Origin of the sequence: Olivibacter sp. CPCC 100613 (genome assembly GCF_036959255.1) — a bacterium.
In the GTDB taxonomy this organism is placed as follows: Bacteria; Bacteroidota; Bacteroidia; order Sphingobacteriales; family Sphingobacteriaceae; genus Olivibacter.
This window is the reverse complement of the sequence record NZ_JAWMTI010000003.1, coordinates 749,729-807,399: the sequence shown is the minus strand read 5'-3', so window position 1 is coordinate 807,399 and position 57,671 is coordinate 749,729. Positions and strand designations below refer to the sequence as shown.

Genomic DNA, 57,671 nt, shown 5'->3' with positions numbered 1-57,671 from the left:
GCTTCCAAACGGTTAAGCTCTTCGAAATCTAAGGGTAGCAATAGATCAATGATTTTTCGATAGTTGGCGTTTGATGGAATAACAAGTACAGGGATCTTGCTAATTGTCACTAATTCAATCAGATTATTATTAATATATCCTTCTTTTGTTAAGCTATTTCCTAACACAAGCAAGTCGGGTGATTCTTGCTTAATGAGTTGTATAAGGGCACGGGCGAGAGGCAGTTCGCTTACTGCGTGATCGATAATAACTTCCTTCTGAACACTATTTGTTAATTCTTCCGTTATTTTGTCTAGATACTCTACAGACTCTTTTCGACCAGCTTCTAAAGTGTCTCCATCTAAACAAAGGTATTCTGCTGTCGATATGATGGGCTGGAAAACAGATGTATAAGTGCTTTTCAATAAAATGATACGGGAAAATGAAATGTCTTGATGTGCACTAGATATATATCGGAGTGCATTTTTTGTTCCGGGAGCATAATCTAATGGAATTAAAATTGTCTTCATACCCGTTTTTTACGTTTACATAACCATAAAAATAGTTTTTTTGTTTGTTAATCGTGATTTATCAAGAAATAAAACACGAAAAATGGTTTAATTTGAATTAATAAAGACACGAATGGTTTGATGATGAGTAAGATATGGTTGTGACTTCGCGGAAGAACTTAAATCAGCTACTGTGATTTGGATTTAATTTCTATCTTTGCTGCTGGAAAGTTGGCAGAGTGGTCGAATGCGGCGGTCTTGAAAACCGTTGTCTGTAATAGGACCGGGGGTTCGAATCCCTCACTTTCCGCAAAATAAAACTAACCTGGCTATTGCCGGGTTTTGTTGTTTTTGGGTATTTATGAGTTCGCTTATAGCAAAAAGAAACGCAAAGTAACAATAGCACTGCCATGTAATATACTAAGCGATGAAAGTAAAACTGCAGAATCATCTTTTTATTTTCAGGAAATCGGTTCCGATTATACTTGCTAATGCAAGTGTGCCTTTGCTTGGCCTGGTTGAAACGGCGACCATTGGCCGTACTGGATCGGTACATGAGCTGGGAGCGATCGCCTTAGGAACACTTGTATTTAATTTTGTTTATTGGGGGTTCGGATTTCTTCGTATGGGGACAACAGGGTTCACCGCGCAGGCCCTGGGTGCCAAAGATGATTTGGAGATTAGTTTTGTATTTATTCGGGCTTGGCTAGTCGGTTTTGTGATCGGATTGTTTCTCATCCTCTTTCAATATTTTGTAGTCGAGGCTGCGTTGTGGATGATGAATGGTAGTGAACAAGTAGAGTCTTTGGTAGGCCAATACTTTTTAATAAGGATATGGGGCGCCCCGGCTACATTAAGTACTTTCGTCATTTTAGGTAGTTTGATTGGGTTAGGACGCACTACGCAATTATTGTGGGTACAGTTGGTGCTTAATGGAGTTAATATCCTTCTCAATATACTTTTCGTACTGGTATTTGGATGGGGAATAAAGGGAGCGGCTTTTGGAACTGTAATTGCAGAATGGATAACCTGTGTAATTGGGGTGGTTATAGCATATAAAGCCGTTCGTATAGTTTCTTTATCTACCTTTACAAAGCACTGGTCTAGCGTGCTTGCTAAAGAGAAAATATTGTTAATGCTCAACGTGAATGCAAATATTATGTTACGTACCTTTGCACTTCTTGCGGGTTTTGCTTGGTTTGCGAATCAAGGTGCGAAATTTGGTGACGTAACGCTTGCATCTAATCATATTCTTCTGCAGTTCGTTTCTCTTTCAGCGTTCTTTTTAGACGGTTATGCTTATGTACTGGAAATGTTGGTTGGCAAATCGCTAGGCGCCTTGGATTGGAATGCATTTAGACGCGACGTACGGAATGCCAATCAGTTAGCAGCTGTAACAGCATTTTTACTGGCTCTGTTAATAGCTACTATGGGTAATTTAGCAATCGAAAATTTAACACATGAACTTGAAGTGCGTGTAATGGCTAAAGAATATTTACCTTATGCCTCTTTCTATGTGCTGGTTTCGTTTTATGCCTTTCAATTGGATGGGATTTTTATTGGAGCGACTCGTACCAGGGAGATGCGAAATGCAAGTGTTTTTTCTTTCTTTTTGTTCCTCACCCTGGGAATCATGTTTGTGCCACTGTTTGGCAATCAGGGGCTCTGGATTGCCTTTATCGTTTATGTTCTTGTAAGAGGTATGAGTCTGAGATGGTATATGCCTCAGGTAAAGCGATCTTTTTTCAATTAGGTGTGAAGGCGCATAAGACCGTTAGCCTGTTGGCTATTTTACCTCGTTGTTCTTTTGTGTTGGTGGCTTTTATCCCTCGTTTTCAATACTTTTAACAATTCTCTTCGTTTGGTTACACAAAAAAAAATGCTACCCTTTTTGTGCAAGAAGGAGAGAACTAATGTGTCACCGTTTTCTGCCATTGCTTGTAGCTTAGGGTCTATGATTAAATCGCCGCAGTTGCAATCTTTCAAATTGCAGAGTATGAAGATAAATAAGAGAGAACAGGCTATGAGCGCGTATAAGCTTGCTTTACCTAGCGTTCTATTTTGTGTGTCCATTTGTTGATTCATAATGGAAGAATTGGTTGTCTGTAAAATTACGGTTAAGATTTCTTCATCTCCTTATGACCTTAAATTTTCTTTTTATTCGAGTAGTAGGTTCTGTGATAATTTGTGAAATTGTGTGTTATTATGTCTTTCGTAGTTTTGGTTTGATGGCAGCTGATGATTGCTAATTTAAAGTAAACAATTGGAGATGAAGAAAATTCACCATCGACGCAGGTTCGATGTTTCCGAAATCATGGCTTTCCGAGATGGCAGGATGACATCCAAATGTTACAGTCAGCTGATATTGTTGTACGAAATAATTTAATTTTTCTTTTTTAGTTGACATACTGTTGTCACAGGCTCCAAATACTTTTGCCTAAGTAATTAAAAGCAACATATTATGGATACAGTAACATCAGCACAGGTAATTAATAAAGAAGGTTTATTAAAACACTGGCAAGGACATCGTAACCTAACGCGACGCGTTATTGAAGCTTTCCCAGAGAAGGAACTTTTCGGTTTTTCCATCGGTGGGATGCGCCCGTTTTCTCAATTGGCTATGGAATTATTATCAATTGGCGGACCAGCAATGGAGTCTATTGTAAAGAATGAATCAAGCCCCTATAGTGAAGAGGCTTTTCTGTTGTCGACAAAGGAGCAGATATTAGCAAGATGGGACGAGCAAACAGCGGTTATTGCTACCTACTTTAATCAGCTTCCTACAGAAAGGTTTTCAGAAAGTTTTAATTTGTTCGGGCAATATGCATTTCCCATCATTGAGAATATTTTCTATTTTATTGATAACGAAATTCACCATCGTGGCCAGGGATATGTATACCTGAGAGCGCTCGGTATAGAGCCACCCATGTTTTGGGAACGGGATTAGAAAATAAAAAACCCCTCATTGAGGGGTTTTGTTTTCTTCATTGATTCGAGCCAATTGTTTGGTGAGCAAGCGTTGAACTTTTATTTTCAGCGAAGAGGGTTCAAGTATCGTAGCTTTATCAGCAAACATGAGAAACCATCGTGAAAAAGCTTCGTCAGTATCGCGCACTTCAAAATTCATAATTACTTTGTCTGAGAATCGTTCTTCCGAAACGAAACCATAAAAATTGCGATCCCATTGGAGGTATTTTGCCATGTCTTTTTCAACCGCGATCCGAACACTAGTAGTAGTAGGTTGGTCTTTTTGCACCAAATAAAAATCCAGGGGTTGATGCTTGCGTTCAAAGGGTAGTTCGGTGTTTTTGATCTCTTCAATTCGATCGGTTCTAAATTGCCTGTAATCGTTTCTTAAATGACAAAAACCGATGACGTGCCACGAATGATGTTGATGAAAGACTCCGACTGGTTCAATCAGTCTTCGTGTGGCTTGAGTGGCGTCCAATGCTCGATAAAGAAGTTCGACTTGTGTCTTTCGAGCGATACTTTCAAAGAGAGTAGCTAAGGCATGCGGTGCTTTTTCACTGAATTTAATTTGTAAAGGTTGCATAACAACTTGTGATTCAATGCTTGATACCCACTCTTTATCAACTGTTTTTAAGGCCGTTTTTATTTTATACATCGCTGAAGAGAAATGTTCATGAATGGTTTTATCGCCGAATTTTTGCATCAACTTTTCAGCCGCGACCAAACTAGTTGCCTCTTCCTTATTAAGTGATAAAGGCGGGAGTCGATAACTGTCGATTAAAGAATAACCGACACCAGCTTCACTATAAATGGGAACACCCGATAGCTCGAGCGCCTTTATATCTCGATAAATGGTTCTTAAGCTTACCTGAAACCTGTCGGCTAGTTCTTGTGCTTTAACTATTCTTTTAGATTGCAGCTGGATAAAAATAGCCACCAGTCGGTCGAATCGTTTAAAGTTTTCACTGTCCATTTTTTTCGGTGTTAATACAATGGTGATTTACTTACATAGATAAGTATTTTAATCAAAAAGAAGCGGGGTGAAAAACAAAAATTGTTTGCAAAGCTAGAAGTAGCCAGAAAGATCGAATGAAATTGCATGTTGAAACAAAAAAGTAATAACATCACACGAAAGGATGTTTAGGTTTTAGAAAAAATAGCTGATAAGTATGTTTTTGGTAAAAAATATTTGTTTGTTAAAGAAAATTATTACCTTTATCCCATTATGAGACAAGAGAGTGTCAAATACTTTACCATTGTTATAGCGTAAACCTTCAAGGGCGCTATTGATAGTGCTACTATTTCGTGTAGCCTATATTATCATACTTTTTATTCTTTTTTGCTTATACGCGCAACAAAAAAGGTTTAATCCTCACCTTAATCCCTTTTGTTGACTATAAGAAGTAATCTTGTAAACGGAGTTGATTTCTGGAATATCGAATACCATTGTTATTTGCTCTATAACTGAAATGGCAAATGCACTGTAAGTATGATAAGAATGAATAATAAAACCTGCGAATCGCTAGTGTTGAGCGATCGTATGAACTAATTAAGGTGATTGAGAAATATTTTTGCAATCTTAAAAATGGAACAGGAATTAATTCAAACAATTGTTGATTTTTTTAAAGATAATGAGAGGCAGGGGCCAGGGTGCGAAGAAGCTACGTTGAGGGCGTTAGGTTTAGTGGGCGATAGCAACTATTTTGAGCATATATTGGATATCGGCTGTGGGACCGGAGCGCAGACAATGATCCTTGCACAAAAGACAAATGCACAGGTTTTCGCCGTTGATTTACTAGCCGATTTTTTAGAAGTACTTAAAGAACGTGCTACTTGGTGGGGGGTACAGGATCGAATAACTACCCATAAAGCGGCTATGGAAGACCTCCCTTTTCAGAAGGAGTTTTTTGATGTGATTTGGAGTGAGGGTGCGATTTATCATATTGGATTTGAAAAGGGGCTGCGGCAATGGCGCGAATTACTGAAAAGGAGGGGGTATTTAGTGGTGTCGGAGATTTCATGGATGAGCAAGGAAAGACCCCGAGATCTTACTGATTATTGGACGACAAGTTATCCTGAAATAGATTTGGTTTCAAACAAAATGAAATTAATCGAAGATTGCGGGTATTTTCCCATCGGCTGTTTTGCGCTTCCTGATGTAGGATGGGATAACTATTATCATCCAGTTATTAAACAGATTGCCTTATCCATCGGACAAGTATTAACTGGTTCAATTAAAAAGTCATTTTTGGAAACGATTATTGAAGAGCTTGTTATCTATCAGCGCTACCGTGAATTTTATAACTACGTGTTTTATGTAATGCAAAAAAAATAGCGTTTCAGATGCACTTGATTTAAGCAATGATAAAACTAGGTTTGGGATTTCACAATATATACAGCAAAGGGCAGGCCTTGCTGTTTTTTTTTGCATCTTTGTTGCAATATGACAATTTTATGTCTCATATTTGGGAAAATAACTTCAGATTTGCTTGATGAGAAACAAGGAGGAAACACAGCAAAAAATCATCAATGCGGCCATATTGGTTTTTAACGAGGATTTTTCTGCTTCATTGGAGAAAGTAGCGGAAAAGGCTTTGGTGACAAGAAGAACACTTCATCGGTATTTTAAAGACAGAGAAGAGCTGTTGGTTCGTTGTGAGGAAGCTATGCAGCGGAATTGTAAACGAGCGATGGATGCGGCTTTGGAAAGTTCGGCAATTCCTTTAAAAAAATTGGAGCGAATGCTCTATGCGGCTATTGACTGTGGGGTTGAGTATGCTTTTTTTCAAAAAATTCATCATCGTGACGGCCATAAGCATGATGCGAATAATCAAGGTTGTGCAACTTACGAATCGATTAATAATCGCTGTCGGCAGTTGATTTTACAGCTACAGGAAGAGGGCTTCATTAGCAAAAGGTTGACGGTAGATTGGGTTTTAGTCTTTTTAGGTGGTGTGGTAGCTACTACGGTAAGTATGGCACTTTTGAACAATATAGCCGAAATTAGTTTAAGAGAATACGCTTGGTTTTCCTTTAGTAAGGGGGTGGGTGTATGAAAAAGCCAAAGTGCGCTATGTCTTGTTTTTGTGACACTTTATGTTGTAGACATATAATGATAGCGTCTAGTATGAAGGTAATAAAATGATATGAAAAAGAGTAATAAATTTGATGTAATTATCGTGGGTGGTAGTTATGCAGGCCTTTCTGCGGCCATGTCTTTGGGTAGAGCTGTTAGGAACGTATTAATCATTGATGCTGGTAAGCCCTGTAATAGCCAGACACCTCATTCCCATAATTTTTTAACACAGGATGGTCAGTCTCCCGGAACAATCTCCTTAACCGGTAAGGAGCAGGTGCTTGCTTATGAAACGGTGAACTTCATAACGGATGAGGTCTTGCTTGTGGAAGGGAAGAACGGGTGTTTTTTTGTTACAACTGCTTCTGGAGAACGATTTGAAGGAAAGAAGCTTTTGTTGGCCACTGGGCTAAAGGATGCGCTTCCGTCCATAAAAGGTTTGGCGGAATGCTGGGGAATCAGTGTCATCCATTGCCCATACTGTCACGGATATGAATATAGAAGTCAACCGACAGGCTTATTATTAAACGGAGAGTCCATTCTAGAAAAAACAAAATTAATCCGCAACTGGACCAGCGATCTTACAGTGCTTACAAACGGACACGCTGTTTTAGGCAATTCGGATAGAAACGTGCTTCTTAGAAATGGCGTATCATTGATCGAAAAGCCAATTATTTTATTGGCACATAATAAAGGTTATCTTGATCACGTCCTATTTGAAGATAATACCAAATTGTCTGTTAAAGCGCTTTATGCGCCACCGGCCGTTGAACAGCAAAGCTGGATTTCCGAAAAGTTAGGTTGTAGAATGACGAGTGCCGGGCATATCGAAGTAAGTAATTTTCAGCAAACTTCCGTCCCTGGAATTTATGCTGCCGGTGATAATGCTACACCATTTAGAAGTATTTCTGCAGCCGTAGCGGCTGGATCGATTGCTGGTGCATTTATAAATCACGAACTAATAGACGAGGGAGGCTGAAGTAAAAAATAATATGAATTGAAAGAAAACCCCTTAAAACCGTTATTTTAAATACGGATCTAGATGATGATATTTGTCGTTGAAGTTTATCGTCTCTTATGATATTTCATCGGTTTTGTTTACACGCTTTGGTCGGATTATTTCTAGGGTTATCGAGCTTGAATCTATATGGTCAGGATTCCCTGCAAGTTCAATTGATCAAATACAGTTTCATTTTTTCAGCAGACAGTTCAGGTGTTCAACCCGACCCTTCTCAGGAGCTATTAATAAAAGGTGGCGATTTGACGTTGTATTATACAGTAGATGGTATATCGCCAAAATACAAAATTCTTCATGGAGATTCTCTTAGTGAACTGGGTTTTTTAAACAGTAAAACCAAATATTCCATAACAGGCGATCGGGCACTTAGAATAGTTGGAGCCATGACGGTTCCTGACGAAGTGACTCGTAATGGCGAGTCTGTCTATTTATTTCCAGGAGATTTCAATTACGAATATAAAGACTCCCTTCAAACGGTTTTGAATAGTAAAGTATGTCAGGTAATCGTTGCAAAACCGAAAGAAGTTGATGGTGATGAGTTTTGGTTTTCGCTATGTGACAGCGTGCCTACGGCACCATGGAGTTATTTTGGATTTCTACAAGGCGGTTGGCCTGGTGGATTGTTAGAGGCAACCCATAAGAATAAGCACTTGAAGGCAAGTTTTGGTATCAAAGCAATAGAGGAAAGGCAACTATTTGTTCCTACGGATTTCTTTGAAGTACCTAGCGAATTGATCATAGAAGAACTTACGCCACCACGCATTCAATGAACTAGAGATAACCAGATTATAGGGCTACTTATGATTATATTCTTGTAAGTTTATCCGAAACCGGTTATTTATACATCCCATTTTGAAATGACCCCCTATGCAACAAAACCCCTTAGAAAAATATTCCCAAGCGTGTAAATAGATAATGTAAGTTTAAGAATTGATGATTGCTTTTCGAGCAATAGTTGGAAGCCGTTTTTTGGCAAGCATTGTTTCCTCCAAAGCTGGTTTCACTAGCGTGTCTATTGTGAATAGAGAGCATAAGTAGTATTCCGATTCCGATCCATATCGGTAACATCTTGATTCGAATAAACGAAGTGATACGGTAATCTTGATTGTTTTTGATCTTGATATTCGTATTATCAGTAAGCATAATACATTATATTTCTGATACCAAGCATAAATATGATGCCCTTTTTTTATTTTACTGATTTACAGTTCTTTATTTGGTTTTTCTTTTTTTAACGTGTTCGGATCCGAACACGTTTCGCCCGAATTCGAACACTAATTGGTTCGATTTTTTTTATTTGTGATAAATGATTTGCAAGTGTGTACTTTTTACACTATCTTTGTGTCATCATAATTTAGGTTTATAATTGGTTAGTTAAAAGTCTTCAATCTCCCCGGTTGAAGACTTTTTTATAAGGTTATATTGTGGTGCTAAAAATTTGTGCGATGCTGTTGACCTCATTGTCACTCAAATGTTTCCCGGATTGTATGACAATTTTGTACCTAAAAGTAACTGATTTTCCAGCGGGCAAGGAGAAATTTAACTCCTCTTTTCCATCACTCATGGCTTTCTGTCCTAGCGGATTGGCCGCAAATAAACCGTAGCCTCTTGCATGCCAGTAGGTTGGATAGCCGATGTTTTTCGGATGATCAATGATAACTATGGAGAGTGCTTCTTGTCCAATTTGCCCGTTCAGGTTGACCCATTTACCTCGCGTACCCCAGACGTCATCACCTTCCTTACCTTCACTGCTACGGTATTTCCCAGTAACTTGGCTATTATCCAGCTGAGCTACTTCTGTAATATTTCCGCTCGCATCCGTAAATTTAGCAGATTCTTCGGAAGGATGTTCTAACTCCCTGGCTAGACGAATCCCTAATAAACCTTCTTTATTATCCGTAAATGATACATTTTTTTTGAGTGCGGTTAACGTAGTGTTCAGCTCGATCGTACGCATATTATTTGCAGAAGAAAATATATATTGCGTATTCTCTTGCAAAATAGGGATTCCGCTAGGCTCTTGCCAATATTTCGTTACATCCAATAGGGCATGGTCATCCGCAGTCTGTATCTTATTGACTTTAGCGTGCTTAATTGTGCCGTATTGATCTTTTTTGTCTGAAGGTATGGCTGTCGAATTATTCCAGAAATCGAGTCCGTTTACATCACCGTAGTTAAACCACAGCCCAACATGATGCGGATGATCCACCCGTTCTCCCGGTCTGGGATTAAAGGGCCATCCTCTGGTAATGGGGGTACCTTCTGCCGACCGGATGGGATAGAGAACAGGTTTCATCAATTGGTCAGGATAAATGTATGAGGTGAAAATCTGGCCATCAATACTTATATCTATTTTTTTTTCTTTTTTATTTTCAACAATAGAAAAGCCTTTTTTTTCAACTTTGAAGCTACTGATTAAGGCAATCCCAATAAACATTAATATGTTGATTTGTTTATTCATGATTAGAAAATTAACCGACTACGACCTCTTGTTTAGCATCATCAAAAGAAACTCTTTTACCCGTTTCCAAGGCTGTTCTCGCCATAATATTGGCTACACTGTGATTATAACCGGCTTTAACAGACGCATTCGGTGTTTTTCTACTACGAACACACTCCATCCAGTTTAACATATGGAGTGAAGTCATCGGATCACTTCCTGTATTGGCTGCCGTTTCTATCTTAGTGGCATTAGATAAGGTGAAAGGCTGAAGTTGATTCGCTTTCATGTCCATCTCTGCCGCCATTTTGGCTGTTAAGCCTCCTTCGTCGGTTACTTGATTTGTGTCCAAGTTTAACATGCCTGCATTGGAATAGTAAAGTTCTTTAATACCCCCTGCGGAATTTGTGAAACGAGAAGAATAGAGTACCTGAAAACCCTTTGTCGGATCATTTGCCGGGCCATAATCCATGACGGCTGTGACGGTATCCGGATTTGTTCTACCATCGTTCCACATATAGATTCCCCCATTTGCGGATACACTACGTGGATGTTCGAGTCCGGTAAACCAATGAACTGTATCGATCTGGTGTGACATCCACTGACCGAAAATGCCGGATGAGTAGGGCCAGAATAAACGATATTCTAGATATTTTCGGGGATCCCAGGCAACTTTAGGTCTATTTAGTAAAAATCGATTCCAATCTGTATCCTGTTCACGAATTTCTTTTATTAATTGGGGCAATCTCCATCGTCCTGGTTGGTTTACATTCCAGGTCATTTCTACCATTTTTATATCGCCAAATTTACCCGACCGGATGTACTCATTAGCAGAAATATAATTGGGAGCACTTCTTCGCTGCGAGCCTACCTGCAAAATTTTTCCGGTTTCATTAACAGCTTGTAGAACAACTTTTGCATCTTCCAGTGTTTCTGCCATTGGTTTTTCTACATATACGTCCTTTCCGTTCCGTACGGCCTCGGCAGCCATCAGCGCATGCTGAAAATCAGCTGTACTGATAATGACGGCATCAACATCCTTTTGTGCGTACAATTCGTCATTGTTTCGATAGGTTGCAATCGAATTACCTGCCTTCTCTTTTACAAAGGCGACAGCTTCATCCCTCCTCCGATTCCAAATATCGGATACACCTACAAATTCGAAGTTTAGTTTTTTAGAATGATTTGTGAAACTTGGAAATAAAGAGCTTTTAAAACGGTTCGAAAAACCTACGATTGCAACGCGTACACGGTCATTTGCTCCTAAGATTCTTCCATAGCTTTTTGCGCTGAACCCCATGGTTGAAAGACCTACCATTCCCACGCCGATTGAGGCTTTCTTAATAAATTCACGCCGCGAATTTTCATTTTTTTGTGCCATAAGTCTATTGGTTAGTATAAAATTAATATTGATTTATTTTTTGACAAAGAGATTGTAAGTCCTTTTTACTCCTTATCTTGTAGACTACAAATGCGTTGTATGCTGCAATGGTTTATAATTCCTAATCACTTTTAGCGGCAATCGCTCAAGTATAACGATTCAATAGTCTTCTATACAAGTATAATAACCTGTTGACTTTAAAAAGAATAATCTCCTTGAAAAATCTACGCAAACGATATCGTTAACCATATTTGCAGAAATAGGAAGTTTGATAATTTCCTGTTCTGTATCGAAAAGCATTACTACGTAATTGATATGTAAAAAATGTATGACATTTTTGCATCAAATGTGTTTAAACATTATTTTTGTACTATCATAATTTAGGTTTATAATTGGTTAATGAAGCCTTCAGTCTCCCCGGCTGAAGGTTTTCTTTTTACCAGGTTTTCTAAGTTTCGAAGACATTGTAATTGTTAGTTGACTTAATTTATCTAAAGTCCGTTAGGCCCTCCAAGAAACAAATGATCCTAAAAAACTAGATGGAAGGAGTGCTTATACCTATCTGCTATTCTTTTTGTACTACATATTTTGATTAAATTTTGCATCTTGCACGATGGAAAAATCGAAACCAAATACAAAGCATCTTGAATTTGATTTGCCAAAACTCCATAATTTAACGATGGCAGATCAAGTTGAACTTAAACTAAGAGAATATTTTAAGAAAAAGGCTTTTAAACCAGGCGATTTATTACCGAAAGAATTAGAAATCGCCGCCGCATTAGGTGTTAGCAGGAATATTGTTAGAGAAGCGCTCAGTCGGCTGAAGGCGCTTGGCTTAGTGGAAACAAAAAAAAAGCGTGGTATGATACTCGCCGAACCGGATATTTTGGGATCTTTTGAAAAAGTACTTGATCCGCTCATTATGCCCGATAGTACACTTTATGATATTTTTGGACTGCGTCTTGTGCTTGAAATGGGATTAGCGGACGTATTATATATGTATAAAACCGAGCAAGATATGCAAGAGCTCGAGAAAATTGTAATCAAAGAAAAACCTGATAGTGAAAAATTTAGAATAAAAAATGAAATTGCTTTTCATGGAAAACTTTATGCGATGACGAACAATCATACGCTTATGCGTTTCCAGAGTCTGCTTTTACCTTTATTTGATTATGTCGTTGCGTTTGAGAAAGACCATTATAAACCTGGAGGAGTTTCTCATGCTGATTTGTTAGAGATTCTGAGGAACGGTAGCGTAGAGGATTTTAGAAAAGGTATGCGTCTTCATCTAGAACCTCATTTTGCTTGGTTAGAACATATCAAAACCAAATAAATTGTAAAAATAAAAGGTACAGAATGAAATATATCTGCCCCGCGTATTAACAAATTTTAACAAATGACTAACTAAACCATTTATTTCAGCTCGACTCTATACATACAAATATTTTGATTATAAAAATTCAATGAGTATGAAAAAAATGATTTTAACCGGCTTATTGTTCGCGAGCACGGGAACAATGGCTTTTGCCCAGCAAAATAGTCATAAGAAAGTATTTAAAACTGCAGAGGAGAGAGCAAAAAGACAAACAGAGTTACTTACGCAAAAACTTTCTCTATCGGAAGCACAGCAAAAGGAAATCTATGCCATCAACTTGGATAACATAAAGAAAATAGACACAGAGCGTAAGCAGCAGATGCAGTTGCACAGGGAACTCATGCAAAAAAGTGTGAAGGAGCGAGATGAAAAAATCAGCGAGCTCTTAACTGATGTGCAACGATCAAATTACCAGGATCTAAAAAAGGAGAAATTTCAGGAAAAAAAGCATCGTGGTAGATTCAGGAGCAATCGACGTGTTATAGAAGAGACACCACAGTCGTGACGTGATCGGACAAGATTAAAGGCTTTTTCTAAGGTGGAGAGCCCTTAATATTGTCCAATCATCCTATTGAAAAAATCAACTATTAATCGACACAATTAAAGTAGTTATCCACGCTACTTAAAAGAAGATAGCTAAATATTTATTACAGCTTTATAATAAATAGTAGGATTATTTCGTTTCTTTTTCATTGTTCAATACCTACCAATCCTTTGAGCAACGTAACAATTTTTTCTACAAATTTTGAGAATTTTTGTTGCTAATGTGATTTTTTTCACTTGTTAACAATCTGTTAACAATGTTTAAATAACTTGTAATGAGTTATTTATGTTCTTTCGTTCCTTGTTGCTATTTGCTGGTCTTGTAAATCACAAAATTATTACAGTTGTTTGTAGTATGAATTTCAAAACACGATAGTTTTTGAAATATATAAAGAACCTAAAAATAGATAACATGTAACCTAAAATTAATATATGGAAAAATCATACATTTTATATTAAAGCTAAATCGTTTTAATCAGTTATTGTACTGCCTAATTATGAAGATCATCAACCTTGCTTGAAGCGTATGGACGTTGCTATCATACTGACTGATTATTAATTCACGACCGGAAAAATAAAAAATTGAAATTCAGTTTTACTTGACCTGCTATGGTGTTTCCAAAGCAGAAAGGAAACCATATGGCCAATATTTAAGTGATATAACCTAAATAATACATTATGCCAAAAAAAATACATGTGAAATGGTATTGTAAATTAGCCATTTTCTGTAGTAGCATTCTTTTGACTTCGCGTGAGGGATCTGCGATGATTATTCAGGATAGTCTAGCGGTGGATAGCAGTGCGGTCTCCATTGACACGGTGCATCAAGAAACATCGGCCAAATTTACCGATCGTGCAACGGAAACCGTTGGATCTACGATCGAAGAACTTACCTTATATCCTGCGGTTTCGCTTCAACAGTCTTTAAAAGGACATGCACCTGGTTTATACATTCAAGAAACGAATGGAGAGCCTGGAAGTCTTCAGCAAATGTACATAAGAGGAATTCCGATGCCTTTGTTATCAGCAAAAGATATTTATCAATCCCAGCCTTTGATCGTATTGGACGGTATTCCACTAATTGGTGAACACCCGTTTGCTTACGATATCAAACAATATGACTTCAATCGTATTGGTCCGGCAACCAACCTGCTAACGAATATTGATTTGAACAATATCGCTTCGATACAAGTGCTAAAAGATATGGCAGGAATGGCTCTATATGGCCCAATGGCGGCTAATGGGGTGATTTTGCTAACCACAAAACAAACCGGGAGTAAACGGAAGATTAGCGCACATAGCTATTTTGGATTCGCACAACGCCCAAATGTAACAACGATCAATGGTGAGTATGAAAATGCTTTTCGACAACAATTTTATGATTTATATACCACAACGGGTAAGTATTCTACCGATGATGTCTATCCGCTATATCTCAGCGATTCATTAAATATGGACTACTATGGACCATCCAACTGGACAGACACCTACTACCAAAATGGCTTGCAACATGCGATTACAGCCGATATCTCAGGAGGATCGGATCGCGCAAATTTTAGATTTTCGCTAGGCAATTTGCGGAATGAGGGAATTGCAGATGGAACTGGCTTAGACCGATATAGTGCGATGTTTCATTTGAATATGAAACCGCTAAAATGGTTATTGTTTTCTGCTATGATTAACGGTAATCGCTTGGACAGACAACGTAATCATAATATGCGGGACCGTTTTGCCGAAATTGGATATATGCCGGATTTACAAGCTCCCCTAGCTCCCAATAATGCCGTTTACAGCCAATATGCGAGCCAATACGACAAGGGTTTTGATAATAACTATACCAACATTATTCAAGGTAATGCAAAATTGGTGTTCGACTTTAATAAATTCAAATATACCACGCGTTTGGTAGTGGATTACAATGAGGGGTACCGCGATATCTTCTACCCACGGCCTTTGCTGGAAGGAAATAGCTATGCATCTAATTATTATGGTTTTAATCAACGCTTGATCTATGACAATTTTGCAAGTTTCGACTGGCAGATCGATGATCATCAACAACTTTTTTTGCAGGCTGGTAATGTTTTACAATGGGACTCTTATAAGTACAATTATGCCTATGCCTATAAGGGGGTAAATGATTTTATCAAATTAAATTTGCTCAATTCGGATCCTAATAGTGCTGATTATTTATTGCCAACGGCATTTCCTCGACAATTGGTTTATAAATTTTTAGATCGGACAAAACAAAACCTGATTTCTTTTTACGGAAAAGCATCGTATAAATATGATGCCTATACCGTATCGTTATTGTTACGAACGGACGGTTCGTCTAATGCGCAACCGACAAACCGTTGGTTGTTTACACCAGCGTTTTCGCTGGGATGGGATGTAAAAGAAGATTTGCTTGTAAAGGATCCGATTTGGTCGACATTTAATTTGCGGCTAAACGCCGGACGTCTGGGACGATTGAACGCTTTCGATAATTTTTCTCAAGGACCGTCATATACAGCAGATGTTACTTTTACAGGTAACGTAACTACACCTGGATATAATGCTTTTGCGGTTTTAACGAGACCGTATAATTTTGGTTGGGTAGGCTATGGCATACCCTGGGCCTACACCGATCAGTTGGACTTAGGGCTTGATATCGGTTTGTTTAAGGATCGGATTACTGCTTCAATCGATGGTTATATTAAGGAAGATAAGAATCAACTTTTAGGTATTCCAGCCTATGCAGAATACGGTTATAACCTGTCGTACGAACCTGGAATGACCGTACGGAATACAGGAGTCGACGTTCTTTTGAGTAGTGAAATTCTAACGAAGGCGAAAAAGAAATTAGGATGGTCATCTTCGGTCAACTTTAATTTCAACCAAAATAAACTGAAAGCTCTGCCAAGAGGTTTGGACAAGCTAACTATCGGTAATCGATTACTTCAGGTTGGTGCTCCGGTAGATCAATATTGGCTGCTTACCAATGATGGTATATACGCTGCAAATCAAGATGTACCACAAGTAGACGGTATTACGCGCACTTACAACGGGATTACCCTGCAAGGAGGTGACCCGAATTGGCGTGATTTAAGTGGTGATAACCGAATAAATGACGAAGATAAATCACTAATGGGGAACATTTTTCCGAAAGTAGTTGGTGGATTTAATAATCAATTCAGCTATGGAAATTGGTCGCTCGGTATTAATTTCTATTTCAATTTAGGAAGAAAAGTAGTTAACGAAGAAATGGCTAACCGTTTCAACTTTATTAATAGAGAAGGCGTTGTTGGTGTCACTTCTATAAAGGAGATTACCTTTTGGGAAAAGCGAGGTGATTATAGTAAATATCCGCTCTATAATCCCTGGAGTACGGTCATTCCATACCATAGTAATCAAGATCTTTTTCTCGAAAACGCTTCATTCCTAAAATTGAGAACGGTGTCGATAGGATATGATTTAAGCGATTGGTTAAAGCGGAGATCTTCAAAAATTGATCATTTATATATCTATGGGACTGTCAATAACATTTTCACCATCACCCCATATAGTGGACGCGATCCGGAACTGATCAATTATACTGGATACGACTCAGGGTATGGTATGGCTATCCCCTTAACTTACACCATTGGACTTAAAGTAGATTTATAACCTAGCTAAATAGTGATATGATTTGGAGAAATAAAATATATAGAAACGTGCTAACGCTATTCTTCCTAATGATTTTATTGGCATCCGGCTGTAAAAAGATGTTAGATGTGGATTCGACCCGTGTGGTAAATGAAGAGAATATGTGGAGGAATATGGAAGATTCCAGAGCGGCTCTTATTGGTGTTTATGGTTTGGTGCGGGCTGCCTTGGCTGATTATAACGCTTATTGGATTTACGGAGACGTTCGTGCCGGTGATTTTGTTGCACCAACGCGGCAGGATTTAAAAGCAATTATCGCGAACCAGCTGACGGCTTCATATCCTGCAATTGAAGCCATGTCAAATTGGAGAAGGTGGTATGCTGTTGTTAATGCTGCCAATGTTTTTTTGGAACGTATTCATGAGGTCAAAGAGAATGATGAGCGCTATTCGGATAATAATATGACTGTCGATATTGCGCAAATTAGATTTCTAAGAGCCTTCGCGTATTTCTATATGGTACGTATTTGGGGGGATGTACCCTTAATTATTTCATCTCATGATGGTGACTTCCAAAACAAAGCCCGTGACGATCAGGATAAAGTACTCACTTGGGCAGAACAGGAAATGTTTGCCGCCGCAGCAGACCTGCCCTATCTCTACAGCTTAAGCGATGAACAACAATTAGGCGATTATTACAATGAAAGTGCTGGTCGCTGGTCCGGCGCGCTTGCACGTAAACTTACAGCCTATGCTTTACTTGCGCATTTAGCGGCTTGGCAGGGAAATTATCCCGATGTGGCCACCTATACCAAGTTTATTATGGATAATTATTCCAAAGGGCGTATGGGTTACACGAGCACAGGTGATTTGACCAATGCGAACGGTTTTTTCTTCGGAAAAAGAGATAATCATCTTTTCGGTTTTAACTTTGACTGGGGGCATGTAGATGCTTCGTTTACCGGGCATTTAGAAGAACTTACGCTTGCTGCCCCGGTGGTAAACAAAAGTGTACCAGATATCTACTTAACAAAAGATTCCATCTTATCTGTTTTTAGCGAAATTGGAGACGAACGATTTAGTTTGGATACTTTAGGCAACCCCCTTACTGAAAACTATTTTACCAACTTCAATGGTAAATACCCCATTTTCAGTAAAGTAAAATGCATCATGGGCGGTTCAACAGCTGACCCCAGTTTCCGAATCTTTTCAAGTGCCATTGTTTTAACCCGATTGGAAGATATTACGCTGTTAAGAGCCGAAGCACTGGCGGTGTTAGGCGAAAGAAATGAAGCCGTTGAACAGTTGAATGTAATCCGCGAATTACGTGGACTTGATCTGTATAATGAAACAGCCAATGGCAGTCTGATTGACGCCATTTTTAAGGAGCGAAAACGGGAGTTGATAGGCGAGGGGCATCGATGGTATGATTTGGTGCGTTATAACCGGATTCGTAATAATAACCCCGAGTTCACAAAGCTCATCAATGAGGGTGGGATTTATTGGCCTATTAACAGGTCGCTACTATCACAGAACGATCAATTGGAACAAAATGCTTACTGGAAATAAGTATAATCATATGAATAAAATTAAGACCGCTTATTTTTTCTTATTGGCATTAGGTGTTATGAGCCTTATAGGGGCTTGCAAACAAGAAGACGGTTACTACGATCCGATAATTGCCGATAAAGGTTATGATGGGGACGTTTACGATTATTTAAAAAGTAAACCAGGTGTTTATGATTCGCTATTAAAAGCGGTAGATCGTCTGCAATTGGAGCGTACGTTGCGCGATAGCGATATTACACTTTTCGCTTTATCCAATGCAAGCTTTCAATTGGCCCTAACCAATTTGAATAACCTTCGCAAACTAAATGACCGCCCAAGCGAATATTTATCAAGCATCGATGGCAATCAGCTGGATACTATGCTTAGCCAATATATCATTCGAGGTAAATATACTTCTGATTCACTCGCTACCCAGGATGGATTGCGGCTATATGGCGTAAAATACGGCTACCCTATGCATGGGCGGTTAATTAAGACTACATCGTCCGGTTATGTAAATGGTGGCCCTACCGTCATTCAAATAAGTGACACAAAAAGAAGCCAATTTGAGCGTAACTGGGTGTCTACCACAACGGGTTCAATTAATCTAAAGACCAAAAACGGTATTGTTCATGTAGTGAGTGCCGATCATGTTTTTGGATTTGACGATTTCGTCAGCCGTTTAACCTATGTTCCCCCTCCTCCCAACTTATTTAAAACCATTGGAGGTAAAGACACTGTTTCAAGGGAAAATAGTGGCGGTCCCAATGCTGTGGAAGCATCAAAATATGCGTTTGATGGCAATCCCGAGACTAAATACCTAATTGGTGATATGGGAAGCGTATGGTTGCGTTTTGAACTGAACGAAGCTGCAGCAGCAAATGCCTACACCATTACATCGGCTAATGACTTCTCGGAACGAGATCCGATCGACTGGAGCTTGAAAGGTTCAAACGATGGCACCAATTGGACCATCTTAGATTCACGAGCGGGCGAATTATTCGATCAGCGATTCCAATTACGTGTATTTAGGATTTCCAATAAAGTGGCCTATAAATTCTATCAATTGGATATTACCCGTGTCAGAAGTGGCGGTACGATGCAGATGGCAGACTGGAGTGTCAATAGAGAAGAAGTCAAGTAATCAACAAATAAAGATACCATACATGGATAATTTGTTTAAAAAAGTAAAATTACAATGGGGCAATCCCCTGTATTCTGTGTTGGGAATCATGGTAGTAGCCATTGGTTTGCAAGGTTGTGAGAAGTTATATGATTTACCGGAAGAGCAAGAGTTTCTGAGTCCGAACATCAACTATCCCAGTCAGATTTTTGAGCCGATAATTGGACGTACCGGTGAACTGGGGGCTCCGAATACTGATAACTCCACCAAACCATTAAAGTTTGAAATTGTTAACGCCCGATATGGTGATGGGCGTCCGGTAACGGATATTTTTCAGCAACAGCCTACCTATGTCTGGACGGGAGAGTACACGGGTATTGAGACTTCCCTAGAGGAAATTGAAGCAAAGCGAAAAATAGAAGAAAGACCCTTATTTGAGGTTCAGGAATCTGGGAAATTCGTGCTTTGGGGGGCATCGACTAACGAATTGATCACTCCCAGGCCAGCAGATAGCAGTAACCTCGTGCAAGACAGACGTTACTTTGATCTAAAAATAACGAATGTAGGTGGAGAGCGAATTATCCGCGATTTTCAATTGATTCCTTGGCGGGAGTTACCATATGAGCCAAATAATGATATCAATCGGTATACTGGAGGTGTTGCACCAGATCCAAAAGATCCCAGGAATCCCAATAAAAGGGACTATATCCGTCCTTCACTTACAAATGTCATCGGAGTAGAGAGCAACCGTAATCTGGTAACCAATGATGATCAAAAAGATGTGGTTGTTTATATCCGTCCTTTCGAAGGTGGCAATGGGCATAACCTGCGTTTCTCATTTTGGGCTCCGGACTCTACAGCAATCGATCCCGCTAAGTTTAATGAAACTCGTTGGAATGATTTGGTACATGGCTTTAATCGGGTTAACACAACTGAATATGTGCAGTACGATGTGGCGTACCCGATTCCCTTGACAACAGTGGCTACGAAATACACGACAGGTGGTAGTGCAAAATTAGAATTTGCTTATTCAAGATTAGGTTTTAATAACGTCCGTACAACTGCGTACATCGGACTCAACTTTAAAATTTTTAGAGAAGGTGACTGGGAGATCATCTTTCACTTCAGACGCGAGCTTCCAAAATTCGAAGACGAATAAATCAGAATAGGAATCATATGAAAAGTTTTACGCATTATCTTATACCTTATATTGTTGCTGGTAGAGCGCTATTGGCAGCTAAGCAAACTTTTTTGACGGTAACCCTATTCTTAGTAAATGGGTTATTTTATCAACTCTATGCCCAAACCATCGTGTCCGGAGTAGTTTATGACCAGAAAAAGATTACCATTCCGGGAGTAACTGTTATAGCTGGAAATCCACCTAAGCCCCTGGCGTCCACAAATGGAAGGGGAGAATTTAGAATAAGTGTTCCGGATGGTTCAACCCTTGTATTCAAGTTCATGGGATACATAGAAAAGAGAGTAACGCTTAAACCAGGACAAACAACAGTAAGTGTGGTGATGGAAGAAGATCAAAGTAACTTGGAGGAAGTGGTAGTTAGGGGATTCGTCTCCCGTTCAAAACAACTGAGTACAGGGTCTTCAGTTACCATTAGCGGAGACGAAGTAAAAGATGTTCCGGTAGCTAACGTGGAGCAACTATTACAGGGAAAGGTACCGGGACTTAATATTCAGGTAAACACTGGAGCCCCGGGCTTTCGCGGATCAACGCAAATTCGGGGTCTTTCTACGTTAACGGTATCGGGAAGTGGCAATGAGTCTTTCCTCCAGCCTACTTCACCCTTGTATGTAATTGATGGTGTCCCCTTAGATGCGGACGGTGCTTCTGAGTTCGGATTTCAACAGCAAGGGCCGGGAGTAAGTCCTTTATCCATGATTCCGCAGGAAGATATCGCCAGTATAGAGATTTTGAAAGATGCGCAGGCGACCTCCCTTTACGGTTCTATGGCGGCTTATGGGGTAATTATCATCACAACCAAGCGTGGTAATTCAGAGATACCCAGGGTGCGTTATACGAATAATACTTTTATGAAAGCACCACCTGCCTTAAGAGCTACATTAGGAGGAAATTTGGAAAGGCAGTTGAAAATTCAGCAAATCTTGGCTAATGCCAGAGGTGAAATTAATCTTGACGACTTAATAAAGACACCATTTTTATCAGACAGCTTAAATGCCTATTATAATAATTCAACAGATTGGCAGTCGCTTTACTACCGTACTACTTATAATCAAAGTCACAATATAGCGATAGATGGTGGAAATCCGACCTTTAACTATAAAGCGAACCTTGGATATTTTACAGAAAAGGGTGTTATCAGAAATACCGGATTCGACCGCTATAGCGCCAACCTCCGTATGGAGTATGCGCCAAATGAGAAATTTAAATTTACCGGACAGATCAACGCGCAAATAGGTAAGCAAAATAAAGGAGATGGGGCCGGACTATTACAAACAGGTGTCTCCGATGGGGGAGCAACTTCCACTTTAATGCCCGGGCCTTCCTTCTATCAGGCAAACGCCGATTATGTTGGGTCTTTACGAACAAAGAATAATAATGACGTTCGTGTGATCCGGCCCGTCGCCGAAGTGAGTTATAGCATTTTTCCCGGCTTTCGTGCAACCACTTTTTTTAGCTACGAATTTAAGTCGTCTAATGAAGATACCTTTACACCAGCGGCCGCTAATAATCAGTTTGCTAAAGTCTACGCTTTTAACGGTCGTGAATCAAACCTCTATAGCCGTACCAATTTAACTTATGCCAAAACTTTTGGGGATGATCATAATATTTTTATCAATGCTTTCAATGAGGTTCGTAAAGGTGATCGTCAAAATTCAATTACACGGCAAGAGCGTACACCAAATGATCAATTCCAGGGGCCGTTAGGTTTTGATGGCTATTACTCACGAGGAGGGGGGATTTTGACGAATTTCTTAGACGAACGGGCGGTGTCTTTTGCTTTAGCTACTTCTTATGATTATCAAAAAAAATATGTCGTTGATCTATCTTACCGATTGGATGGATCGTCGGGGAATGGTTTTGACAACCTATACTCCAGAAACCCTGCCATTGGTTTACGATGGAATTTTGATAAAGAAGAATTTTTAGACAATTGGGATTGGCTAAATATGGGCGCTTTACGCTTAAGTTGGGGTATTAATGTGATTCCGAATGGCACACTCGAAAGAATTTATGGAAAGTATGATATTACGGGTAATTATAACGGGCAGCAAGGAATCGGGTTAAATTTTGATCAGATTCCCAACCCGAATCTAAAACCAACTACCACTACACAGTATAATGCTGGGCTCGATTTTTCCTTGTTCAATAATAAAGTGGATGTTATTTATGACACCTATTATAAGAAGGTAGATAACTTATTGTTTGAAGAAAATCTCTCGAATACGGTTGCTTTTGGTAAATTAATTAGTAACGACGCAGGTATTGTGAACTACGGACACGAACTATCGTTTACCATCCGCCCTTTATCGCCCAGTAGCCCCTTTAACTTAATGGTTACGGTCAATGGAGCCTATAATCGGGATGTACTGCTCAAATTGCCTGCACATTATGGCGGACAGTTTATACGGTTCGAAACCAATAGTGGCAATCGCGAAACTTATTTACAGCACAACGTATTCCGTGTAGGTACACCGTCCCTTTCCAACTACTTATTGATCAATGAGGGTGTTTACGCTACGGATGACGATGTGCCTATTAACCCGGCTACCGGATTACGTTACAGTGTGAATGGGGTGCCTTTCCGCGCCGGGGACCCGATTATCAAAGATTTAAATGGGGATTATGTGTTGGATGCCAATGATTATGCACGTACGGGCAATGCCTCCCCTTTATTTACCGGTGGTTTGGCAACCAATATTACCTACAAAGGTTTTGGTTTGAATATCAATGCTTCTTTTACCGCAAAACGCACGATTTTAAATAATGCCCTTGCCGATCGGTTTAACCTAATGAAAGACCCATTTGGACTGAAAGCTGTTATACCTTTAGATGAATTCAATATGTGGCGTCAACCTGGTGATGTAGCGAAGTATCCTTATGCCTATGATTATAGCCGTATTGAAATTATTAACCCTTATCGCTATGACCAAACCCTTTGGGCAGAAGATGGCTCCTATTTAAAGATCAACAATGTTGTGTTATCCTATATGTTCGATAAGAAATTGGTTCGCAGTTGGGGAATTAACAATTTAAGGGTATACATATCAATGGATAATGTTTACACTTTTAGTGGTTATTCCGGTCCGAACCCTGAAAATGTAACGACCATGGGGCGCGATATCTCCGAAGGTTATCCTGTGCCTCGTACCTATAATATTGGATGTAATCTAGAATTCTAAACCGATCGTTATGAGAATGCTTAATAAAGTAAAGGTAAGTAAAATAGGTTTGCTGATAGTGCTGATTATAACGGCTTCAGCATGTAAAGACTACTTAAATGTGCAGCCCTTAGATCGGCTTACAGGCAATAATTTTTACCAAACAAAAGAGGATGTTGAGGCAAATATTTCGAATATGTACAGCACATTTTTCGATAAGATCAACGAAAGCTGGGTTATCGGAGCGATTGGTGAGGCGCGAACAGGCGAAATTGTAGCCAGCCCGGGAGGTAACAGCTACAATGAAAGAAGGGTAGTAGAGGTGTTGGGTAGAAATCAGTTGCTTACGGCAATCAATAATGCCCCCTATGCAGGTTTTTACAACTATTATCGTATTACAGATTGGTCGGGTTATTATCGCGTTATTCAAAGCGCTAATATCTTAATCGACAAATTAAATGAGGGCATCGCCGCGCTAAGTACTTCGGACACGCAAAGGTATTTAGCCGAAGCAACTTTTATCCGCTGTTTTACTTATTTCTGGATGGTACGGCTATACGGTGACGTTGTTTATTATACCGCGCCTTATCAGGCGGATCCCCTTCCGAGAGAGGATATGGTGTCTGTCCTAAATAAATGTATCGCCGATCTAGAACCGCATAAAGATAATATGCCTTGGGTGTTTCCTGATGCAGCACAACGTGGGGCACGAGCTAGCAAAGGAAGTATCGTTGCACTCCTTATGCATATGAATATGTGGAATGCGGGGTTTGATCCAAGTCGTGCTACAGCTTACTATCAAAAAGTGACTGCTTTAGGTCAAGAACTAGTAAATAGCGGTGCTTATCGCTTGCTTAACATGGATGATGATGGCTGGGCCGCTGTAACGAAGGGACGTTCGGAAGAGAGCTTATTTGAATTTTACCGAAGTATAAATTACGGCGATAACGTCTCTAATTTAGCACCTTTTGGCGATCATTTTTTGCGTTGGCCTTATAAATTCCCCCGATTTAATAATCAGTTAAGTCATTGTTACTATCTATCGACTTACATGCAAAAGCTGTTTCCCGCAAGCGATGCGGATAAGCGTAAAGATATTTGGTTTGAAGACATGCTAGCAGATAATGGGCAATTTGTAGCAAGAAAATTTGGTCTAAATGTTTATGCTTCCGGTAATGAAGATGAAAACCCAGACAATACCTTCTTGATTTTTCGCTATGCTGACGCCATATTATTATGGGCAGAAGCCTTAGCTAATTTAGGCAATGAAGGCCAAGCAATTGAGGCGGTGAATATGATCCGTGCGCGGGCTGGAGCATCTTCCTATGCCGGCATGAGTGGTACTGCATTGAAAGACGCCATTTTTATGGAACGTAATAGGGAGCTCTTTGGTGAAGGGCACCGCTACTTTGACTTGATACGTACACGACGTATTATGAGCTCCACATGGCTTGCCTGGCCGCTTAACCAAGATCAATTTACGCGGAGAGCTTGGACTTGGCCTGTTAGTACAAACGCACTGGTAAACAATCCTTATATGGTTTTAAATGAATATTGGTTACCAGGTGGTGGTGGAAATTAATCACATGTTATAATAAAGCTGTCTTTAAAATGAAAAATTCTTGCATAAGATCAATCAAGCATGTTGCTTACTTCTTGTTGACACTCTTAATTGTTACAGCCTGTAATAAAGATGATTATTATACAGATGGAGGTTTGGCTAATCCCCATTTTAATGGTACGATTATGCAGTACCTTGATTCTAAACCCATGGAATTTGATACCATTGCGCAGATTGTTCGCTTAGCGGGATTGGAAGAAACTTTTAACACAGACGAGTTCACCTTCTTTTGCCCTAGAGACCGCGACGTCAAGGAGCTGATTGGCGATTACCGCAACGGCGGAGCGAATACAGAACTCTATACGTTAAATCGCGACACGATAAAAACCTTAAGCGATGTCGATTCTTTGATTTGGCGTAAATATATGCTCCGTTATATGTTCAAAGGAAAGAATCTGCTGGCAGACTATCCACAAGTTGATTTTAATGTCCTCAATATTTATCCAGGACAAAATTATTATGCCTATGATAATTCCGTATGTAATATAGGAGTTGTGTTTAACGACGCGGTGAGCAGCGATGGGAAGTCGGTGTTAAAATATATGGGCTATCGGCAATTGCATATCTGCTATATTCCGAATTTGTCTTATCCAGATGTTTGGATAGTTGCTAAAGTAGCTTCCTCTGATATACAGCCAACAAATGGTGTGGTACATGCGCTGGATTATACTTCTGCGCTATTCGGTTTTAATTCGTTTGAGGTAATAAACGATATTGTTGAAAGCAAGCGGTAGATGAAGAGTAGATTAAATTAAAAAATAACATGATCATGAATTCAACTATCTACAAGTTTAAAGTTTGGTATATCTCCTTTTTCTGCTTTTTCGCTCTCTCTTGCACAAAGGAAGCAGAACAGTTCAGTGAACCTTATCCTGATGGAAAAGCTGCTTTGGGAATTACTGTCGATCGTGCTAAAATGCCGTCACCGGCTTCTGGATTACCTGGCATAGAAGTGAATATAGAGGCAAAAGGTTTGCTTCCTCATAAGGATCAATTGGTTTTCCGATTTAATGGAGAGCAGGCCGAGATTAAAGAAGTGACGGATGCTGGAATTTCAGTGGTGGTGCCCGATTATGCCAGTACGGGAATTACCACCATTTCCGTGGGCGATGTGGTTGTCTTTGGACCTGAATTTACGGTGGAAGGTAAAATTAAGATTGATCCGACCTTTGTTGCGACACAAGGGGCCAATGGTGCAGTTGGCGATATTTTATTTACCAATAATGAGAAAATGCTGATTGTTGGCGGTTTCACTAACTACAATAATAAAGGGATTATCCGTCCTATTAACCGCATTGCACAGGCCTTTTTAGACGGCACTTACGATGCCGGCTTAAAATCAGGTACCGGTGCCAACGGCTATATCAGTGCCATTACACAAGTTAACGATAAATATTTTATTGGCGGCAGTTTCTCCGGTTATGCACAGCGAACCAGTAACATTAGCAATTTAACGATGCTTAATAGTAATGGAAGCGTTGATACGATGGGCGTTCATACATGGAGAAGGCCTGATCAAAACGATACCATACAATACTTCCCCCGATTTAATGCAGGTTTTGATGAAGGTGGAGTTAATCGTATCTATAGTGAAAATGGCAAGTTGTTAGTGACAGGTAGTTTTCGTTATTATGTCAGTCGGCAATATGATAAACCGAATTTCTTAGAGACCCGAGATACCATTATCGTTGATAGCACAGAAGTGAGACAGTTTGCCCGATTGAATTTAGACGGCACATTGGACAAAACCTATCGTTTTGATACCGGTACTAACAAAAGTTTAACAGGTGGTAACGGATCCATAGATACCTACTATCATCAGGAAGGCCCATTGAAAGGTAAAATGCTAGTCTTCGGTAATTTTAACCAGTTTGATGGCGAACCTGCTAACTATATCCTCCGCTTAAACGCTGATGGTACCATTGACCGAACATTCAATGCAGGCGGTGCGGGTTTTGATTTTCAGACCTATTATGCCAGCTACAATAACATAACCCATAAATACGTGGTATGTGGCAATTTCAGAACCTATAACGGGCAGTCGAGGATCGCCATGGCCTTGCTAAACGATGATGGTACATTAGATGAAACCTTTGTTCCAAGGGTATTCGAAAACGGTTTACCTCGCTTTGCTAAACAACTTAGTGATGGGCTGATCATAGTAAGCGGCACATTTGTTAAATACGATGGAAAAACGAGAAATAGTTTCATGGTGCTGAATTCCGATGGTAGTTTGGCTGCTGGCTATAATGCGGTAGGAACCTTTAGTGGCGACTTATACAATGTATTTGAAACAGAATCTGCTGATAAGAAACGCGCTTTATTGTTGATTGGTTATTTCCGGCAGTTTGATAGTAAGGATGCTGCTAACATAATTAGGGTGCTTATTGAATAATTAGTGCTAACACAAAGCCAAATTAGAAAACATTATGATGGAATTAAAAAAGATATTTTTAGCAACAAAAAAGGTGCTCCGGCCCTTATCTGTATGGAACTTATTAGCTATTTTGTTAACTAGCTCTTGTCAGCAGGATTTTGAGAAGACAATTCCAGACAAGACGCACAGCGACTCCGTTGATGTAACTTATGGTAAGCCCAAAGTTTTATACATCATAGCAGATGGTATAAGAGGACAATCAATACAGGCGATCGAAGCTCCTAATATCAATGGGTTATTAAACCACGCTATCTACTCTTGGGTTTCTTTGGCAGATGAACAAGCAACACAGCCGGGAACTAATTGGGCTAGTTTGTTTACAGGAGTGGCAAAAGAGAAACACGGAGTAATAGATAATGATTTTAGTACCAATAACTTTGATACTTATCCCTTAATTTATGAGCGAATAAAACAGGCCGACTCAACCACGAATATCCGCGTATTCACTACCTCAAGTGTGTTTAAAGATAACTTAACCACTGATGCGGACGAAAGTCAGCTAGTTGCCGATGACGATGCTGTCAAATCTGCGGTCGTTACCGCTCTGCAAGCGGAAAATGTAGGGTTTATTACTGCACACTTCAGTAATCCGGATAAAGTTGGCTCGGCCGCTGGATATGATGTGTCGAAACCAGCTTACAGAGACGCTCTTATAGCGTTTGATGCGGGCCTAGGGGATATGTTAAACGCATTAAAAGAAAGGCCGACCTATCAAGAAGAAAATTGGCTCATTGTTGTTACATCAAGTATCGGGGGCGAGTATCCTTTATCGGAGAATGATAATACCATATTTAGTAACTCCGTGGCAAACACCTTTACCATATTCAGCGCATCTCGTTATAGCAGACGGTTTGTTAGTAAACCTTTTATCGGTAATCGATTTCAAGGTGATTTTGCCCGCTTTCAAGGGCAACGTCATGCCGTACTGGAAACGGGCGATAATACTGTTTATAATTTGGATACCGGCGCTTTTACCATTGAATTAAAAGTCAAGAAGAATAAAGCAATCAAGAACATTTACCCAAGTGTGCTCGGTAAGCGCCCCGAATGGTCATCGGGGTGGGCATCTAATGGCTGGGTTGTTTTCTTGGAGAACGACTATTGGATGTTTAATGCACGAGGAACAGGAGATGGTAATCAAGTGAAGGGGGGTGCGTTGGCTGATGCGAGTTGGAGCAGTGTGGCTGTAGTAGGAGTTGTAAGGGATGGCGAACGCTTTGTCCGTACCTACACCAATGGAGCTTTTAATACCGAAGCTAGCATACAGGGTTGGGGTAATCTAGATACGAACGCACCCCTAAAGATCGGTTATATCAACGGTAATGGCCATGGAGAGCCAGACGTTTATGTGGCCGATGTGCGCATTTGGAAAGCGGCTTTACCGGATGACGTGATTGCCACGTATGCCTGTGAAATAGGCGTCGATGAAAATCATCCTTATTATGATTACCTGGCCGGTTATTGGCCCGTAGCCAATGACACAGATGGTACCATCCGTGATGAAGGGCCTTTTGGCAATCATTTAATAATGACATCAGACGATTTTAGTTATGATCGGTTAAATGAGTATCTATGTGCACCAACTACAGCCGACTTAGGTTCTCAGGTACCAAGAACTTTTGATGTGCCGACACAAATCTATACGTGGCTTAAAATATCACGGCAAGAGAATTGGCAGTTAGACGGTAGAACTTGGTTAGATCAATAGACTGAACCTTTTCATAGAACGATTTTAACAATGGAAAGATATGAACAATAGATACAAACTTACTAAACCACTCGTGTTCATTGCTTTGCTTTGCACGATGTCAATTTCCTGTAAAAAGGAGGGACTGGATAGTTTTGCATTAAACCGCAATGTTGCCACGACGATATCTGCGGGTGAAATTGCAGGTGAAATCCTGAAAAATAGCGATGAAGTGACTATCCCGATAAAAGTCACTTTATCATCCCCAGCGACAAAAGCTTTTCAGGTCGGTCTGCAGTTAAATGCAGATACGGTGATCCAATTAGTGGAGAACGGTAGCCTGACCGATGCATACGTATTACCCTCGAATGCGATTACGCTACCGAACGCGGTAGATATCGCCTATGGAGCTAAGGAAGCTACTTTTGAGGTAAAAATAGGCCTTTCCGGCCTCGAGCGTTTTTTTGGACATCAAGTAGTATTAGCCTACGATCTGGTTAATCCAGGTAAAGGAAATACCATTGGTTCAGATAAATCCGGGATAATCGTTTTCAATACTAATGATATTCTGAAGGAAGAGGATATTCACTACGTGTCTATTACAAACGGAGGTGGCACGGTGTTGGAGGTGCGCAATCGAAGAAATTATAATGTTACCTCTGCCGGAATAAATATTCCATTGGGAATTAGTTTGGCAGGAACACCTGGAAATTTCTTTACGGTAACAACCGTCGTCAATGCAGATAGCATAACAAGCTTAATTGGCCAAGGGGTTTTACCGGAAAATACCATTGCCCTCCGTCCAGATCAATATACGCTTAATGAGACCTATCAGGTGGGTAGTAATCTCAGTCGCGCTACTATGGATTTAATTGTTCCATGGTCTACCATTGAAGAAAATGCCGATCATACTTTGGCATTAGTTGTTAAGTTAGTGGCAACATCTAGGCATCTCTTAGATCCAACGAAAAGTCATGTTGTTGTGCTTGTCCATCCGCAATATGTAAGAGAAGTAGATGTAACGGCTACGGGCACCTTAAGTGTAGACCACGATAATTCAAATGCCAATGAGAACGCGGCAAAACTAATTGACAACGATATTAATACGAAATTTTTACAGCCAGGTTTTGTAGGTAGCAGTTGGTTTCAGCTAGCCTTTGCGGAACCACAGCTTATCGGTGCATACACGATTACCTCAGCAAACGACGCTGCGGATCGAGACTTAAAAGATTGGAATCTGCAAGGTTCGAACGATGGGTCGATCTGGACCACATTAGATACGAGAGGAGCGGAGACCTTTGCGAATCGCTTCCTAACCAAGCGTTACGATTTCGAAACAGCAAAAGCGTATAAATATTATCGATTGAATGTTACCAATAACAACGGCAGTGGCGTTATTCAGCTGGCTGAATGGCGGCTTATTCGAGTTCCATAGCGGACGCGTACTCATGTTATCGACTAATATAAAAACAAAGGAATAGCTATTAATTATGGAAATACAATTCAGGAATTTGCTGGGGACAATTTTCCTCGCTATAACACTGTGTGCGGGTTGTGAAAAGGATGAGGAAGAGATTGCACCTGAACCAGATGGACCTAAGCCTACCGCAAGTTTTACCGCTTCGCAGGTAGCAGATGATGATCCGTTTACTTTTGATTTCGAAAATGAGTCAACGAATTTTTCAGTCGTTCGTTGGGAGTTTGGAGACGATAGCAGCGCTGTCGAAACCTCGCCGGTACACACTTTTTTAAAAACGGGAACATTTACTGTTTTAATGCGTGTAGAGAATGAAGAAAAATACTGGGCTCAACGGGAGAAAATTATCCAAATAAATCCCGACCGATTGATGGAAATGGACACCCGTCCTACGGGAACCGGAACCTTGGACTTAGCAGTTAATACTGGAGTAAATTTAAGCGAAGTCAGTTGGTATAACGGAGCAACGGCTACAGGTAGCCCTATTTCCACTGAACGGGACGTCAGCATCCCCGTGGAGACAGGAAGGTTTGATTATTATACACTACAAGGAAAAACACCTAAAGGATCGGTTTTGCAAATTACGCGTTTGTTAACTGATTTGGGGATCGTTAGAGATATAACGGCAGATGGGGTACTTTCTGTTTCAAGAGATAACAATGGCGGACCCGATGGGGGAGAGGGATCGAAGAAATTGGTAGACAATGATATCACGACTAAATTTTTACAGTCGGATTTCTCGGGTGATCTGTGGTTTCAGCTGGAATTCTATAATCCTGTTGTGCTAGGTGGTTATACCTTTACATCAGGCAACGATGCAGATGGTCGCGATCCGCTTAATTGGCGCTTAGAAGGATCAAAAGACGGTAGCAATTGGACCGTTTTAGATAGACGTGAAAACGAAGATTTCCCCGGAAGGAGAGAAACAAGGACCTTTACTTTTGCTAATTCAACCGCTTATAATTTTTATCGTATATATGTGACGGCGGTGAATTCAGGTTCCCTCTTCCAACTATCCGAATGGCGGGTACTATCGTTGCCGCAAACTTAAAAAGTGAATGCTTCAGATTCTTAAACAATCTTGATATGATTAAAAATTTCGTTTCTCGCGTTTTACTGTATCTATTGCTTTTTAGCCAGAACGCTATTATTGCAAACGCGCAGGATAGCGTGGAACAAATTTTAAAACCACTTGAGGTCTGGGCCAAAGAATATCCACCAGAAAAAGTATATATACATATAGACAAGCCTTACTATATGGCCGGTGACACGATTTGGTTTAAGACCTATACTGTCGTGGGAGCATATCATCAACTCTCTTCGTTAAGTGGAGCCGTTTATGTCGATCTTATTTCTTCAACTGATTCGGTAGTTTCTTCACTTAAGTTACCACTCATTGCCGGTATGGCTAAGGGCAATATTAGTTTGCCTGTAGAATTAAAAGCAGGGAACTATCGTTTAAGAGCATATACGCAGTGGATGCGGAATGCTGACAGCGATTACTTTTATGACCGCATCTTATACATCGGTGCCATAAGCCCTTACGGAGTTCAAACCCAAGCAAGGTTGCAATTTGATGAAACGGAAGAAAAAAAACTTAGCGGGATGCATATCCGGTTTTTGGATGGACAAGGGAAACCTCTAGTTGAAAAATCAATCGAATACTTCATACGCACAGAGGGTGAGCTATTGGGCCAGCGAAAGGGTAGAACGGATGAAGAGGGACGATTAATGATACCATTGAGTGAAAGAAGTTTACGTGATTCGGTTACGGCTTTTATTGTAAGTGAAATTCGGTTGGATAAAGGGAAAGTAGCGACAAGCATTTTTCCGATAAACTTACAATATGATCGGGCCGATGTACAGTTTTTTCCTGAGAGTGGTGATCTAGTGGCCGGTGTTCCCAATCGGGTCGCTTTTAAGGCAATAGGTGTGAATGGCCTGAGTGTTGACATAAAAGGTGAAGTGTTGGATGAAAATCAGCAAATTTTAACAACATTTAATAGCGTGCATGCGGGTATGGGGCAGTTTATGTTTACTCCCGAAAGTGGAAAGCAATACAAGGCTCAAGTTGTATTTCAGGATGGTAGCACAAAGCAGCTTTCGCTTCCCAAGGTAAAGACTTCCGGCTATGTGCTGTCGGTGTATTCACAGGCTGCAACGGATACAGTGCTTTTACGTATTATGTGCAGTAACGATCGATTGAAACAACCGATAAGTATTGTTGCACAAGCAGATGGAGAAGTGTTTTATGCAACTGATTTAAGCCCTAACCGTCCACTAAACAATTTATATGTGCCGTTGACACAAGGTGTTTCAGGAATTGTCCAATTCACTTTGTTTAGTCAAGGGCAAGCTTTGAATGAACGGATTGCTTTCATAGAACGTGGCGATAATTTAAATATATCCCTCGCGAATTTAAAGGATAGTTATAAGCCAAGAAGCGAGCAAAACTTTAACTTGAGCGTTCTTGATAATGAAGGGCTGCCGGTTTCAGGAAATTTTTCCTTAGCTGTTATCGATGAAAGCCAAGTTCCTGTTAAAGAAGAGCAAGAAACCACCATTCTCTCTCAATTATTATTGCAAAGTAATTTACGAGGATATATCGAACAACCAAATTATTATTTTACCAATATAACAGATGAAAAGCGCGATCATTTGGATTTGCTGCTGATGACACAGGGGTATCGACGTTTTACTTGGTCGGATTTGTTAGCCGACAAGTTGAAAAAACCGATTTATCCTCCCGAGAAAATGGTATCCTTCATTACCGGAAAATTGCTTACACTCCACGGTAAACCAGTTGTTAACGGTAAAATAACATTGCTTTCAACGACTGCAAATATTACACTCGAAACTATGACGGATGCAGAAGGAAAGTTTGTATTTGACAGTTTATTTATAACCGATAATATAAAATTTACCATACAAGGGCGATCAGAAAAGGGGAGTGATAAAGTCGAGATCGTTTTGGAAGGAATTCCAAGTTTAGGCGTAACCTATAATAAGAATACAGCCGATCTATTGTTAAATATTAATCAACAACTTGATACATACTTTTCGGCCACAAAAAAACATGATGATGGACTAGCTTCATTGGGACTTGAAAATAGGCTCATTAAATTAAAAGAGGTCATTGTAAACGCCAAAACGGCTAAATCATCACCACGATCTTATAATCTTAACGGTCCGGGTAGAGCTGATCAGGTAATCTCAGCGAGTGAGCTGGGGACTTGTCCAACGCTAAGGGCTTGTTTGGAAGGACGTCTCCGAGGCGTTGTGTTCAGAACAGAACAAACTAGCATAGGACCTGTCACTTTTCCCACCTCTACGCGGGGTGGAAAAATGCAGGTTATTATTGATGGGCGCATACTTGATCTTCGTAGCGACGGAGATCTACAGGATCTGGTAGGTATTTTTGAACAAAATTTAATAGATCCTACTCAAATTTTAAGCTTGGAAGTACTGCGATCGCCCTCACTTACGAATATCTATGGAGGCGGAGCTACTACCGGTGTCATCTTAATCAATACCAAGGGGTGGTCACCAGCGGAACGTACCGACTATAGTACGAAACTCTATGCACCGAAAGGTTTTACATCAACGCGCGAGTTCTATTCGCCTAAATACGGTGTGTCAGAAAGCGTGGATAACTTGGCTGATCAACGTAGTACAGTGTATTGGAATCCGGTAGTATCGGTTAGTAAAGAGGGTAAAGCAAGTGTAAGTTACTTTAACACCAGTAACCCTGGTAAATATCGAATAGTAGTAGAAGGAATTGGTGCCAATGGACAACTCGCGAGAGGGGTTTTTCATTACCAAATAGCGGAATAGTATAAAAAAACTTGACAAAGTGTATTTTGTACACTATCTTTGTATCATCATAATTTAGGTTTATAATTGGTTAGCTAAGGTCTTCAATCTCCCCGGTTGGAGACCTTTATTTTTTAGTCAATATCGCATTAACTCACGAAGCATTCTTTTCTAAACTTTTATTTCTTAAACCTTTTAACATTTTGATTAAAACCGGAGCGGTAGCGATAAGGACGATTAAGAAAATAATTTTCTCCAAGTTGTTTTTTATCCATTCATTTTCTCCCAAGAGATAACCTGCGGTTACTAAGACCCCCACCCAAATGAAGCTACCGGCAATGTTGAAAATTGAAAATTTTCGTAGATCCATCTTAACAATTCCTGCTACAATCGGAGCGAATGTTCTTACAATGGGCATAAATCGCGCTAGAATGATAGCGCCACCTCCTTTTTTCTCGTAAAATTCTTGGGCTTGCACAATGTATTTCTTTTTGAACAAAAGATTGTCTTTTCGTTTAAGGAGCACACTCCCTGAACGTTTGCCTGTCCAATAGCCCAAAAAATTGCCTAAAATGCCTGCAATGGATATTAGCAAAATCCAATACAAAAGACTCCATACCGGATCTACAGTTGGTAATGTGTTATTTGCTAAAATCATCCCCGTGATGAATAGAAGTGGGTCGCCGGGAAGAAAAAATCCGAGTAAAATACCAGTTTCTGCAAATACAATGAATAATAAAAGATATAATCCCCCATTCTCCATGATCCACTCTGGATTGGTGAGGTTTTGGAAAAAATCAAAAATTTCAGTCATGAACGTAACTTCTAAAAAATAGTTTTCAAATAAGCGCTATGGGTGAAGAAAGGTGAGCCCTATGCTAGCCCTCGCTAAACGTTAAGGGCCTCGTTTGTTAAAATAATTTATACATAGATAAAAAATCGTAATAATGTGGTTTATACCATATCGATGTATAAGAAATCGGAAGTGAAATTAGCGGGATTGATATAGATCGGAGGGAAGAATTTGAACAATTTAGCATTGTTTTTAGACATTCCTTACGGTCCTGCTTTTTTTGTTGACCGGAAGGCGCTACCACATCGTCCAACGCGTAATCCTGTATAACAAAACCAATAAACTGGTTTTTGCTTCGAGTAGGTGCTTTATCATAAAAGAAAAAAGAGCTTAATAAAAAACTGGATACGCAAATGAGGAGTAAATAAAGCTCCTTTTTGCCGACAATCTTTTCTCTCTGAAGCAACATTCCTTTCTAACGCAAAATTTATACGCTGCGAATATAACAATACTTTATGAGATTATGTTTGCGCACATTGATAAACTACAAGGTAGATTTAGTAATTAACACAAAGTGTTAATGATCCGCTACTCTGAAAACCTAATGAAGGATTGTAGGTTGTTTCAGTCACACTGATTGCACGAATATTTTCGTAGGCTTGATGAGGTAGCTGATCTGTCGAATTAGCATTTAAAATAATGGGCAACCGATTATAAATCGCAATACAGAGTTGCCTCGATACCATATATACTAGATTATTAGGAAGCCGTTGAAGATAAGATTGCTGATTTTCTTCAAGATCAAAATGTTCATTCAACCATTTAATCAGATCGTGTTGGATCATCGAAACCTCTTCAAGTAAAATTTCTTCGGGTAATTGATAGAGAGCTTCTAAGACCTGATTAATGCCATGTTGTGTGAATGGAAATGTGCTCATTATGCATAGATTTCTATTGTGATTCACAAAATAAAAGAAGCTATTCAATAAAAAATATGATAGAAGTCACTATTTGGTGTCTTTTGATCGGACCGCTTCCGTTTACGAAAATTAGTAGGTTGATTGTAAAGAACAGATAAGCTTTTTAATTAGAAATCGGAATAAGTTGTTGGATAAAGAAGTGTAATATCAGCATGAGAAACATTGTGTTGATATGCAGGCATTGAAGAAAGTTTCTTCCAGTAAGCATCTTGTTCAAATTTTTTCCAGTGTTCATCACGCGATTTTCTGTTTTCAAATGTTGTAAGGTACATGAGGTTGGGCATTTTGCTTCCCGCGAGTACTTCTCCATAAAAGACCGCATTGAATCCAAGACGCATAAACAAGCCGACCTCATCTCCATTATTAAACATATCAACCTTATTCTTATAAAGTCTTTCGCTCGGCCCTTCATAACTCCGCAGTTCGTAAACACGTTTTTCACTAGGTCCGGTAAGGGCCGGGATATGGTATGTTGGGCTCTTGTCAAAGGCGGTTAAAAGAATGGTTTCAATCCGAGTGTAAGCGGGTTGATCATGCGCTGCATTTAAGTATTCTTTTCCTAACTGTTGATAAGCTTCGTCGCTTGCAAGTTTGGATTCTAATTGGAGATACATTTCAATAGATTTGAACGGAATAAGTACATAGGTTAACTTTTCTGTCGATTCAATCGGTTTAAAGACGCCTATGTGTTTGATGTTGAACTTGTGTAATGTTGGAAGATAAGCATGTTGTAAATAGTCATCTACTAGACGTTCCTGTTTTCCATCTGCCAAGTGATAAACTTTGATCACATAGATGTCGCGCCCTTTTGCGGAAAGAGCGTTGGAAGAAATGAGGAGAAAGAAAAAGATTGATAAAAATTTCATTAATTTGATTTTTAGTAAAGTTACTATGTTCTAAAATAGCGTCGAAACTGATCAAAGGCAAATCCTTACTCACAATTTACTAAGTGCTTGCAGTTTTATAGAGAATGCTTTTTTTTGTAAAACAATCAAACAAATATGACTTAAAAAAGTAGTTAAGATGTGGAGAATCTTAGTCAGTCCGGAAAGTCGATGTCACTTTCGGCAAATTTGCATAATTGATCGAGCATATCACTTAGCTTTGTGCCGGATTCAGTTAGCGAATATTCTATTCGTGATGAAAGCTCGTGCAGATTATCATGGCGGCTAATCAGTTTATAATGTTCAAGAAGCTTTAATCGATCGGCTAAAATATTATCGCTTATGTGTTTCAAATCTTCTTTTATATTTGAAAAACGTGTATTTCCTTCTTCGATACTAAACAGGACATCCGTGAGCCAACGTTTACTCAATAAGTGTAAAAGCTCATTCAGTGCACATTTTTCTTCCAGATAGGTTTGATTGTAATAATTTGTTGAGCTCAGTTTTCTCATAAAATTATTTTTGGAGGCTAATATAGGATTTTTGATGGAAGTAGGGTTAATCATTGTAATAAAACTCAATAGGCAGGGTTAATTCTTAAAAAATATATAAAACAATAAAATGAAGTACAGAAAACTTGGAGAAACGAGCTTGAACCCCTCGGTTATAACTTTCGGCGCTTGGGCCGCCGGTGGATGGATGTGGGGGGGAACGGAAAGAAAAGATGCAATAGAAGCCATTAAAGCCTCTTATGATTTAGGTGTAAATACCATTGATACAGCCCCGATCTACGGTCAGGGAACAAGTGAAGAAATCGTAGGTGAAGCAATTCAACAGCTACCGCGGGACCAAATCTTGATTCTAACGAAATTTGGTATGCGTTGGGATTCAACAAAGGGCGATTTTGCCTTTAAAAGTAAGGACAATAATGGTGTAGATATTGATATCTATAAATATGCAGGAAAAGAAAGCATTGTAAAGGAATGTGAAGACAGTTTGCGAAGATTGCGAACCGATTATATAGACCTTTATCAAATTCATTGGCCTGATAAGACAACACCTATTGAAGAAACCATGGAGGCTGTTGCCCAATTGATAAAAGATGGGAAGGTCCGATATGCAGGTGTATGTAACTACGACGTTTCTCAAATGAAAGAGGCAGAAAAATTTCTCGAACTTGCTTCTAATCAAGTGCCTTACAGTATGGTAAAGCGAGCAATCGAAAAAGAAGTGATTCCTTATTGCCTACAACACAAAAAATCCATCATTGCCTACAGTCCTTTAGAGCGTGGTTTGCTGACAGGGAAAATGAAACCAGGTCATGTCTTCAGTGAAGGAGATCACCGTGCAGGACTTCCTTTCTTTCAAGAAGAGAATTTGAAAAGAACAAATGCTTTTCTAGAAAAGATACGGGATTTGGCTACAGATAAGGGGATTTCGGTGGGGCAACTGGTGCTTCTATGGACACTGGAACAGCCTGCTATTACAATTACTTTGGTAGGAGCGAGAAACAAACAGCAGGCGATACAAAATGCCAAAGCTGCTGATTTCTCGATCTCAGCGGACGAGGTGGCACTTATTACGGAACAGTTGAATCAGTTGCACTTGCTTATTTAAGCATCCTATTCGCGAAGCGTTTGCAGCCCAGCTGTGAACGCCTTAGCGGATTTGCTTAAAAACTTCTTTGAAAATCTGTCCCAATTGAATTACAAATCTTTCAGTATAAAAGCCATCTGGATCTAAATCCGGATCCAAAATACTCATGCTCATGCCGGTCACTTTAGAGTTCCCGAGCAAAGGAAGGAGTAGGTCCCTTAATTCTTGATACAATAAACCATCTGGACTTCTACTGTCGACGGCAGGCATTAGCTCATCGTTTAGAACATCTACATCAAAATGAATCCAAAAGCCTGATACTTTTTTATTTTCGATATGATAAAAAAAAGAATCTATACAAGATTTTATGCCCATTGATCGTAATCGATTTAATGGAATATAGGTGGCTTCTGAATCAATAATAACTTGTTCGTACCAATCTACATATTCTCTATTTCCTACACACCAAACATGTTCTTCCTTGATATAGGGTTTTAGTCCCAATATATTGCTTATCTTTTCTGGTCCACGACCAGCTGCAAAGGCAGCAGCCATACCTCCTGCACCACCTGTCTGTGATAAGGAGGGCCATATGAAGTCGGTATGACCATCTAAATAAAATAATGCCTGGTTGCCACGTTCAGCTAAACTCAGTAATGGACCTAGGAGTACGCTGCAATCTCCGCCTACTATAAAGGGAAAAACAGATTCGTCGATTTCTTGTTCAAAAAAGCGCTTTTGTTTAATTGCATAATTCACAAGCGCATCGGCATTTCGTACGCCGCTTTTAACGTCTAGATCCATTGTGTAGGAAGGGGCATCCAATCGGACAATTTGTTTGTTTGGAAAATAATCGTATAATCCCCATCTCCTTAGCCAATCGGGTAATTTGTTTACGCCAGGTTCTTGCCCTGGTCGTGGTTCTTTTAATCCTAAATTGGAAGGACACTCGATGAGGTATATATTTTTCATTCGGCGCATATGGTAAATATAGGAAAGCTTATTGGTTATAAGAAGGAAGCGCCTATGCGATATTACCTGAACTTTAAAAAAAAGTAAGCTTGTTTTTTATAGCGAATTGTTTTAAACTTGCGTCTAGCCTAAAAAAATCGTATTGAGCTGATTGTTGGTATAAAAAGAATGTTAAATTTTTTACTTTCTGGAATATGTCAGATTTAGCAAACACTGAACAACTATTTAAAAATTACTATAAAAAATTGTGTCATTTTGCTTTGCTGTTACAGGATAGTAAGGCATAATAGACACCGTTGCTCTCCAGCATGAAACGGATTTAAGAGTTTAGGTAGCTCTCCGATTCAACGATCTTCATACTTTTCAGGAGCAGGATAGTTGGCAGGAGCAGTATGTCAAACCTTAATGCAGAAAAAGAGGCAAGTTACAGGGTAAGACTTGAAGCCTGCCAGTGATCAAAAAAAACAAAACCAAGATATGATGAACTTCTGTAAAAAGAAATACACCATTCTTCTGTTATTTCTAATGATAACAGGGAAATTGTTGGCGCAAACCATTCCCGATCCAAAATCATATTTTGGATTTTCAATTGGCGATGATTACCAACTGGCAACCTACCAGCAATTGGAGGAATATTTTCAGTTGATTGACGGACTCTCTGATCGGGTACTGACAACAAAAATAGGAAAGACGGAAGAAGGAAGAACTCAATATGTATGGATTATCTCTGCTCCAGAAAATCTACAGAAGCTTAATCACTATAAAGAAATTTCACAAAAGATGGCACGTGCTGAAGACATCTCCGATGAAGAGGCAAAAAAGCTAGCAATGGAGGGTAAACCAGTGGTATGGATTGACGGAGGGCTGCATGCGAATGAGACAGTTGGTACCCATCAGCTCATTGAAACCTTTTACCAATTGGTTAGTCGTAATGATTTGGAAAACAAGACGATTTTGGATGATGTCATTATTTTGTTGTCACAGGTAAACCCCGATGGACAAGAATTAATGAGTAATTGGTATATGCATGAGAAGGATCCCAAAAAACGCAATATGCGTATTCCACGCCTGTATCAGAAATATATCGGGCATGATAATAATCGCGACTTTTTTATGATGAATATGAAGGAAAGTACGCATATTGCTCGTCAGCAGTATATTGAATGGATGCCACAAATTGTTTACAATCATCATCAACGTGGACCTGAGGGTTCAGTTTTAGCAGGCCCCCCTTATCGTGATCCCTTTAATCATGTATTCGATCCGCTTATTATTACCAGCATTGATGGTGTTGCGGCAGCTATGAATAATCGACTGAATGCAGAAAATAAGCCGGGCTATACCCGTTTAAGCGGCTCTGTTTTTTCGACTTGGTGGAACGGTGGACTGCGAACGACCCCTTATTTTCATAACATGATCGGTATTTTGACGGAGATTATTGGCAATCCAACACCGGAAGAAATTCCGGTCGTGCCGGCACGTTTGATACCGAATAATGCAACACCTAATCCGGTGCCCCCGCAAACTTGGCATTTTAAGCAATCGATTGATTATTCTCTCTCGCTGAACTACGCTATTTTAAAATATGCACAACGGCATGGAGATGAGCTGCTTTATAATATGTATGTAATGGGTAAAAACGCAATCGAGAAAGGGAGTCGAGACAACTGGACGTTGCTGCCACGTTATGCGGATTCTATTAGCATCGCATATAAGCGAGATAAGGAGCTCAAAAAACTAGAAGGCGATACCATTCCCAAGTGCTATTATGATGCCGTCTTACAAAATCCGACGTTTCGAGATGCGCGTGGTTATATTATTCCGGCTGATCAAGTAGACTTCCCGACGACGGTGAAATTTGTTAATGCGTTAATAAAGTCAGGGATACTTGTACATCGAGCCAGTGCTGATTTTTCTGTGGGATCGAGACACTATCCGAAAGGATCATATGTTGTGAAAACAGCGCAAGCTTTTCGTGCGCATGTACTGGATATGTTTGAACCACAAGACCATCCAAATGATTTTCAGTATCCCGGTGGTCCTCCCGTGAAACCTTACGATGCCGCAGGATGGACTTTGGCCTTTCAAATGGGCGTGCACTTTGACCGAATAACAGATGCTTTTGATGGACCATTTGAACGTATTGCTTATGGCCTGTTACAGCAAGCACCTGTTAAAGAATTTGTACGGTCAAAACAGGGCTATTTATTGGATGTCCGAGTTAATGACGCTTTTACGACTGTTAATGATTTGTTGAGAGAAAATATAGCGGTTTATAGGACACAAACTGTTATGGATGGAATGCCGGCCGGTTCTTTCTATGTAGAAGCAAAAGGAGGTTCCCTATTGCAGCAAGCCGTCAAGGATTACGGTGTTTCAGTGAAAGTAGCGGTGACAAAACCGAAAAATCTTTTGTCGATAAAGCCGAGTCGAGTAGCTCTTTTTGATTACTATGGCGGTTCCATCCCTTCTGGTTGGGTCCGTTGGATTATGGAACAATATCATTTTGGTTTTCAGCTTGTTTATCCGCAAGATATCGACAAAGGACGGCTGCACAAGGATTACGATGTCATTTTATTTGTTGGAGGTGGAATTCCTCCTTTAAAATCGGTCTTAAACAGTAATCGGTATTTCAAGATGCCCTCAAAGGAGGAGGTGCCGACGGCCTATCACCATATGCTGGGAAATTTAAGTGTAGATCGATCGATCCCACAGCTTAAAGCCTTTATGGAAGAAGGGGGCAGAATTATTACAGTTGGTAGCGCTACAAATTTAGCTTATCATCTCCAATTACCGATTGAAAATGCCTTACATATTGAAAATAGTCAGGGGAAAAAAGTGATTTTATCAGGCGATAAATTTTATATCCCTAGCAGCATTTTAGCGCTCCGCGTAGATACGACGCTGATACCAACTTTTGGAATGCCGTCTTCTGCTAATGTGGTTTTTAACAATAGTGAAACATTTAGGATTAAGCAGGAAGACTTGGATCAAATTAAACCGCTGATGTGGTTTGATACCGATAAACCGCTAAAAAGTGGATGGGCTTGGGGGCAGACCTATCTTAAAGATGGGGTCGCGGCATTTTATGCTACCGTCGGAAAAGGTACTTTTTATGCTTTTGGACCTGAAATTACCAATAGGGGGCAGTCGCACGGTACCTTCAAATTATTATTTAACGGATTGTATAACTGATTTAATCCGTGTGTCGAAATGCGTGCAACATGTTAACCGGCTTTTTTCGGACGATTATTTTGTAGCGGATCAAAAAGTAGTATATTTGGTTTCTCCAATTATATAACCATGACCAAAAAAATACGTGATTTAACGTCTTTGGTTCACCAAATGGCGATAGCTAATACCGAAAGTGTCTACGTAGAGGTGTTTAATATTTTATTTGAGCCGGTTAGGAAATTTTCTTTCAGCATTTTGAAATCATGGGAATTATCGGAAGAAGTTGCGAGCGATGTTTTATTTATGTTATGGGAAAAACGTGAACAACTGTTGGAGATAAAGAATGTAAAACATTATGCTTTTGTTGCGGCAAGAAATAAATCCTTGAATATCTTGAAACAACATATGGGACGGGATTTTTTATCTCTTGACGAAGTGGATTTTAACATTCAATTAAATACACCAAGTCCCGAAGCTATTTTTATTCAGGGAGAAATGAAGACCAAATTGGAACAGGCTGTCGCTTCTTTGCCGAAACAATGTAAATTGGTCTTTCAGTTAGTGAAGGAAGAAAGCTTTTCTTATAAGGAAGTCGCTGATATCTTAGGGATTTCTACAAAAACCGTTGATGCGCATCTGGTCAATGCGATGAAAAAATTAGCTCAGATCCTTAAAACTGAGTTCAAACTAGCCGATTAACGATTAAGCTATTTCTTAACTACCCGACAATGAAACACTAAGCGTTTCAACCACCCCGCTAATTTCAATTCTTATTAGGGAAAATCCAAAATTTAATTGTCTCTATAATAACATGAGATTATAGGCCTAAAGTTGAGTTTTACATGACTATTTTGAAATATTACGTCCATTTTTTTGGAATGAACCTATTCGTTCTGATTTTAAGTTGTACTGGTAATAATCAAGAAAGAAACGATCAAACGGGTATCGATTGGCCGGTTTATGGGGGCAATAACTTTGGAAATCGGTACTCACCACTTCGTCAAATCAACACGGAAAACGTGCGTGATCTTGATGTGGCCTGGGAATATCAGACCGGGGAGAATAAATTAGGTGAACGCCCTTTTGAGATTCAATGTCAACCTATCATAATTGACGGCATTTTATATGCCACAACGCCTCAGTTGAAAGTTTTTGCCTTAAATGCAGCGACAGGAGAAGAAATTTGGGTTTTTGACCCTTTTAAAACCATGGAGCCACAATACCATGCCAATCGGGGCTTGTGTTTTTGGTTGGGAAAAGGTGAAAAGCGTATTCTTTTTACAGCCGGATCCTTTTTATATGCGTTAGATGCTTCAACAGGCCAACCTATTCCTGCGTTCGGTGAATTGGGGAAGGTGGATTTACACAAAGGGCTGGAAAAAAACTTAACCCATGAAGTGACTGATCTTTTTGTGATCGCAACATCACCGGGTATCATCTATAAAAATACAATTATTATGGGATCACGTGTTTCCGAATTTGGCGATGCTGCCCCAGGACATATTCGAGCATACGATATATTGACGGGAAAAATTAAATGGACTTTCCATACTATACCTCAACCGGGAGAATTTGGTTATGATACTTGGCCAGCCGATGCTTATAAAAAGATAGGGGGCGCGAATTGCTGGTCGGGTATGGTATTAGATAGTAAGAGAGGTGCCATTTATTTAGGAACAGGATCGCCGTCGGTCGACTTTTACGGAGGGGATAGGCGGGGAACCAATCTTTTTGCTAATTGTATTTTAGCTTTAGATGCTGAAACCGGGGATCGCATTTGGCATTTTCAAACTATTCACCATGATCTTTGGGATCGCGATTTGTCGAATCCGCCTAATTTAGTTACCGTTGAGCGTGGTGGTAAGAAAGTGGATGCGGTTGCCCAGGCAACAAAAGACGGCGTGATTTATGTGTTGGATCGAGACAGTGGTAAACCACTCTTTCCCGTTGAAGAACGAGCTGTACCTACCGAGGGTGCAATGCCTGGTGAACAGCCCTGGCCTACACAACCTTATCCGCTTAAACCAAAACCTTTTTCCAGGCAGTTTTTTACGGAGGAAGACATCAATGATATGACAGTGGAAGGCTATCAATTTGTTAAGAAAAGGTTTAAAGAAACGAGATCGGGCAATAAATTTATACCACCAAGCAGTGAAGGCTCATTGATTTTCCATATTGGGGGTGGTGCGGAGTGGGGAGGAACAGCGGCAGATACAGAAGGTGTTTTATACGTCAACGCAAACGATATGGTATGGGATTTAAAAATGATGGATATGGCAACGGGAATGGCTCAACAAAAAGAAGAGAAAATAACAAGGGGCGAAGCCTTGTATTTAGCAAATTGCGCCGCATGCCATGGGGTGGATTTAAAGGGAAGTGGAAACAAAACTTATCCTAGTTTATTGAACATAAAGGAGCGAATTAGTAAGAAGGATTTATTTGATATCATGAAAACGGGTAAAGGAATGATGCCTTCATTTCGACATATTAGTGCATTCAAACAGGAAGCTATTGTCAGTTTCTTATTGAAAGAGGATATTGTAGGTGAATCGTCGGATAATTTACACCAAAATACCAATTTAATCAATATGCAAAATACGGACGAAAATATGTTCCCCTATGTAGCACCGTATGTTAATAATGGACAAGTTCAATTTCGAACACCTGATGGCTATCCCGCGGTTAAACCACCCTGGGGAACCTTAAATGCGGTTGATCTTAACTCTGGTGACTATTTATGGCAGGTTCCTTTAGGTGAATTTCCAGAACTGAAAAAAAAAGGTGTATCGCCAACAGGCACTGAAAATCATGGAGGACCTATTGTTACCGCAGGTGGCCTTTTATTTATCGGAGCAACACAGGATGAGCTTTTCCGTGCATTTGATAAAAAGTCGGGAAGGGTCCTTTGGGAGTTTAAATTACCGGCAGGTGGCTTCGCTACTCCCGCTACCTACGAGGTAAAGGGTAAGCAATATGTTGTAATTGCTGCCGGAGGTACAAAGTATGGAAAAAAGCCGGGAGGTTCATACATCGCATTTGCTCTGCCTGATTGAGAATAAAACGCAATTTTTTTCACAATATCAAAAAAGAGTTAGGGAATTTTTAAAATTATACTGTCTTTAATAAAAAGAACCAATAACAGAATCAAGAAGCTATTTATCATGATAACCGCAGGCTGTAAAATAGCATGTATTAACATGAATAAATGTATCGTTAACCATTATAAATTGATAAGCATGGCAAGATATGTATAATATAAAAATGAGAAGTGCGCCAACACTTCTCATTCAATTCCTAGAATTAGCTTAACACTATTCTTCAGATTTTTTAACAATAATGAACAAAGCTATGAAAAAAAAAGAACTAAACGAAAGAGTTCTTCTTGGTAGACCTTTTGTTTACTTTTTTGCAAAAACCAAACGCTTAATACGTCTTTACGGTTTTTTCCTCCCCATTTTTTTTTCGCTGAACAGTATGGCCAAGTTGGACCATCAGGGTGAAAAAATTGACCTGGTTGTGCAAAATGTAAAACTTAAAAATGTATTTCCGCTACTCGAAAAGAAAGGTAAAATACGACTTATGTACAGTGAAGAGAATGGAATCTTCGATAAGCCGGTTTCCATCAGTGCAAAAGATATGCCTGTCCTAGAGGTGTTGGCTCATTTGCTGTCGAACACAGATCTAGAGTACATGGAACTGAAAGACAATTTGGTGGTCGTTAGAAATAAGTCGTATCAACAAGGTAAAACAATTAATGGCTTAGTCAAAAGTACTTCCGGACAACCACTTGCAGGCGTCAGTGTGCTGATAAAAGGTGCGCAAGGAAAGGGAACCCGAACTACTGCCGACGGGTCCTATACACTAAGTGCCCCTGCCAATGCAGTATTGATATTTACTTATCTCGGTTATGTACCCCAAGAAGTAAGTATTACGGGAAAAACTAGAGTAGATATTATATTGCAGGAAGACGCACAGCAATTAGGTGAGGTAATTGTGACGGCCTTAGGAATCAAACGTGAAAATAAAAAGCTGGGCTATTCAGCTTCGGCGGTTAATCCTGAACAATTAACGGAAAATCGGACAACTAATTTCGGAAACAGCTTGTCGGGAAAGGTTGCCGGACTGAACGTCTCTCCTTCACCAACGGGGCCGGGAGGCTCTTCAAAAATTCGATTAAGAGGACAGTCTTCTTTCGGGGGCAACAATTCCCCTTTAATTGTCGTCAACGGCGTGCCAATTAACAATGCTCCTCAAGGTGGGGCCAATGGCGCAAGTGGGGGAAATACCGGTGAAATGAATACTGACTTGGGTGATGGTTTGCAAAGTATTAATCCAGATGACATAGCATCGCTTACTGTTTTAAAAGGAGCGGCTGCCGCTGCTTTATACGGTTTTAGAGCAAAAGACGGTGCAATTATTATTACAACAAAATCCGGTAGTGATCAAAAAGCAGGGATTGGGATAAGTTATAGTTCAAGCTTTCAGGCAGACCAGCCGCTGGACTATACCGATTTTCAATATGAATACGGCCAGGGAGAATACGGTATTCGTAATGAAACATTAGCGGACGCCAGACGAACAGGTGTTTGGAGTTTCGGTCCTCGATTTGATGGCTTACCCATGATGCAGCACGATGGAGTTGAACGCCCCTACCTCCCTTATCGAAACCGTATCAGAGATTTTTACGATATAGGCAAAACGTTTACCAACTCACTGGCTGTGTCAGGAGCTAACGAAAAAGGTAATTTTCGTGTTTCTTTTGCCAATACAGAAGCAAATAGCATCGTTCCCAATTCGGACTATAATAAAAAGATATTTAACATAGGCCTTAACTACAACCTTAATAAGGAGCTTTCTGTGCAAGTGAATGCCAATTACTCCAATGAATTTAACAACAACCCGCCGGTCGTTAATCAACAGGCTTTTAATGTAAACCAGACCGTCTATACACTAGCCAATAGCATCGATATGCAATGGTTGGAAAATGCCTATAAGGACCCTGTAACAGGGAATGAAATAAATCCTTCACGATTTACTGATAGAACCAATCCATATTGGTCAATTAATGAGCGGTTTGAAACGCAAAAACGAGATCGCTTGTTCGGTAATATTTCATTGCGTTACCAGTTTACTCCTTGGCTATGGGCGCAGGGACGTGTGGGGCAAGATTACTTTACCAATGTCCGGCATGCAAATAGGCCAACTGGAACGGCGATGTTGCCCGTAGCACCTACAGGATTTAACGGCAATTATTTTCAAAACACCAGCACCTTCCGCGAACGAAATATTGATTTTTTGGTTGGTTTGAACCACCAAATAGGACAGTGGGGAGTGGATGCTACTTTTGGTATGAATTCCATGGATCAAAAATCGGAAGGGATGGGCACCTCGGTGACGAATTTCTTTATCCGTGATCTATATACAATTGATAATGGGCAAATAAAAAATCCAGTTTATTCCTTGTCACATAAAAGAGTCAATTCCGTATTTGGTACTGTAGATTTTTCTTTTGACGAATTCTTATTTTTGAATTTAACGGGTAGAAATGATTGGTTTTCTACGTTGAATCCAGCTTCTAACAGCGCGTTTTATCCGTCAGCTAGCACCAGTTTTGTCTTTAGTCAAATTTGGTCTTCTAAACCCACCTGGTTTGATTTTGGTAAAATTAGAGCTTCCTACGCTGAGGTTGGCGGCGATACCAATCCTTATACCAATAGTCTGTATTATAATATCGAGAATAATCTATTTGATGGTGTTCCTTTGGGGATTATTACGTCTAATATTAGTCCAAACGCGAATTTACGCCCGCTTACGGTTAAGGAAACGGAATTTGGTATAGACTTTAAGCTATTTGACAATCGTTTGGCGGTAGATATTGCCGCTTACAACAAATTAACAGAAGATGAAATTTTAAATGTCGATATTTCAAATGCTTCTGGTTATGGTCAAACGCTGGTTAATGTAGGTAAATTAAGAAACCGGGGGATTGAAGCGTCCATTGCCATTACACCGATAAAAAAGGAGCATGTCAAATGGGAGTCAGTTGTCAATTATGCCTATAATAAGAGTAAAGTGCTTCAATTAGCTGATAATCAGACGCGCTTTGATGTTGGTACCGGTGAGTATATAGGTATTGTTTCACACGAGGTGGGTTTGCCAATTGCCTCTTTACGTGGCGTAGATTACCTGCGTAATACTAATGGTGAGATTATCACTTCTAATGGTCTCTTTTTACCAGGCAATATTGTTACCTATGGTAGTGCTATTCCTCCTCATACGGGCGGATGGTTAAATACCGTCACCTATAAAGGGCTCCGTTTTTTTATGCAGATCGATTTTAAGGCAGGACACAAAATGATTTCGAATTCGAACTTCAACTGGACGCGCCATGGTTTGCATAAAAATAGTTTAGTAGGACGTGAAGGCGGAGTGGTCTTCGACGGGGTAAACAATGATGGTTCGCCTAATACCACGGCCGTAGAAGCTGAATTATTTTATAGTCAATATCGTTCCGGAAATATAGCAACGCCCTTTGTTTATGACGCAAGTTTTGTACGTGCCCGTACGATCTCAATAGGCTATGATTTCAGTAAATTTTTACGACATACTTTTATAAAATCGATTAATGCCAACGTATTCGTAAACAATCCGTTTATCATTAGTAAGAAGGTAGATAATTTAGATCCGGAAACGCAGTATTCAGCATCGGATTTGAATGCTGGGCTGGAAACACACGCCTTACCAACAACGAGAACCTATGGACTTAACCTCAATGTTAATTTTTAATTCATTAAAGGCTCCTGGCCTAGGGCAGGTAGCTATCTAATCAATAGCAGAATAGACATGAAAAAGATTTTAATACATCTTCTGATGCTTGCTGTTTTGTATGCGAACAGCAGTTGTGATAAGAATTTTAAGGAGATCAATACAAATCCCTCATTGGCAAGCGATTTGGATCCAGCCTATCTTTTCTCAAATGCACAACGTTTATCGGCCATTGCTTCGTATCACTATCAAGGCGAAATCGTTCAACAGATTAATACACCTTATGGCGGACTTTTAGCGGCAGGGAATCGAAACATTATAAACGATCAACATGCAAGTGATGCTTTCAATACTATCTATACGGGGCCGATCAGATACCTCATTGAGGTAATGGATAAAACGGAAGGAAAAGAAGAACAAAGTAACTTATATCAAATGGCACGTATCTGGAAAGCATATTGTTTTCAATTACTTGTTGATACCTATGGTGATATTCCATATACAGAAGCAGGTCTTGGATATACACAGGCTGATTACTTGCCAAAATATGATCCAGCGGAAACCATATACGAAGCGATTATCAAGGAATATACTGAAGCTACAGATGCGCTAGATATTAATAAGCCTGGTATCGGTTCGGCTGATTTATTTTATGGTGGTGCTATTGATCGCTGGAAAAGATTGGGGAATTCGCTCCTATTCCGCCTAGGAATGCGCTTTACAAGTCTAGACGAAGAAAAGGCGCGATCAATTGTCATTACAGCTACTGCCCCTGCGAGAGGAGGACTTATGCAATCCAATGAAGATGATGCGCTGATTCAATTTAACGCAGTGTATACAAATAGCACATCAAATGCACTACTAGGTGGTGAGCGTGCTAATTATTACATAGGAAAACCTTTTGTCGACTTCTTAAAAAACAATAATGACCCACGACTTCCATATATTGCCATAAAGTACGAACTTCCTGCAAATCCACTAGCTTCAGCCGGTGCGGCTAATACAAATCCTAGCGATCAACAAGGGATGCCCTATGGGTATGATGAAAGCTCAATTGAAACAGCGCCTGGTTATCCCGGGAAGGTGGGAGCCGCGTGGAAGTATTCCCAATTTAACCGATCCACGGTGATGCGTATAGACGCACCTGAATATTTCATCACTTTCTCTCAGACACAGCTTCTATTGGCAGAGGCTGTGGTGAGGGGCTACCTTGCTTCAGGTAGTGCACAGCAATTTTATGAAGTGGGCATTAAGTCGCACATGGAGCAAGCCTCTTTATTTGGAAGTATGCCAAACATTAGTACGGAAGAAAAGGAGGCATATCTTCATAGTCCGTCTATTGCTTTTACATCGGAGAGGGCCCTAGAACAAATTAATGAACAATACTGGGTTAGCTCTTTTCGGAATTGGTCGGAAGCATGGGCAAATTTTAGGAGAAGTGGCTACCCTCGACTTAATCCTGTGAATTTTCCTTCTCAAGATCCTTCGATTCCAAGTGCCGGTGGCTTTATTCGAAGACTCGTTTACCCGTTACGGGAGGTCTCGGTCAACGCGACCAATATACAAGAGGCAATTACCAGGATGGGTAGCAATAGCTTAGGTACACGCATTTTTTGGGATCAAGTTAATTAACTCCTTCGTCATTAATAAAACAACAAAAATTATGAAGAATATTATTCAAGAGATCAAAGAACAAACCCTTATTACCGAACGTGCGCAAAGACAAGAAGCGTTGATTGCGTGTAAATCGCTCCCGCAAGAAGAGCCGCGTCGGGATTTTCTGAAAAAAATCGCGCTTGGTGGTCTTGCACTGGGCGGCTTAGTAAGCCTACCCATGGAAGATACGCTTGCCCACACAACTTCTAGGGTAAATAGAAATTCGGCCCCCTCGGATTTAAAAATAACCGATATGCGCTATTGCGTAACAGGTGTTATGGGGCGTACTGCTATCATTCGGATTGACACCAATCAAGGTATTTATGGCTTGGGAGAAGTGCGCGATGGCGCAGACGAACGTTATGCGCTTTTTTTAAAGAGCAGAATCATTGGCGAAAATCCATGTAATGTTGAAAAGATATTCAGAATGATTAAACAATTTGGTGGAGATTCACGACAAGCGGGAGGTGTTTGTGCCGTAGAGATGGCTCTGTGGGACATTTGTGGAAAAGCATACAACGTACCTGCTTGGCAGTTGTTGGGAGGGTTGTATAGGGATAAAGTAAGATTGTATGCGGATACACCAGAAGCCAGATCCGTAGAAGAACAAAAGAAACTCATCCAGTATAGGATTCAGGAACAGGGTTATACGTGGCTAAAAATGGATGTTTCGATAGGTGAACTTAGAGGAAAACCGGGTACCGTGGTGAATAGTAAATTTTGGGAAAATACACAGGGACGATTAGCGCAATGGGGAGACAACAATTACATGGCCTATGCAAATCGTATGCATCCCTTTACGCAAATTCAGATAACAGATAAAGGTTTGGATGAGCTGGCACAGATCGTAGAAAATGTACGTGGTATGGTTGGTTATGATATTCCCATTTCCACGGATCACTATGGCCATTTCGATTTAAACAACGGTATTCGCTTGGGAAAAGCGCTTGAAAAATATCGATTGGCTTGGTTGGAAGACGTAGTGCCTTGGCAATACACTGAACAATGGAAGGCGATTACAGAGGCAATAGAAACTCCGACGATTACAGGAGAGGATATTTATTTGCTTAGTAACTTTAAGAACCTCATTCATGATCGAGCGGTTGATTTAATTCATCCTGATTTAGCTTCATCAGGAGGGTTACTAGAAACAAAACGAATAGGCGATTATGCGCAAGAATTTGGAATAGGAATGGCCATGCATCAGGCTGGTACACCCATCTCCTTTATGGCGAATGTTCATTGTGCAGCTGCGACCGAAAACTTTTTGTCACTTGAACACCACTCTGTGGATGTTCCGTGGTGGGAGGATTTGGTGAAAACGACAGATGGAAGAAAACTGATTGAGAAAGGCTATGCGAATGTTCCACTCAGTGCACCTGGGCTTGGCATAGAATTGAATGATGAAGTAGTGAAAGAACATTTAATTGAAAAGGATAAGTCTTATTTCGAACCAACACCGCAATGGGACGACCGTAGATCTCATGATCGAACTTGGAGTTAGCGATTTTGTCGAACGGTTGAGTAGATGAATTGTTGATTGGGAATAGAACGGTAGCGATTAAATTACGATACGAACGATGAGCTTTGCTACTCGACCGTTCGATAACAACACGATAAAAAAGTAAATATGTTTTAGGGAGTTCTGGAAAAATTACTGTCTTTATGTTAGAGAGTGTCACATTGGTGAGCAAAGACGCTCCCGAATTTTATGAATGACAATAGAATTATCGTGCTATTGACCCGTAAGATGGCGGGTGAGATTAACGAATTGGAACAGGAAGAGTTAACGGGCTTGTTGGCTGAAAATCCTGAGGCATTGTATTACGAGGAGTTTGTAAAGGAACTGTGGTCAAAAAGTACCGTTTACGATAGTGCGGCAGAAGCATTTTACTTGCGTCATAAGGCAAGACATCAACATACCTTTAATTTTAATAGGCAGGATGACAATGAAAATAAAATAGACAGCGAAAGAGAAAAGAGGCAATCAACAAAAAGAAAATGGATCTTTTACAGCGCTGCGGCTTCCATCATGTTTATTCTCTTTGTTGGTTTTTTCTGGAATAGCTATATGGAAAATAACATTGTTAACGAGAAAATTGAAATTGTGGCTGAAAAGGGGGTGCGTAAGCAATGGGTTTTGCCAGATGGTACTAAAGTGTGGTTAAATGCAGATAGTCGTTTATCCTATAGTGATTTTAAAAACAAGAAACTTCGTTTAGTGAATTTGGAGGGAGAAGCATATTTTGACGTAGCTAAGAATAAAAATAAACCTTTTATAATCAAAACGGAAAAAATATCAATTAGGGTATTGGGCACGGCGTTTAATGTAAAGGCTTATCCGAATGAACAGAAAACCGAAGCCACCTTAATTAAAGGTGCCATCGAGTTGTCCGTAAACGAGCGGCCGAAAGAGCGAATCGTTTTAAAACCATCAGAGAAAATTGCAGTAGTGAACCCTGAAAAGACAGTAGACCCTAAAAAGAAACAAGCAAATTCCTTAATTGTAACGATCGGGAGTTTATCAAGGGTGCATATGGAAGATCGCGAGTATATTCAGGAAACTTCTTGGATCGATAATAAGCTCATCTTTAAAAATGAAACAATGGAGGAACTGATACCGAAATTGGAAAGATGGTATAATGTGAATATTCAAGTAAATGCACCAAAGGTAAAAACCTATCGATATACAGCCAATATTGCAGGAGAAAATATTACACAGTTATTAAATGCAATGCAGTTAATTAAATCATTTCAATATAAAATAGAAGGCAATGAAATAATAATCTATTAGTGTGAGGAGTGATGGGAAGGTGCGCCAACACCTCTTCTTTTCTCCAATGTAGTAAAGGTCCTTGTAGCCGCTACACCAGATTTTTTAACAATAATATCCTATATTATGAAAAGTAAAAGACGCTATGAAAATGTTTTTTCTAGGTGTTTTAGTGTCCGATTTACAATTACTCAAAGAATAGCTCACCTTAAATACTTCGCTCTTTTTCTGAGTCTGCTATTGGTTTATAATGATTTGTGTATCGCAAAGGATTATAACTTGCTGCATGCTTCTTATATCGAAGCAATCATACGAGACGAAAAAGCAAAAACTGATCAGATTGATGTGAAAGTTGATAATGTAACACTAAGATCACTGCTTCCAATATTGGAAAGAAAAGGGAAAGTCCGATTTATGTACAGTGAAGATAATAAAAATTTCGACAAATTGATTAGCATTCAGGTGAAGGATATGTCCATTTTACAAGTGTTAAATATATTATTTGTTGACACGGATTTAGAATATAAAACTTTAGATGGGGGATTAATCGTGATCAAATCCAAAAATAGACAACAAGATATACCGGTAAAAGGACTGGTCAAAGATCAAAACGGACAGGTATTGGCAGGAGTAAGCGTTTTAGTCAAAGGTACCGCAAAAGGAACCAGCACCAATGAAAGTGGAAACTTTACATTAAACGCCCCTGAAAATGCAGTATTAATATTTTCCTTTCTGGGCTATATCGCTAAGGAAGTACCTGCGAATACTAATCAACCTATTCAAATTGTTTTGGAGGAAGAGTCTGCTTCACTTGGAGAAGTTGTGGTAACCGCATTAGGTATTAGTCGAGAAAAAAAATCGTTAAGTTATGCGGTTACCCAGATTGACGGTGAGCAGGTAACCAAGGCTAGAGAAATTAATCTCGGCAACGCGTTAACGGGGCGTGTTGCGGGTGTGAACGCAACGGGGACTTCCACCGGTCCAGGTGGCTCAAGTCGTATTGTGATTAGAGGGAATGGGTCTTTAAATGGTGAAAATCAGCCGCTTATTGTTGTTAATGGTATTCCGATTGATAATTCAAATCTTGGTTCTGCCGGTTCTTATGGAGGAATGGACAGGGGCAATGGACTGTCTAGTATCAATCCAGATGATATCGAATCTATCTCTGTTTTAAAGGGGGGCACAGCGGCAGCGCTATATGGTTCTCGTGCAGCAAATGGCGTTATTTTAATTACTACTAAATCAGGGAAAGGGCAGGAGGGGCTAGGATTGGAATATAACACGACCTTCACCCTTGAAGCACCTAGAAACTTATTGGATTGGCAATATGAATATGGTGCAGGTTCAGGTGGACTGAAACCGGCTTCGCAAGCGGAAGCGATAGCAAATGGACGGATGTCATGGGGAGCTAAATTAGATGGTTCGCAAGTCATACAGCCTGACGGTCAAGAACGCCCTTATACCGCGCAGCGAAATAATATCAAAAACTTTTATAATACAGGTACTACCTTTAGCAATACGCTCGCTTTTAGTGGTGCGAATGAATGGGGAAATTTTCGTCTATCAGCCTCCGATATTAATAATAAAGGTATTGTTCCCAATAACGGCCTTAATATTAAATCGTTCAATTTAAATGTAAATGCAACACTGGCAGAAAAAATAATATTGGAAGGTCGAGCACAATATTCAATAGAGAAAAATGATAACAGGCCCTTTACTGCCGATTTTCAGAAAAACCCGAATGCCGGTACACAAATTATTGCAAACAGTATTGATGTACGAACCTTAGCCCCTGGTTATGATGCGAATGGCTACGAGATGGTATGGAGCGATTATGTATATGCGACCAATCCCTATTTTGCGATTAATAAAATGCGTAATGGCGATACGCGGAATCGATTCATTGGCATGTTGTCCACACGTTACAATATAACCGATTACTTATATGTAAGAGGACGCTTGGGGATTGATCAATATAACTTTGATGCTTTCGACTTATCTGAACCTTCCGGTACTGCATTTAACAATCGTGGGCAAATGAATACCGATCAAAATTTTAAACAGGAGGTAAATGCAGAGGCAATTCTTGGTTATGAGAAGAGTGTCGGCGATTTTTCAATTAATGCCCTTGTTGGCGGTAATCAAATGCGGAATACATCCAAAGGCATTCGTTTGGTCAGTGGTCAATTTAATGTACCTTTTCAGTATTTTATAGGAAACGGGAGCGCCCAAAACTTTACGTTAAATTATGCCAAATTTGGTATAAACTCCTTGTTCGCATCTGCAGATATTGGTTTTAGATCTTACTTATACCTGACGTTAACTGCACGAAAGGACTGGTTTTCGACCTTGGCAAGTGATCAGAACAGCCTACTCTATCCTTCAGTAGGTTTAAGTTACCTGGCATCCGAAGCTTGGAAAGCGATGCCCGACTGGCTTAGTTATTTAAAATTTAGAGCTTCTTGGGCGCAGGTTGGGGGCGGAGCACCCGCTCCTTACGGACTTGATTTAACCTATATGAATGCGCCGCAACAATACGTTACGGGTGCGACACTTATGACCATAAACAGTACGACCATTCCCAACAGACTTAAGCCCTACACCTCTACTACATCGGAAGCCGGTATCGAAACAAGGGTATTTGATAATAAATTGGGACTCGATTTAACGGTATACGATAGAACCACTACGAATGATATTGTGAACGCTTCTGTACCCTATAGTTCGGGATATCAGAGTGTCGCGCTTAATGTAGGAAAAATAAGAAATAGAGGCGTTGAAGTACTGTTTACAGGCGCACCAATGACGGGGAAGAGCTTGCGATGGGATATAACATATAATGTGGCCTATAACAGGAACACGGTATTAAAAATTTCGGAAGATCTGGGTTCGATACAATTACCTGGAGCTACTACAAGAACATTGAATGGTGGTGTGTATCATTTTGAAGGACAGCCTTTCGGTATGTTGGCAGGGAACAGAGCGGCAAGAAATGCGGACGGACTGATTATTTATAATAGCGCCACGGGTATACCACTTCAAGGACCTCTCGAAGTATTAGGACGGGGCGTGCCTCCATTGACGATGGGAATTACCAATACG

Annotated in this window: 38 protein-coding genes and 1 tRNA gene (2 of these 39 running past the window's edge); 30 read left to right on the top strand and 9 right to left on the bottom strand. The window is 39.9% G+C overall.

From position 1 onward, the window contains the following. Positions 1–509: the 5' portion of a universal stress protein gene (locus RYH73_RS14215; protein WP_335314104.1), read on the bottom strand. Its footprint begins 319 nt before the window's first position; 509 of the gene's 828 nt are visible here — the first part of the coding sequence; it begins with the start codon at positions 507–509; its stop codon lies beyond the left edge, outside the window. A gap of 204 nt (positions 510–713) precedes the next feature. On the opposite strand from RYH73_RS14215, the gene RYH73_RS14210 reads away from it, so the two are divergent. The 3 genes from RYH73_RS14210 to RYH73_RS14200 all read left to right on the top strand — a co-directional run bounded on the left by RYH73_RS14210 (position 714) and on the right by RYH73_RS14200 (position 3,435). After that, a tRNA-Ser gene (locus RYH73_RS14210) sits at positions 714–798 on the top strand. A 117-nt stretch (positions 799–915) separates the two neighbouring features. Further along, positions 916–2,241 carry an MATE family efflux transporter gene (locus tag RYH73_RS14205; protein ID WP_335314103.1) on the top strand — a complete coding sequence of 442 codons (1,326 nt, stop codon included), beginning with the start codon at positions 916–918 and terminating at the stop codon, positions 2,239–2,241. A gap of 708 nt (positions 2,242–2,949) precedes the next feature. Further along, a complete protein-coding gene (locus tag RYH73_RS14200; protein WP_335314102.1) occupies positions 2,950–3,435 on the top strand; it encodes a DinB family protein in 486 nt (161 codons plus the stop codon). A 15-nt stretch (positions 3,436–3,450) separates the two neighbouring features. Here the strand turns inward: RYH73_RS14200 and RYH73_RS14195 are convergent, their stop codons facing one another. Beyond that, positions 3,451–4,431: a helix-turn-helix transcriptional regulator gene (locus RYH73_RS14195; RefSeq protein WP_335314101.1), complete on the bottom strand. Its 981-nt coding sequence runs from the start codon at positions 4,429–4,431 to the stop codon at positions 3,451–3,453. 612 nt (positions 4,432–5,043) lie between these two features. On the opposite strand from RYH73_RS14195, the gene RYH73_RS14190 reads away from it, so the two are divergent. The 4 genes from RYH73_RS14190 (at position 5,044) to RYH73_RS14175 (ending at position 8,322) form a co-directional block, all read left to right on the top strand. After that, positions 5,044–5,793 (top strand): class I SAM-dependent methyltransferase, encoded by a 750-nt coding sequence (locus tag RYH73_RS14190; RefSeq protein WP_335314100.1) that lies wholly within the window; start codon positions 5,044–5,046, stop codon positions 5,791–5,793. A gap of 157 nt (positions 5,794–5,950) precedes the next feature. Further along, entirely contained in the window at positions 5,951–6,514 is a 564-nt protein-coding gene (locus RYH73_RS14185) for a TetR/AcrR family transcriptional regulator (RefSeq protein ID WP_335314099.1), read from the top strand. A gap of 90 nt (positions 6,515–6,604) precedes the next feature. Next, positions 6,605–7,513 (top strand): NAD(P)/FAD-dependent oxidoreductase, encoded by a 909-nt coding sequence (locus RYH73_RS14180; protein ID WP_335314098.1) that lies wholly within the window; start codon positions 6,605–6,607, stop codon positions 7,511–7,513. 128 nt (positions 7,514–7,641) lie between these two features. After that, complete coding sequence (locus RYH73_RS14175) at positions 7,642–8,322, top strand: hypothetical protein (protein WP_335314097.1); 681 nt, start codon at positions 7,642–7,644, stop codon at positions 8,320–8,322. 647 nt (positions 8,323–8,969) lie between these two features. On the opposite strand, the gene RYH73_RS14170 is transcribed toward RYH73_RS14175, so the two are convergent. Together RYH73_RS14170 and RYH73_RS14165 are read right to left on the bottom strand one after the other, a co-directional pair. After that, a complete protein-coding gene (locus tag RYH73_RS14170; protein WP_335314096.1) occupies positions 8,970–10,013 on the bottom strand; it encodes a PmoA family protein in 1,044 nt (347 codons plus the stop codon). A gap of 10 nt (positions 10,014–10,023) precedes the next feature. Then, positions 10,024–11,373, bottom strand: coding sequence for a Gfo/Idh/MocA family protein (locus tag RYH73_RS14165; protein WP_335314095.1), 1,350 nt, complete (start codon positions 11,371–11,373; stop codon positions 10,024–10,026). A 679-nt stretch (positions 11,374–12,052) separates the two neighbouring features. On the opposite strand from RYH73_RS14165, the gene RYH73_RS14160 reads away from it, so the two are divergent. The 14 genes from RYH73_RS14160 (at position 12,053) to RYH73_RS14095 (ending at position 34,997) form a co-directional block, all read left to right on the top strand. Continuing rightward, positions 12,053–12,706, top strand: a complete 654-nt coding sequence (locus RYH73_RS14160; protein ID WP_335314094.1) for a FadR/GntR family transcriptional regulator — start codon at positions 12,053–12,055, stop codon at positions 12,704–12,706. Between the two features lie 136 nt (positions 12,707–12,842). Continuing rightward, a complete protein-coding gene (locus tag RYH73_RS14155) occupies positions 12,843–13,253 on the top strand; it encodes a hypothetical protein (RefSeq protein ID WP_335314093.1) in 411 nt (136 codons plus the stop codon). Positions 13,254–13,969: 716 nt separating this feature from the next. Continuing rightward, positions 13,970–16,933 (top strand): SusC/RagA family TonB-linked outer membrane protein, encoded by a 2,964-nt coding sequence (locus RYH73_RS14150; protein WP_335314092.1) that lies wholly within the window; start codon positions 13,970–13,972, stop codon positions 16,931–16,933. 68 nt (positions 16,934–17,001) lie between these two features. Beyond that, entirely contained in the window at positions 17,002–18,480 is a 1,479-nt protein-coding gene (locus RYH73_RS14145) for a RagB/SusD family nutrient uptake outer membrane protein (protein ID WP_335314091.1), read from the top strand. Positions 18,481–18,490: 10 nt separating this feature from the next. After that, positions 18,491–19,603, top strand: a complete 1,113-nt coding sequence (locus RYH73_RS14140) for a fasciclin domain-containing protein (RefSeq protein WP_335314090.1) — start codon at positions 18,491–18,493, stop codon at positions 19,601–19,603. Between the two features lie 22 nt (positions 19,604–19,625). Continuing rightward, positions 19,626–20,741 carry a DUF5007 domain-containing protein gene (locus RYH73_RS14135; RefSeq protein WP_335314089.1) on the top strand — a complete coding sequence of 372 codons (1,116 nt, stop codon included), beginning with the start codon at positions 19,626–19,628 and terminating at the stop codon, positions 20,739–20,741. Positions 20,742–20,758: 17 nt separating this feature from the next. After that, positions 20,759–23,962 (top strand): SusC/RagA family TonB-linked outer membrane protein, encoded by a 3,204-nt coding sequence (locus tag RYH73_RS14130; RefSeq protein ID WP_335314088.1) that lies wholly within the window; start codon positions 20,759–20,761, stop codon positions 23,960–23,962. Positions 23,963–23,972: 10 nt separating this feature from the next. After that, entirely contained in the window at positions 23,973–25,523 is a 1,551-nt protein-coding gene (locus RYH73_RS14125) for a RagB/SusD family nutrient uptake outer membrane protein (RefSeq protein ID WP_335314087.1), read from the top strand. 29 nt (positions 25,524–25,552) lie between these two features. Beyond that, positions 25,553–26,296, top strand: coding sequence for a hypothetical protein (locus tag RYH73_RS14120; protein WP_335314086.1), 744 nt, complete (start codon positions 25,553–25,555; stop codon positions 26,294–26,296). Positions 26,297–26,331: 35 nt separating this feature from the next. Then, positions 26,332–27,957: a DUF5008 domain-containing protein gene (locus RYH73_RS14115; RefSeq protein ID WP_335314085.1), complete on the top strand. Its 1,626-nt coding sequence runs from the start codon at positions 26,332–26,334 to the stop codon at positions 27,955–27,957. 34 nt (positions 27,958–27,991) lie between these two features. Further along, on the top strand, positions 27,992–29,707 hold the full coding sequence (locus tag RYH73_RS14110) for an alkaline phosphatase family protein (protein ID WP_335314084.1): 1,716 nt from the start codon (positions 27,992–27,994) through the stop codon (positions 29,705–29,707). A gap of 40 nt (positions 29,708–29,747) precedes the next feature. Then, positions 29,748–31,121 carry a discoidin domain-containing protein gene (locus RYH73_RS14105; RefSeq protein WP_335314083.1) on the top strand — a complete coding sequence of 458 codons (1,374 nt, stop codon included), beginning with the start codon at positions 29,748–29,750 and terminating at the stop codon, positions 31,119–31,121. Positions 31,122–31,176: 55 nt separating this feature from the next. Then, entirely contained in the window at positions 31,177–32,214 is a 1,038-nt protein-coding gene (locus RYH73_RS14100; RefSeq protein WP_335314082.1) for a PKD domain-containing protein, read from the top strand. A gap of 35 nt (positions 32,215–32,249) precedes the next feature. Further along, positions 32,250–34,997 carry a TonB-dependent receptor gene (locus RYH73_RS14095; RefSeq protein WP_335314081.1) on the top strand — a complete coding sequence of 916 codons (2,748 nt, stop codon included), beginning with the start codon at positions 32,250–32,252 and terminating at the stop codon, positions 34,995–34,997. A gap of 133 nt (positions 34,998–35,130) precedes the next feature. On the opposite strand, the gene RYH73_RS14090 is transcribed toward RYH73_RS14095, so the two are convergent. The 4 genes from RYH73_RS14090 to RYH73_RS14075 form a co-directional block, all read right to left on the bottom strand. Further along, positions 35,131–35,790 (bottom strand): DedA family protein, encoded by a 660-nt coding sequence (locus RYH73_RS14090; RefSeq protein ID WP_335314080.1) that lies wholly within the window; start codon positions 35,788–35,790, stop codon positions 35,131–35,133. A gap of 536 nt (positions 35,791–36,326) precedes the next feature. After that, entirely contained in the window at positions 36,327–36,707 is a 381-nt protein-coding gene (locus RYH73_RS14085) for a hypothetical protein (RefSeq protein ID WP_335314079.1), read from the bottom strand. 149 nt (positions 36,708–36,856) lie between these two features. Then, positions 36,857–37,615 carry an NIPSNAP family protein gene (locus RYH73_RS14080; RefSeq protein WP_335314078.1) on the bottom strand — a complete coding sequence of 253 codons (759 nt, stop codon included), beginning with the start codon at positions 37,613–37,615 and terminating at the stop codon, positions 36,857–36,859. A gap of 173 nt (positions 37,616–37,788) precedes the next feature. After that, positions 37,789–38,145, bottom strand: a complete 357-nt coding sequence (locus RYH73_RS14075; protein ID WP_335314077.1) for a winged helix-turn-helix transcriptional regulator — start codon at positions 38,143–38,145, stop codon at positions 37,789–37,791. A gap of 109 nt (positions 38,146–38,254) precedes the next feature. Between RYH73_RS14075 and RYH73_RS14070 the strand changes: the two genes are divergently transcribed. Next, positions 38,255–39,250, top strand: coding sequence for an aldo/keto reductase (locus tag RYH73_RS14070; protein ID WP_335314076.1), 996 nt, complete (start codon positions 38,255–38,257; stop codon positions 39,248–39,250). Between the two features lie 42 nt (positions 39,251–39,292). Here the strand turns inward: RYH73_RS14070 and RYH73_RS14065 are convergent, their stop codons facing one another. Beyond that, on the bottom strand, positions 39,293–40,201 hold the full coding sequence (locus RYH73_RS14065) for an arginase family protein (protein ID WP_335314075.1): 909 nt from the start codon (positions 40,199–40,201) through the stop codon (positions 39,293–39,295). A gap of 477 nt (positions 40,202–40,678) precedes the next feature. On the opposite strand from RYH73_RS14065, the gene RYH73_RS14060 reads away from it, so the two are divergent. From RYH73_RS14060 to RYH73_RS14025, 8 genes are all read left to right on the top strand, one after another. After that, entirely contained in the window at positions 40,679–43,396 is a 2,718-nt protein-coding gene (locus RYH73_RS14060; RefSeq protein ID WP_335314074.1) for a M14 family metallopeptidase, read from the top strand. A 108-nt stretch (positions 43,397–43,504) separates the two neighbouring features. Next, positions 43,505–44,074, top strand: coding sequence for an RNA polymerase sigma factor (locus RYH73_RS14055; RefSeq protein WP_335314073.1), 570 nt, complete (start codon positions 43,505–43,507; stop codon positions 44,072–44,074). 143 nt (positions 44,075–44,217) lie between these two features. Further along, a complete protein-coding gene (locus tag RYH73_RS14050) occupies positions 44,218–46,428 on the top strand; it encodes an outer membrane protein assembly factor BamB family protein (protein WP_335314072.1) in 2,211 nt (736 codons plus the stop codon). A gap of 295 nt (positions 46,429–46,723) precedes the next feature. Beyond that, positions 46,724–50,161 (top strand): SusC/RagA family TonB-linked outer membrane protein, encoded by a 3,438-nt coding sequence (locus tag RYH73_RS14045; protein ID WP_335314071.1) that lies wholly within the window; start codon positions 46,724–46,726, stop codon positions 50,159–50,161. A gap of 57 nt (positions 50,162–50,218) precedes the next feature. After that, a complete protein-coding gene (locus RYH73_RS14040; RefSeq protein ID WP_335314070.1) occupies positions 50,219–51,772 on the top strand; it encodes a SusD/RagB family nutrient-binding outer membrane lipoprotein in 1,554 nt (517 codons plus the stop codon). A gap of 31 nt (positions 51,773–51,803) precedes the next feature. Beyond that, the gene (locus tag RYH73_RS14035; protein WP_335314069.1) at positions 51,804–53,300 is read left to right on the top strand and encodes a mandelate racemase/muconate lactonizing enzyme family protein; all 1,497 of its coding nucleotides are present in this window, start codon (positions 51,804–51,806) and stop codon (positions 53,298–53,300) included. A 207-nt stretch (positions 53,301–53,507) separates the two neighbouring features. After that, complete coding sequence (locus tag RYH73_RS14030) at positions 53,508–54,590, top strand: FecR family protein (RefSeq protein WP_335314068.1); 1,083 nt, start codon at positions 53,508–53,510, stop codon at positions 54,588–54,590. Between the two features lie 105 nt (positions 54,591–54,695). Beyond that, positions 54,696–57,671, top strand: the 5' portion of a protein-coding gene (locus tag RYH73_RS14025) for a SusC/RagA family TonB-linked outer membrane protein (protein ID WP_335314067.1). It continues 492 nt past the right edge of the window; only the first 2,976 of its 3,468 coding nucleotides appear in the window; its start codon is at positions 54,696–54,698; the stop codon falls past the right edge of the window.

Excerpts from the sequence above, each read along its gene's own strand:
- RYH73_RS14195 (WP_335314101.1), bottom strand. The coding sequence starts at position 4,431 with ATGGACAGTGAAAACTTTAAACGATTCGACCGACTGGTGGCTATTTTT.
- RYH73_RS14190 (WP_335314100.1), top strand. The coding sequence starts at position 5,044 with ATGGAACAGGAATTAATTCAAACAATTGTTGATTTTTTTAAAGATAAT.
- RYH73_RS14040 (WP_335314070.1), top strand. The coding sequence starts at position 50,219 with ATGAAAAAGATTTTAATACATCTTCTGATGCTTGCTGTTTTGTATGCG.
- RYH73_RS14185 (WP_335314099.1), top strand. The coding sequence starts at position 5,951 with ATGAGAAACAAGGAGGAAACACAGCAAAAAATCATCAATGCGGCCATA.
- RYH73_RS14160 (WP_335314094.1), top strand. The coding sequence starts at position 12,053 with ATGGCAGATCAAGTTGAACTTAAACTAAGAGAATATTTTAAGAAAAAG.
- RYH73_RS14205 (WP_335314103.1), top strand. The coding sequence starts at position 916 with ATGAAAGTAAAACTGCAGAATCATCTTTTTATTTTCAGGAAATCGGTT.
- RYH73_RS14115 (WP_335314085.1), top strand. The coding sequence starts at position 26,332 with ATGAATTCAACTATCTACAAGTTTAAAGTTTGGTATATCTCCTTTTTC.
- RYH73_RS14155 (WP_335314093.1), top strand. The coding sequence starts at position 12,843 with ATGAAAAAAATGATTTTAACCGGCTTATTGTTCGCGAGCACGGGAACA.
- RYH73_RS14090 (WP_335314080.1), bottom strand. The coding sequence starts at position 35,790 with ATGACTGAAATTTTTGATTTTTTCCAAAACCTCACCAATCCAGAGTGG.
- RYH73_RS14105 (WP_335314083.1), top strand. The coding sequence starts at position 29,748 with ATGAACAATAGATACAAACTTACTAAACCACTCGTGTTCATTGCTTTG.
- RYH73_RS14045 (WP_335314071.1), top strand. The coding sequence starts at position 46,724 with ATGAAAAAAAAAGAACTAAACGAAAGAGTTCTTCTTGGTAGACCTTTT.
- RYH73_RS14130 (WP_335314088.1), top strand. The coding sequence starts at position 20,759 with ATGAAAAGTTTTACGCATTATCTTATACCTTATATTGTTGCTGGTAGA.
- RYH73_RS14055 (WP_335314073.1), top strand. The coding sequence starts at position 43,505 with ATGACCAAAAAAATACGTGATTTAACGTCTTTGGTTCACCAAATGGCG.
- RYH73_RS14085 (WP_335314079.1), bottom strand. The coding sequence starts at position 36,707 with ATGAGCACATTTCCATTCACACAACATGGCATTAATCAGGTCTTAGAA.
- RYH73_RS14070 (WP_335314076.1), top strand. The coding sequence starts at position 38,255 with ATGAAGTACAGAAAACTTGGAGAAACGAGCTTGAACCCCTCGGTTATA.
- RYH73_RS14150 (WP_335314092.1), top strand. The coding sequence starts at position 13,970 with ATGCCAAAAAAAATACATGTGAAATGGTATTGTAAATTAGCCATTTTC.
- RYH73_RS14125 (WP_335314087.1), top strand. The coding sequence starts at position 23,973 with ATGAGAATGCTTAATAAAGTAAAGGTAAGTAAAATAGGTTTGCTGATA.
- RYH73_RS14050 (WP_335314072.1), top strand. The coding sequence starts at position 44,218 with ATGACTATTTTGAAATATTACGTCCATTTTTTTGGAATGAACCTATTC.
- RYH73_RS14100 (WP_335314082.1), top strand. The coding sequence starts at position 31,177 with ATGGAAATACAATTCAGGAATTTGCTGGGGACAATTTTCCTCGCTATA.
- RYH73_RS14165 (WP_335314095.1), bottom strand. The coding sequence starts at position 11,373 with ATGGCACAAAAAAATGAAAATTCGCGGCGTGAATTTATTAAGAAAGCC.
- RYH73_RS14065 (WP_335314075.1), bottom strand. The coding sequence starts at position 40,201 with ATGAAAAATATATACCTCATCGAGTGTCCTTCCAATTTAGGATTAAAA.
- RYH73_RS14035 (WP_335314069.1), top strand. The coding sequence starts at position 51,804 with ATGAAGAATATTATTCAAGAGATCAAAGAACAAACCCTTATTACCGAA.
- RYH73_RS14060 (WP_335314074.1), top strand. The coding sequence starts at position 40,679 with ATGATGAACTTCTGTAAAAAGAAATACACCATTCTTCTGTTATTTCTA.
- RYH73_RS14080 (WP_335314078.1), bottom strand. The coding sequence starts at position 37,615 with ATGAAATTTTTATCAATCTTTTTCTTTCTCCTCATTTCTTCCAACGCT.
- RYH73_RS14140 (WP_335314090.1), top strand. The coding sequence starts at position 18,491 with ATGAATAAAATTAAGACCGCTTATTTTTTCTTATTGGCATTAGGTGTT.
- RYH73_RS14030 (WP_335314068.1), top strand. The coding sequence starts at position 53,508 with ATGAATGACAATAGAATTATCGTGCTATTGACCCGTAAGATGGCGGGT.
- RYH73_RS14200 (WP_335314102.1), top strand. The coding sequence starts at position 2,950 with ATGGATACAGTAACATCAGCACAGGTAATTAATAAAGAAGGTTTATTA.
- RYH73_RS14095 (WP_335314081.1), top strand. The coding sequence starts at position 32,250 with ATGATTAAAAATTTCGTTTCTCGCGTTTTACTGTATCTATTGCTTTTT.
- RYH73_RS14180 (WP_335314098.1), top strand. The coding sequence starts at position 6,605 with ATGAAAAAGAGTAATAAATTTGATGTAATTATCGTGGGTGGTAGTTAT.
- RYH73_RS14170 (WP_335314096.1), bottom strand. The coding sequence starts at position 10,013 with ATGAATAAACAAATCAACATATTAATGTTTATTGGGATTGCCTTAATC.
- RYH73_RS14145 (WP_335314091.1), top strand. The coding sequence starts at position 17,002 with ATGATTTTATTGGCATCCGGCTGTAAAAAGATGTTAGATGTGGATTCG.
- RYH73_RS14120 (WP_335314086.1), top strand. The coding sequence starts at position 25,553 with ATGAAAAATTCTTGCATAAGATCAATCAAGCATGTTGCTTACTTCTTG.
- RYH73_RS14075 (WP_335314077.1), bottom strand. The coding sequence starts at position 38,145 with ATGAGAAAACTGAGCTCAACAAATTATTACAATCAAACCTATCTGGAA.
- RYH73_RS14135 (WP_335314089.1), top strand. The coding sequence starts at position 19,626 with ATGGATAATTTGTTTAAAAAAGTAAAATTACAATGGGGCAATCCCCTG.
- RYH73_RS14110 (WP_335314084.1), top strand. The coding sequence starts at position 27,992 with ATGATGGAATTAAAAAAGATATTTTTAGCAACAAAAAAGGTGCTCCGG.